This is a genomic window from Arcobacter sp. F2176, assembly GCF_004116465.1.
GTDB lineage: Bacteria > Campylobacterota > Campylobacteria > Campylobacterales > Arcobacteraceae > Arcobacter > Arcobacter siniprincipis.
In genome coordinates, this window is the sequence record NZ_PDJV01000002.1 from 230,685 (window position 1) to 288,355 (window position 57,671).

Here is a 57,671-nt window from a genome sequence, read left to right on the forward strand (position 1 = left end):
GGTTGGGATACTCTTCATTGGCTATTTTTGAAGCAGAATAAACACTTGCCCCTATTTCACTTACAACTGCAAATTTTACATCTAAAGAGTTTTCTTTTATAAAGTTTGATACAAAAGAGGCAGTTTCATTTGAAGCTGTTCCATTTCCTATGGCTATTGAGTTTACCTTGTGTTTTTTTATCAAAGCCAACAGAGTTTTAGCAGAGTTAGCAAAGTCTTCTTTTGGTTTTGTTGGATAAATAACTGCACTATCTAAAAAAAGTCCATCATCACTTATAACTGCCACTTTACAACCAGTTCTAAATCCAGGGTCTAGTCCTAAAATAGTCTGATTAACTAGGGGTGGAGTTAGAAGTAGTTCTTTTAGGTTTTTTCCAAAAAGATTTATGGCTTCATATGAAGCTTTTTCTTTTAAGATTGTTATAGCTTCTCTTTTTAAACTAGGAAGTAGAAGTCTTTTTAGTCCATCTTTATAGGCATCAAATACAAGCTCACTTGAACTATTTGCCCAAGTTGGGATTTTGTATTTTTTTATATTTTCACAAATAAAATCTTCATCAACTTCAATTTTAAAAGTTAGTTCTTTTTCATTTGTTGCTCTATTTATGGCTAAAAATCTATATGATTTTATATATTTTATTTTTTCATTTACTTCTGATAAGTTTTTATAAAGGCCATTTTTATCAAATGTTTTTGTGGGCTTAGTTTGTATTGTTCCGTAGTTTAAAATACTATTTCTAACTACTTCTTTTGATTTAAAATCATCTGCATATCTTTGGGCGATAATATCACTTGCACCTTTTAGTGCTTCATCTACACTTGTAACTTCTTTATTTAAAAAAGATTTGGCTTTTTCTTGGCACTCTTTTTTACTGTATTTTAAACACTGTATAAAGTTTGCTAGAGGTTCTAAACCATTTTGTATGGCAATTGTAGTTCTAGATGATTTTTTGTCTTTAAAGGGTGTGTAAATATCTTCTAGTGCTTGAAGTGTTGTGGCAGAATTTATATTTGCTTTGATTTTATCATCTAAGAAGTTTTTTTCTTGTAGAAGATTTAATATCTCCTCTTTTCTTTTTAAAAGTTTTAGTGAATAATTATAAATCTCTTCAAAAACTCTTAGCTCTTCATCACTTGCATTTGAAGTTTGTTCTTTTCTATATCTTGCAATAAAAGGAATAGTACACCCATCATCAAGAAGTTGTAAGATATTTTTGATAACACTTTTAGAAAAAGATGTTTTCTCTTCTAAAAGTGTTATTAAGTTATCCAAGCAATACCTCTGATACATCACTTCTTGTGTTTTTTAGAGGTTTGTTACTAATAGCTCTTGTTGTATAAACAAAAGAGATTTTTGGTTTATCTGTTATGTTTTTGCCTGCATGGTGCAAAGTTTTACAATGAAACAGAACTATATCCCCTCTTTTTAGGTTTGTATGAACTCTGTTTTTGATTATCTCCATATTTTTAGGGTGTTCATCTAGGAAGTTTGATTTTTCATCAAATTGATCTTTTTCAAGATTTAGTTTATGACTTCCTGGAACAAATTCTAAAAGTCCATTTTCTATAAACTCATCATCAAGACTAAGCCAAATAGAAATCAAATCATTATTATCAAAGTGCCAATATCTTCTATCTTGATGCCAAGATGTTCTTGATGAATCCTTTGGCATCTTTGTCATTATTGAGTTATGGTGAGCTAAGGTTAAAACTACCTCTTCACCAAATAGTTGTTGAAGCATTGGAAGAGTCTCTTCATATGTCATCCATTCTTTAAAAACATCTTCTCTTTGGTAAACTTGTCTTAATCGTCTTACTGTATTTGTCTCATCATTTGCTTCTAAGTATTCAGATTCTGTCTCTATTGGTTTAATTTTATTTTTTAAATGATAATTTGCTTTTTCTAAGATTTTTTCACATAAATCATGTGGTGCAAAATCCTTGATAAGTATAAAACCATCTTTGTGAAATTGTTCTATTTGTTCTTGTGTTAATTTCATTTAATACTCACTATTATTTAGGATGAACTTCTTTTAAAGCAGCACCAATGGCAGTAATTGTTCTAACTGTTGTTACTCCTGCTCTCTCTAGGGCTAAGTATTTCTCTTCAGCTGTTCCTTTTCCTCCATCAATAATTGCACCTGCATGTCCCATTCTTTTGCCTTTTGGAGCTGTTACTCCTGCGATATAAGAAACAACAGGTTTAGTAATGTTGTATTTGATGTATTCAGCAGCAGCTTCTTCTTTTGCTCCACCAATTTCTCCAATCATTACGATTGCTTTTGTATCAGGGTCTTCTTCAAACATTTTTAAAATATCTATAAAATCACTTCCTGGAACGGGATCTCCACCAATACCTACACAAGTACTTTGTCCAAATCCTGCTAATGTTGATTGATTTACAGCTTCATAGGTTAGTGTTCCAGAACGAGAAACAATTCCAACACTTCCAGCCATGTGGATATTTTCTGGCATGATTCCCATTTTACATTGATTGGGAGTTATTATTCCTGGACAATTTGGACCTATAAGTCTTGAACCATTTAAATCAACTACTGCTTTTATATCTAGCATATCAATTGTAGGGATTCCTTCTGTGATACAAACAATAGTCTCTATTCCATTTTCACTTGCTTCTATAATAGCATCTTTACAAAAAGGTGCTGGAACATATATAATTGAAGCATTTGCTCCTGTTAATCTTTTAGCACATTCAACTGTGTTGTAAATAGGTAAGTCAAAATGTCTTTGACCTCTTTTACCTGGAACTACTCCTGAAACTACATTTGTACCATATGCTATGGCTCTTTGAGTATGGAAACTAGCTTGTGCTCCTGTTAAACCTTGAACTAATACTTTTGTATTTTTATCAATTAAAATAGCCATTATTTAACTCCTTTATTTGATAGCTCAATGATTTTTAAAGCGGCCTTATCTAAATCAGCCTCTTCATAAACTGTTACAGTTGAATTTTTTATCAACTCAAGTCCCTCTTTTGCATTTGTTCCTTCAAGTCTTACTACAATTGGAATATTTATATTCATCTTTTGGGCAGCTCCTATAATACCAGCAGCAATAATATCACATCTTACAATTCCACCAAAAATATTTACTAAAATACCATTTACTTTTGTATCAGAAAGAATAATTTCAAAAGCTTCAATAACTCTTTTTTCATTTACACTTCCCCCTACATCAAGGAAGTTTGCTGGTTCTCCCCCATGAGTTTTTATTAAATCCATAGTTGCCATTGCTAAACCTGCACCATTTACCATACAAGCAATATTTCCATCTAAACTTACATAATTTAAATCTAATTTTTCAGCTTTTAGTTCTCTTTCATCTTCTTGTGAATCATCTCTTATCTCATTCATTTTTGGTTGTCTATAAAGTGCTGAATTATCAACTACAACTTTTCCATCTAAACAGATAAGTTTATTATTTTTTGTTACAACTAAAGGATTTATCTCTACTAGTGATAAATCTTTTTGTACAAACATTTTATATATATTTTTCATTAAATCTATCATTTGAGCACTAAGGTCTTTGTCAAAACCTAAGTCTTCACAGATTTGTCTACATTGAGCTGGCATGATTCCAACAATCGGATTTATTGGATTTCTTAGGATTTTTTCAGGAAATCGCTCCGCCACTTCTTCAATATCCATACCACCTTCACTAGAAGTAATTATCATAATTCTCTGAGATGTTCTATCAACAATAAAGGCTAGGTATATTTCATCTTTTATATCACAAGGTTCTTCTATGTAAATAGAATTTACAGGTTGTCCTTGTGCACTTGTTTGGTGCGTTATTAGAGTACTTCCCAATAATCTTCTTACTTCTTCATTGGCTTCTTTTTTAGAATTAACTAAAACAACTCCACCCACTTTACCTCTTCCACCTGCATGAACTTGAGCTTTGATTACCCATTTGTTTTTTCCAACACTTCTTAAGATATCATCTAGTTGAGAAGGGTGAGTTAAAAGTTTGCCTTTTGTAGTAGGAATGTCGTATTTTCTATATAAGTTTTTTGCTTGATACTCATGTAAATTCATAATTTCTCCGAATTTTAATCATAGTAATTTTTATTAATTTAATTGCCTATTTATATCTAAATTGAAATAGAAATTTGCTTAATTGCTATACACAAAAAAAGTATAATAAAATGTTTATTTTGATAATAATTATCATAATAAGAAAAAATTAAGTTTCTTTTATTTATAATACTTGATATTGATTATCAATATAAAGGATAAAGATGAGTTTTAATGAATGTACTAATTTAATAAATTCAATACATGATAATAAAAATACAAATGAAAATTTTTTTAATTATGTATATAAAAAAATAGCAAGAAATACAAAAAATAGATTTGTGGAAAAGTATGAAGATTGTATTGATATCGTTTTATCAAACCATCCATCCATAAAAGTTATTCCTTTATGCACAAATATGAATAAAGAAAATTTATCAATAAAAAATGAAGTGAAAATTGCTTGCGATATAGTACTTAACAGCGAATATAAATATGTATATTTTGTATATCCAAAAAATAGAAATTTCAATAAACATATTCAAGTAAAAATACCATTACTTGAAGAATCTTGTAGTGAATATATGGTGAAATTGATACCTTATTCATTAAATGACATTATTAAAAAAAGGAGTTGTAGTGAAAACAGCAATATTTTATGCAAGTAGTACGGGAAATACTTCAAATATAGCAGAATTAATAGGAAAAGAATTATCAATAGATTCAATTCATGATATTGCAGATGTAAGTCTATCAAAAATTAATGAGTATGAAAATGTAATATTTGGAATATCAACTTGGGGTGATGGTGATTTACAAGATGACTGGGATGATAATTTTGAACAATTAAAAGAAGTAGATTTTTCATCAAAAAAAGTAGCTTTGTTTGGATTAGGAGATCAAGATGGATATCCAGATACATATTTAGATGCTATGGGTATTGTTTATGAACAACTAAAAAGTATGGGTGCAAATGTGGTAGGGGAATGGGAAAGAGATGAATCCTATGAGTTTGATGACTCAAAAGCTTTTGTTGATAATAAATTTGTAGGTTTGGCTTTGGATGAAGATACACAAGATGATTTGACTAATCAAAGAGTTTCAAAATGGGTATCTTACATAAAAGATGATTTTATTTAGGAGTTAAGATGAATAATAAAAAAGTAAATATAGAAAAGTTATTGAAGAAAATACAAATTTTAAAAGAAGAGGTTGGTTTAACAAATAAGAAAATTTTTAAAACAAAGAAATAAGAAAAGTTAAGGGGGTACTAATGCCCTTAGCTTTCTTTTAGTGTATTAGATTTTTTAATTTTATTTTTTGGTTGATATAGCATGTGATGCCACAATGCAAATCCGCAAAAAGCAACGCCAGCTACTACATGAACTTTTTTTGCAACTTTATTTTTCATAAACATAGAAGTTACTACTGTTGCTCCTAAAGTTGCTGTCATTCCAATCTTTGCAGCTTCTTTTTGAATCTCTAAATCAATTGGCATTTCTTTCATTTCTTTTTTTCCTTTTATCTAGAACTTTTGCAGTTTTATTTACAGTTTTTACCGTTAAAATTGCTGTTAAAGCTGTTGCAAGTGGTAGTAAAAATGGCATATTAATCCTTTTGATAATAATTATCAATATTTTATCTAAAGAAACTTAAATAAAACTAATAACTATTATCAATATACTACTACTTTACACCCCTTATTGAATTAAGCAATAATCCAATGGTTGTACCATTATGTAAAACAGCTGTCACAATTGGAGAAAATAGACCAAATGTAGCACCTGCTAGTATGCAAGAGTTGATTCCAACAGTTGCATTGAAATTGTTATTAATCAGATTCATTGTTTTATTAGCATATTCTTTTGCTTCAACAACTGCAGCAATATCATCTTTTAAAAGACTAATATCAGCAGTTGCTTTTGCAATATCGGCACCTCTACTCATAGATATTCCAACATGGGCAGATATTAATGCAGGTGCATCATTTATTCCATCACCAATGAAAGCAACTTTTTTGCCTTCATCCATAAGTTCTTTTACTATTTTTGCTTTGTCTTGTGGGAGTAATTCTGCTCGTACTTCATCAATACCAATTTCATCAGCAATAAGTTTTGCTTTTTCTTTCGTATCACCTGTTAGCATTATGATATTTTTAACACCTAGTTTTTTTAATTTACTAATAGAATCTTTTGTATTTTCTCTTAATTCATCAGCGAGTCCAATGGTTCCTAAAAGCTTTCCATCATAACCAATATAAAGTAGAGTTTTACCATTTTTTAATGAATTATTGATTTTATCTTTATGTTCAGAAAAATCTATTTTTTCATCATCTTCAACAAAGTGTCTACTTCCAATTACTACAGCTTTTCCTTTTACTTCTGTTTTTACCCCATGTGCAACAATAAATTCAACTTCTTCATGGTGCATATGAACAAAACCTCTCTCTTTTGCTGCTTTTACAACAGCTTCTGCTACTGGATGGAAATAGTGTTCTTCAGTTGAAGCTGTTAAATTTAAAACTTCCTCTTCTGTCCAATCATCACTATAGGATTCTACAGAGATTACTTCTAATTCTCCGCAAGTTAAAGTACCAGTTTTGTCAAATACAAAAGTATCTGCATTACTAAGTGCTTCAATAGATTTTGCACCTTTTATCATAATTCCATTATGTCCAGCTTTTGAAATAGTTGATTTAAAAGCAACTGGAGTTGCTAGTTTTAAAGCACAAGAGTAATCTGCTTGTAAAATAGAAGCTACTCTTTCAAAATCCCTTGCAAAAATATAAGAAACTCCAGCAAGCCCAAGTGTTACAGGAACTAGTTTATTTGCTAGTTTATTTGCTTTTAATTGAACTGATGATTTTTCATTTAGTGAATTTTCAATATAGTGTTTAATTCTTTGAGTTGCTGTATCTGAACCTACATGTTCAGCCCAGATTCTAAATCTTCCCTCTTCAACAATAGTTCCAGAGATAACTCTATCCCCTCTATATCTTACGATTGGTTCAGCTTCTCCTGTCATAGATACTTGATTTACACTACCTGTTCCTTCTAAAATGTGTCCATCAACTGGTATTGTATTTCCAATACCAACAACTACGATATCTCCAACTTTCACTTCATTACTTTTTATTAAAACTTCAGTAACCTTGTTATCAACTATTTTTTCAACCCAAGCTTCTTCTACATTTGGTTTTGCTAACTCTTTTAATAAATCATCACTTTTATGAACAGTCGTCTCTTCAATATATTCACCAAGTTCTAACATCATATTTGTAGAGTTTGCAGCAAGATAATCTTTTCTATAAATTGAGATGGCAACAGCTGCACTTTCTAAAACCTTTGAAGTTAAACCTTCTTCTAAAAGCTCTTTTGAACCATCAATTAAAAGTGGAATAGAAGCACTTGTAGTAATCCCAGCTTTTAATAAATCATTGTTAATAAATCTTTCAGAGATAAGCGCACTAGAAGCTCTTAACATACCGTTTATTGAAGGCTCTTCATCACTTACACAAGATACACAAACAGCTTCATTTTGGCAATTATTTAGTAATTCATCAAGTGTTAATTCACTTAAAATAGCTTCAATTTCATTTGTAATGTCTTTATTTATTTCAAAAATAATTGAAAATGCTTTTTTATTTATTCGTACACTTTCAACATGATTAATTTTTTTAAGATAATTTTTTAAAATATCTTCATCTATAAATTTTTCTTTTAGTAAGAAATATTTATATCTAAGTCTTGAAGAAGTTTGGTGTACTTTAATAAATTTATTATTCATAGGTTTATTCATTATTCGCTTGCATTTGAGCTTTCATATCTTCATACTTTTCTTTTAACTCTTCAATTCCTGCTTGAAAAAGTTCACTTCCTTTTCCAAAAACTTGGAAAGCTTTTTCTTGGGCATTTTTATTTGTAAGTAAATATGTAACTGCTGCACCTATTAACGCACCTTTTACAAAATCTCCGGTATTAAATCCACTTTGTGTTCCCTCAACATTTGTTTGTTGTGTTGCATTTGTAGGATTTGCATTTTGATTTATATATGGGTTTTGGTTGATATTAGCAGTAGTTCTTATATCACTTGGTCTGCTACTTTCTATATTTATATCGTATTGATTATTCATTGATTTCCTCTTCCAAAAGACAGTTTTCGTTTGTTAGATATTTTTTATCAAGTTGTTCTTCAATAACTTCTAGGGCATAGATTCCCATAGCTCCAACAGAAAGAGCAGTAACAGCTTTCAATAATCCACCTTTTTCACCTAAATAATTAGCAGTAGCAATAGCAGCACCAGTTGCAATTGCTCCTTGTGAAGTCTTTTTAATAGTATCTTTAATTGCAGCTTTTTTTTCTAATTCATTTGATTTTACTTTTTTATAATTGATAGCTCCGCTAATTACAGCAGATGCAATAGCTCCACTAATTACATGTCCTAGGACATTTCTTTGAGCTCCAGTATTTATAACGATCTCTTTCATTTCTCTTCCTTGTTTATTTCTTCTTTAACTTCTTTTGTCTCTTTTTTTTGGCATAAGTTATCTTTTAATTCACTAACATTTTTTTTAGTTTTACTTATTGTTTCATTTGCAAATTCTTTTGATTTACCAACTATTTCATCTGTTTTAGTTTTTACTTTATCTGATTTGTTATATGCAAGTACAGCACCTGCTCCTACGGCTACCCCGATTAAGAATGGTAATGGCATTTTCTACTCCTCATTTTGATTTTTTGAAATATAATTATTCATAAGTGCAATGATTGCACCACCAAAAACAGCACCACTTGTCATAGATAAATTAAGTTTTGAAAATATTTTTGTAATCGAACTTTCATCAATATTTCCTGACATAATATCATCAAGTAAAACTTGATATTCGCCAAGTTTTTCCATCATATTTTCTTGGTTAATATTTACATTGCTATTACTAGTATAATGCATAAGTACAGAGTTTCTAAAAGCTGGTAGATGATTATTAAAAGATGCTGCTTGTAATTGATAAAGTACATTTTTTATATCATCTTGAGTTACATGACTTAATAGATTATTGTACATTGCTATATTATTAATCTCTGCTGCAACTCCCATCTCAGAACATTCAATTAATGTATTTGGAATTTCAATTTTTGAGTACCAATCATTAATAGGTACTTCAACTGCATACTTTTCCATTAGTTTAATCAAAGCACCATAATGTATTGCTTCTGCTTCTTTGATATTTACAAATGGTTGCACTAAACCAAATTTTTCAATTATTTTTGTGTAAGTTTCATATGCTTTATATTCATCATACACAGCAATTCTTAATATTTGAGTTGTAATAGGTATTTGACTATTTATATCAACTCTAGCACTTGTTAAAAGTTGCTCATCTATATTTGTCTCCAATTAAATAACCTCCTTTGCTAAATTGTTAATTAAATCAGTTATTTCATCTATATTCTCTTGATTTATTAAATCTTCCCATGTTTTTGGCTTAAATACTTTTGGGTCATATTTAATTGTAACTGAAGCAATAATTTTATTTATCTTAATGTGTTCTATCCCAGATATTTTTTCTGGAAGGGTCTGAATATCTTCAATAGAAATATTTCCAGCAGAATCCTTTATTTTAGGATTGACTCTTACTCTTAGTCTTCCTGGAGTATGTGCAATTATTGTAAAAAATTTTGCTATATTTATAATTTCTTCTGTAGTAATCAAATTTATTCCTTTTGATGATTATTATATATATAATCTTAATAATATCTTATTGTAAATTTGTAATCATTATCAAAAAAAGTATTTTAGTTTATTTTTGACAGGTTTGACATAAACCATATATTGTTACTACATGGTCTTTTAGAAGAAAGTTATTTGTTTTTGCTATTTCTAATTGTTTTTGTTCCATAATTTCATCTTCAAATTCGATTATAGTGTGACATGAATTACAAATAAGATGATCATGGTGGTTTGAATAGTCAAGTTCATAGTAGTTTGCTTTTTCAAGGATATTTAAGCATTTTATTATTTTAAGTTCTTCAAATAATTTTAAAATTTTGTATACGGTTGCAATAGAAATATTTACATTATACTGAATTTTAAGTTCTTGATTTATATTTTCTGCTGTTAAGTGACCTTTTGAGTAGTAGAGGGCTTTTAGAACATAATCTTTTTGGATAGTATTTTTTAATTTAAGATTTTGGAAGTGCTGTTTATATCTTCTTAATAAGTTATTAAAGTGTGTTTCATTCTTTTCAAGCATTTAATAATTCTTTTATCATAATAAAAGAAACAGCTACAAAAAGTGCAGAGTAATATACTTTCCATAAATTAGCATGTATTTTTATATTTTTCTGAAGTAAAGACATCTTTTTAACTTTTTTCATTATATAACCTTGTCATTGTTATATAATGATACTTATTGTGACCTTAAAGTAATATTAATGATACTTATTATCATTATAATTTAGATTTAAGTTTATTGTTCATATAATCAGGAAATTGAAAAGGATTATTATGCTAAATTTAACTTTAATTTCTTCAGTAGCAAAAAGTGCATTAGTTGGAGCAGTTGCCACAAAATTGGTTGATACCTTTGTTTCTACAAAAATAAATAATAAAATAGAACAAAATAAATGGCTTAGAAACACAAAGTTAGAGCTATTTTCAAAATTAACAGAAGATATTTTATCAATGGGTCATGAAAATGTTGATGAACAATTAAGACAGATAAATAAAACATCAGCAAAAATAATTCTATTATTAAATGATAGAAAATTAACCAATAAAATAGAAACATATACAAGCACACTAATAAAATTAAAAAGTACAAGAAGAATAGAAAGTAGTATGGATTTTGTAAATAAAGATATGATTGGTTATTTACAAAGAAATATTCGAATATAAAGGTAACTCTTTTGAGTTATCCCTCTTCAGAGTTGAAAAAGTATCCACTATTTGATGAAGCATAAATATACTGCTTTGGAAGTTTCCTTCTTAATCTTTTTATAAGTGTCCTTATTGCGTCTAAAGATGCATATTCACCTTCCCATACATAGTTTTGTATATTTTCATAAGTTACTAGTTTATTTATATTCGTTAAAAAAAGATTCATCATTAAGTTTTCTTTTTTTGTAAGTATTACTTTTTCATCTTTAAATTTGATTACTCCATCGCTAAAATTAAAAGTACAATCTTTATCTATTGTTATTTCTTTTTTAGAAATTTTGCATAATTTATTAACTTTTATTAATAATTCATCAATAAAAAATGGTTTTTTTAAGTAATCGTTACAACCAAAATCATAAGCATTTTTTATTATTTCAAATTCGACAGTTGCTGATATAATTATAATGGGAACCTCTTCATAATACTTTCTTATTTTTTGTAATATTCTAATACCATCAATATTTGGTACATTAATATCTAAAATAAAGCATGAAAAACCTTCCGTAATATTTTCATATGCATCTTTCCCATCTAAAAAAGCGTAAACCTTATGGTCATTTTTCTCAAATTTCAACTTTATAGTTTCATTCAATGTTTTATTATCTTCAAGTAAAAAAATTTTCATAGTTTGCCTACTCTTTCTTTATTGGTATTTTGATTGAAAAAATAACATTATCAACATCATTTTTCACACTAATTTTTCCAGACATTTTATCTTCAACAATGAGTTTAGCCATATATAATCCAAGTCCAGTACCTTCACTTTTAGTTGTAAAGAAAGGTTCAAATAGTTGACCTATAATTTCCTCAGGAATTGGTCCTGCATTATCTGAGATTTCAATAATATTGAATCTTTCATTTTGGTAAACTTTTATTTTGATAAGTGGATTAAAGACTTTCTCATTTTCAATTTTAATTATTTTATTTTTTGCATTGTTAATTATATTTAATAGAACTTGTTTTAATTCATTTTCATAACCATAAATATAGATTTCTTCATTTACATTTTTATATTCCAAACTAACATTAATATTTAAATAAAAAATTTGTTTTCCAATTATCTCAAATATCTCTTTTATCGCTTTTTTTATTTCAAAACTTTTTTTAACAGTTGATGGTTTTAAAAAATTTCTAAAATCACTAAGTGTATTTGACATATATTTTATTTGAACCATTGTGTCATTTACAAAATCATGCATCATATTTTCATTAATCTTATTCATAGCATGGAGTAATTCAAACCTTTGAACTTGGGCAGATAACTCAACTAATGGTTCATTCCATTGATGGGCAATAGAAGCTATCATTTCTCCCATTTCTGCAAATTTACTTTGTTGAATTAAGAACTCTTTTTCTGTAATTCTTTGAGTGATATCAGTCATTATGCAAATAATACCTGCTACATTACCTTCTTGGTTTAAACAAACAGTTTTACTTAGGTTGTAGTATCTTACTTCTCCACTTTTTTTTACAAAATGAACTTCATCTTTATTTGATTTTAATGTTTTCATTATATTTGCATCAATTATTTTATGTCTTGTAACTACAGAAATAGGAAAAAAATCATAAGCAGATTTTCCTATAATATTTTCTTTAGAAGCATCACAAAGTTTTGAAAATCTAGAATTACATCTTATGAAATCACCATTTATATCTTTATAATAAATAGGATTTGGTAATGAATCTAATAAAATTTCTTCAAAATCTAGTTGTTTATCTAATTCATTATGAAGTTCTTTTCCCATAAAGTTTTCCTTGTAAAAGTCTTACTATTTTACTTTTTTGAGTAAAATAGCAGTTCCTAATCCTCCACCAATACAAAGAGAAGCCAATCCATATTCTGAATTTTGTTTTAGCATTTCATGGACTAATGAAACGATAATTCTATTACCACTCGCTCCAACAGGATGACCAAGTGCAATAGCTCCTCCATTTACATTTATTTTTTCTTGTATGGTTTGGTTGGTTAGCTTGATTTTATCTTTTAAAAGTTCAAATACTCCTAAAGATTGGGCTGCAAATGCTTCATTAATTTCTATTACATCTATATCATTTATTGAAATATTTGTCTTATTTAAAAGTTTTTCAATAGCATAAGCAGGACTTAGTCCCATAACTGATGGATCTATTCCAACTTCTGCATAATCAACTATTTCAGCTAAAGGGGTAAGGTTGTACTCTTTTACAACTTTTTCAGAGGCCAATAATGTAAAACTTGCACCATCATTTATTCCAGATGAATTACCAGCTGTTACTGTTCCTTGTTCTTTAAATGCAGCTCTCAAATTAGTAAGTTTCTCTAAAGATGTATTTTTATTGATAAATTCATCCGTACTAAAAACTATATTTTCTTTTCTTTCTTGTACTGTGATTGGGGTTATTTCATCAATAAATTTTCCATTTTCATTGGCGATTAAGGCCTTTCTTTGAGAATTTAGTGCATATTCGTCTTGGGCTTCTCTAGTGATATTGAACTTCTCTGCAATATTCTCTGCTGTAATTCCCATATGATAATTCCCAAAGGCATCAGTTAATGCATCATTAATCATAGAATCAACCATCAAAGAATTACCCAATCCTAACCCTAATCTTGCTTTTGATGAAATTAAAAAAGGAGCTTTTGACATAGACTCTACGCCACCTGCTACAATTAGATTTTTGTTTCCTGATTTTATTTCAGATGCAGCATTCATAACAGCTTTCATTCCTGAACCACATAACATATTTAAAGAGTAAGCAACAGTAGAATTTGGGAGTCCACCATATATTGAAGCTTGACGACCAACTCCTTGCGCATGTCCTGCTGATAATATATTTCCAACTATAACTTCATCAACTAAAGTATTATCGATATTTTTCACTAAATCTTTTATTACTTGTCCCGCTAAATGTCCAGGATCAATATTTTTCAATGATCCTAAATATTTTCCAATGGCACTTCTTTTTGCCTCTACAATATAAACTTTCATTTTATTCCTTATTGAATTGTATATCCACCATCCATAACTAAGGCTTGTCCTGTTATAGATTTTGCACTTTCACTTGCAATAAACATTGCATAATCTGCAATTTCATCTGTAGTTAATAACTTTTTTTGAGGAACTAATGAAAAAATAACCTTTTCTAAGGCTTCTTCTTCACTAACACCTCTATTTTTTGCTAAATCAGCAATTTGATTTCTCACAAGTGGAGTATCTACATATCCTGGGCATAAAGCATTAACTGTTATATTCTCTAGTGCACCTTCTAATGCAGCAACTTTAGTTAATCCAAGTAGTCCATGTTTAGCTGAGTTGTACCCCGCTTTACCAGCAAAACCTACAAGTCCATTTATTGAAGCCATATTTATGATTCTTCCCCATTTTTGTTTTTTCATGATAGGAAATACCTCTTTTATAGCAATAAAAGGTGCTACAAGCATAAGTTTTAGCATTAATTCATATTTTTCAGTTGGAAAATCCTCAATATTACTTACATGTTGAATACCTGCATTTGATATAAAAATATCTATTGTCTTATAGTGTTCAACTGTCATATTTATAAGATCTTTAATTTCATCTTCTTTTAAGACATTGCACTTTATTCCAAGTGCTTCATAGCCTTTTTCTCGCAAACTATTTACTGCCTCATTTAAAGCTTCTTCATTTATATCTGATAGAACTACTTTTGCACCATTTTTTGCAAAAGTAGTTGCAATATCAAGTCCAATTCCTGAAGCTGCTCCTGTTATTATAGTAACTTTATTTTTGATCATGAATAACCTTTAAATTTTATTTTATTAGATTTGATGCAATTTTGTATGATGCTGGAGTTACTTCTTTAATATCATTTAAGGTAACACCTTGCATTAATTCTATTAATACTAATTCATTATTAATAAATTCAAAAACACCCATTTCCGTAATAATCATATCAACTACACCTTTTCCTGTTAAAGGTAAAGTACATTGTTTCAATATTTTAGGATTTCCTTTTGCAGTATGAAGCATAGAAATAATAACTTTTTTTGAACCATTAACTAAGTCCATCGCTCCACCCATTCCAGGTAAAAGCTTTCCTGGTATTTTCCAGTTAGCTAAATTACCTTCTTCATCAACTTCTAACGCTCCTAAAACTGTAATATCTATATGCCCACCTCTAATTATTTCAAAAGAAGTAACAGAATCGAAAAAAATTCCACCATCTCTTAAAATCACATTAGATCCTCCTGCATCTACAACATTTTTATCTATATTATTTTCATTTGCTTTGTCCCAAATACCTGCAAATCCATTTTCAGAATGTAGATTTATGTGTATATCTTTAGGAATAAAATTAACAGCTTGTGTTGGAAGTCCTATTCCTAAATTAATAAAATCTCCATTATTAAATTCTTGTGCAACTCTTTTTGCAATAATTTCTTTAGCTTCCATATTATGCCTTTATGATGTGATTTACATAAACAAATGGAGTATGAATGAAATTTGGATCAAGGATTCCAGTTTCAACAATTTCTTCTACTTCAACAATAGTGATTTTAGCAGCTCCAGCCATAGGAACATTAAAATTTCTAGTTGAACCTTTATAGATGAGGTTTCCTGCTTTGTCAGCTTTATGTGCAGATATGAATGCAATATCTATATGAATTGGTTTTTCTAAAATATAATCTTTTCCATCAATATGTATAACCTCTTTTCCAATTTGCACTTCAGTGTTCAAACCAGTTTGAGTCAAAGCTCCACCAAGACCAGCTGCTGCGCATCTTATTCTTTCTGCAAGTGTACCTTGGGGTATTAATTCAACTTCTAAAAAGCCTTCATTTACTTGTTTTTGTGTTTCTTTATTTGTACCAATATGAGAGGCTAATAATTTTGTTATTCTTTTATCATCAATTAATTTTCCAATACCAAAATTATCCCTTGCTGTATCTGTTGCAACTAAAGTTAAATTGTTTACATTTGTTTTTAGAATCTCATCTATAATGTTATGGGCATTTCCACACCCCATAAAACCACCAATAGCAATTGTCATTCCATCATGTAAAAAATCTTTTATCTTATCAATTGTTATTTCTTTTTCCATAAGATTTTCCTCTTTATAAAAAAGGCTTATTAAATACTTAATAAGCCTTTTTATTAGTTATTATTTTGAATGATCAGCTTTAAAATCAAATGCAACATCTTCATTTTCTTCATCTTCAAACCATTTTTCTGTAACAGTTTTTGTTTCTGTATAAAAAGTTATTGCTTGTTTCCCGTAAGCATGTAAATCACCATAGAAAGAACCTCTCCATCCTGTAAAAGAGAAAAATGGTAAAGGGACAGGAATTGGTAAGTTAACACCTACTTGTCCTACTTGAACTTCTCTTCTAAATTTTGTTGCACTTGCTCCACTTGAAGTGAAAATTGATGTTCCATTTCCAAACATATTATTATTTATAATATCTAGTGCTTCATTTAAATTTTTTGGTTCTAATATAGATAGTACAGGTCCAAAAATCTCTTTAGTATAAATTGACATATCTGTTGTTACTCCTGTAAAAATAGTTGGTCCAACCCAATTCCCTTCATCATATCCATCAACTTTTGCATTTCTTCCATCAAGTACTAGAGATGCTCCATCTTTAACACCTTCTTCTATGATACTTTCGATTCTATTTAGGGCAGTTTTTGTGATAATTGGTCCATAATTAGCACTTTTATCATTCCATGCTCCAGGTTTTACTTCTTTTATTTTTTGAATTAATTCAGGAATCCACTCTTTTGATTTTCCTACAAATAAAGCAACTGAAATTCCCATACATCTTTGTCCTGCTGCACCCATAGAAGATCCTACTAAGGCATTTAATACATTTTCTTTATTTGCATCAGGCATAATAACCATATGATTTTTTGCTCCTACAAAAGCTTGTGCTCTTTTTAGGTTTGCAGTTGCTCTTGAATAAATGTATGCACCAACTTCTGGTGATCCAACAAAAGAGTATGCTCTAACTTTTGGATTATCTAATAAGTAATCAACTTGATCTTTTTGTCCATGAACAACTTGTAATAAATCTTTAGGTGCTCCAGCTTTAATGAATAGTTCTGCAAGTTTCATAGTTGTATTTGGAACCATTTCTGATGGTTTTAAAATAAATGCATTACCACTAACTATTGCCATTGGAAACATCCATAGAGGAATCATTGCTGGAAAATTAAATGGTGTAACTCCTGCACAAACACCTAATGGTTGTTTGTAAGAATATGTATTCATTTTATTTGAAACATGTTCAACAGTTTCTCCCATCATAAGTGTTGGTGCACTACAAGCGAACTCAACAACTTCATATCCTCTTACGATATCTCCTTTTGCATCATCAAAAGTTTTTCCTTGTTCAATACTTAATATTTCAGCTATTTCATCAATATTTTCTTTTATCAAAGTTTGGTAGTTAAACATTAATCTTGTTCTTGTCATTATGGGAGTGTCTTTCCATGACAAATAAGCTTTATGAGCTTTTTCAACTGCATCATCTATCTCATTTTTTGTACATAATGGTACTTGTACCTGTACTTCTTGTGTTAATGGAGAAACTTTATCAAAATATTGAGTTGTTTCACTTTCTATAAATTTATTACTTACTATAATTTCTAATTTTTTCATTTAATTTCCTTATAATTTAATTTAATATGCGATTGAAGGTAACCAAGTTACTACTTCTGGGAAGAAAAATACTATCGCTAACCCAATAAGTTGTAAGATTATAAAAGGAATTACACCTTTATATATATCTAACAACTGAATTTCTGGTGGACATACACCTTTTAAATAAAATAATGCAAACCCAACTGGTGGTGTTAAAAACGAGGTTTGCAAGGTCATTGCTACAAGTAGCACAAACCAAACTAAGGTTGCATTATCAATTCCAAAACCATTAATTTCAATGGCAAGATGAGAGATGATTGGTGCAACTAAAGGTAAAATAATTAGTGTAATTTCAATCCAATCTAAAACAAAACCTAAAAGAAACACTAATCCTAAAATAAATAAAATAACAATAACAGGGTTCTCAGAAATTGAGTGTAGGGCAGATATTATTACTTCATCTCCACCTAATTCTCTTAATACTAATGAAAAGCATGTAGCTCCTACAAAAATAGCGAATATATACCCTGATGTATTCATAGTTGACATACATATTTTTTTAACTTTACTTAATGTTAAATGTCCATTTATTGCCATCAAAATTAAGGCTCCAAGTGCACCAATCCCAGAAGCTTCTGTTGTTGTTGCTAATCCAAAAAATATTGAACCTAATACTGATAATATTAAAATAACTGGAGGAATAATATTTTTAAATAAATCCCAATATAAAACAATATCTGAGCCTTCATGTTGTTCTTCATTATCTTGAATTAAAGGCATTTTTTTAGGTTTAATAAATCCTAATATTACTAAATACGAAATATATAATAAACCTAAAATCAATCCTGGAAATACTGCTCCCATAAAAAGATTTCCAACTGAAATACTTAATTGGTCTGCCATAATAATAAGCATAATACTTGGTGGTATTAAAATTCCAAGGGTTCCTGAACTTGCTATAACACCCAATGCTGTTTGTTTGTCATATCCTTGCTTTAACATAATTGGTAAACTCATTACAGCTAAAAGAACAACTGATGCTCCAATTATTCCTGTTGATGCAGCAAGTAGTACTCCTAAAAGTACAACAGTGATTGCTAATCCACCTCTCATTTTCCCAAAAAACATTTGTAAAGATTTTAAAAGTTTTTCCGCAATTCCTGATTCATCTAAAGCTAAGCCCATAAAAATAAATAAAGGCAATGCTACTAAAACCCAATTATGCATTATTTGAAATATTCTATTTGATACAAGTCCAATCGTACTAAAATCTAATCCTGTTATTGTCCCAAAATACATATCTGAAATATATCCCACTACTACAAATAATATTCCCACTCCACCTAGAACCCAAGCAACTGGAATTCCTGTGATAAGTAGTAAGATAAATGATGCAAACATTGAAATAACTAAATAATCATTAATTTCCATTTTTTCTGCCTTTTAATAAATAGCTTGTATGTCTAATAACTCTTGAAATACTTGCAATTAATAATAAACTAAAGCTAATTGGCATAACACTTTTAACAATCCATCTATAAGGTAATCCTGTAGGTGAACTTGATCTTTCGTTTATTCTTAGTGCTTCTTCTGTCAGATCCACACCATATTTAATAACAATTAATATAAATGGAATCATTAATATTAAAACACCAAATATTTCAATTTTTCTTTGTAGTCTTGGATTAAATTTCACTCTTAAAATATCAACTCTAACATGTGAGTGATTAACCATTGCATAAGATAATCCAAACATTATAATGGTGGCATATAGATGCCACTGTAACTCTTCTAGTTGCACTAAATTTATAGAAAATAAATATCTTAAAAGTACTTGTATAACTATTATTGCAATTAAAAGAATAGACAGCCATGAAATGGCTGTCCCAACTTTAAATACAAAAGCATTTAAAATTTTACAAATTTTAGGAAACTCTTCATCTTTTGAAGTTACTTCACTATCCCTTGTATGTGTAATATCATCATAAATTTTTAATGGTTCAACTATGTGGTCTGTTATTTTCATAGTATTCCTTTTTAAATTTTTTAGTTTCTAGGTAAAAATGCTAAGTCATTCCAGTATTTATAATTAGCTCTAAATTCTGATAAATCTTTCCATACGGCATCAAATTCTGGATCTTTTCTAAGGTCTACTAATGCTTCTTTCCAAGCACCTCTAAGCGCTTCTAATGTTTCTGGCGATAATTTTTTTACAATTACACCTCTTTCTTTTATATTTTTCTTAATAACAGCACCTTGTATAGCTTCACTTTCTGCTAATGAGTCAGTTATATTTGCTTCACAAGTAGTTGATACTGCACTTTGTTGTTGTACACTCATACTATTCCATGTGTCTTTATTAATTAATAATTCAAAAAATGTAGCTTGTTGATGCCAACCTGGGAAATAATTATATTTAGCAATTTTAGAAAATCCTAATTTTTGGTCAACTGCAGGCATTGAAAATTCAGTTGCATCAATTACACCTTTTTCTAATCCAGAAAATAGTTCACCACCTGGAAGTAATGATACAGATGTTCCTAATTTAGTTAAAACATCTCCCCCTAAACCTGCGAATCTCATTTTTAGACCTTTAAAGTCTTCTGGGCCATTAATTTCTTTTGTAAACCAACCAGCAGTTTCTGGAGAAGATATTGAACAAGGTAATACATGTACATTATATTTTGCAGTATCATACATTTTTTGATACAGCTTTAATCCATTTCCTTTATACATCCAAGCAATAAATTCTGGAGCTTCTGGACCAAATGGTACAGCTGAGAAAATTGCTGCCGAAGGAATTTTACCCTTCCAATAACCAGCATATGCCCAACCTGCATTTACTTTACCATCAGATACAGCATCTAAGATTTCAAATGGAGCAATAAGTTTATTTGGTTCATAAATCTTTACTTTTATTGTTGAAGAAATTGATTCTACTGTTTTCTTAAAAGAGACTAGCGGTGTTCCTAAACCAACTAAATTAGTTGTATATGCTGTTGGAACTTTAAGTAAAACTTTTTTATCTTCAGCCAAACCAGAAGTGGCACCAATGCTTAAAGTGATAACAGATGCCATCGCTAAATTCGTAATTTTCATAGTAGTCCTTTGTTTTTTATAATTTAATTTTTATATTAATATCTTTCTTACTTTGTAGAAAAATAATCATAAATAGATGAAAAATCTTTGTGTCCATTACCCATATTTGAGTATTGTGCATATAAACATCTAGACAGAGATCCTAAGGGTGTAGCTGATTTACTTTCAGAACTAGCTTGCATAGCTAAATTCATATCTTTTAACATTAAATCCAATGCAAATCCCCCTTCATAGTTATTACTTGATGGAACATTTTCTAATATATTAGGTGATGGATTGTAAACTTCTAAGGTCCAATTTCTTCCGCTACTATTTAACATAATTTCAGATAAAATTTTTGGATCTAAGCCATTTGCAATTCCTAATTGTAAAGTTTCTGATGTTCCCACCATCAAAATTCCTAATAACATGTTATTACAAGCTTTTGCCATTTGACCAGCACCAGATTCTCCTGCATGAAATATATTTTTACCCATACACGATAATAAACTTTTAATTACTTCAAAGTTTTGTTTAGTTCCCCCAACCATAAAACTTAAAGTTCCAGCTTTTGCTCCACCTACACCACCTGATACAGGTGCATCAAGGATATTAATATTTTTTTTATTTGCTTCTTGTGATAATTTTTTTGTTGTAGCTACATCAATAGTGCTACAATCAATTACAATGCAATCTTTTGAAACTTTTTCTAATAGATTAGTTTCGCCTAAATATAATCCCTCTACATGTTTACCAGCTGGTAACATACTAATAACAAACTCTGCATCTTCAACACATTCCCCTGCAGTTTTTGCAATAGTTGCACCAAGTTTTTCTGTTCTTTTTAATGGTTCAGCAGCTAAATCAAATACTTTCAATTTATGTCCAGATTTGATTAAATTTATAGCCATAGGTTCACCCATATTCCCTAAACCAATAAAAGCTATTTTTGACATTTATACTCCTTTAATTTATAAGTTACATTTGTTATAAAAATACCAGTTCTCTTTTTCCAAAATGATTATAATTGTAAAAAATGACAAAATTATGTCATTACTTTATATTTTATGAAAGTGCATTTCTATGAAGTTTTGTAACAAAATGCTTTAACATATGGATGAAGAATCCTTTTGCAAAGTACTTATTAAATAGTAATCCAATGGCATAATTACCACCTAGAGATATGAGTGTACCTTTTAGTTTTGGCTTGAAAGTATCCATGATATTGTATTGAGAATTATTAATTTCTTTTTGAATATATGAAGCAACATAATGACCTGCACTGATGGCTAATTGTGCAGTAGGGGCAAAATATTTATTATTATAAGTAACTTCTGCTACATCTCCAACTACAAATATATTATCTTCACCTTTTAGATGTAAGTAGTCATCCGTAATATATTGATTAAGTTTATTTACTTCGTAATCTTTTTGTGAATCAATTGTTATTGCTTTTATTCCACCTGTAAATATGAAATAGTCATATTTTATTTGGGTATCATTTGCTAAATATATATTTTTTTCATCCACATCTTTTATAAAAGATCCTAAATATATTTGTATACCTAGTTCTTTTAGTCTTTTTTGGCATTCTGAAACTAATCTTTCATTCATATTTGGTAGGACTGTATTCATCCCATCAACAATAGAGATATTTATTTTAGAAATATTCTTATTTTTAAATACTGTTGACATTTCTGCTGCAATCTCAACACCTGAAAGTCCAGCTCCACCAATAACAATATTATATTCCTCTATATCAGAAGAACTCATATTTATTTTTTCTAGGATATCTAGATACATTTTATTTACTTGAGTTGCTCTTTGGAGAGTTTTTATTCCTGTAGAATATTTTTGTATATTTGGAACTTGAATTGGAAAATTAGTGAGAGAACCTGTAGCTATAATTAAATAATCATAATTAAAAGTCTTTTTTTCTATTGTAGTGATAGTATTAGTTTTTGAATCAAAAGAATGAATTTCTTTTTTGTAAAATGTGATATTAGAATTTAGCTTTTGTACAAAATTATTTATACTTATTGTTACCTCTGAAGTATCATATTTTGTAGCAACAAAGCCATAAGCTTCCACTTGCATGTAATGATAGTCATTTTTATCAAAGAGTAAAATCTCAATATTTTTGTTCTTTGAAAGTTCTTTTGCCGCATATAAACCCGCGTAGCTTGCCCCAATAATAATTACTTTTTTCATAATTGTACCTTTTATATTTAATTGAAAAAATAGTACAAATAAATAATGGCATATTTATGGCATAGTATTATTGCTTAGTGATTTTGAAAGAAATTGTGTAGTTTTTTTATGAAGGTTAAAATGTGCTAAAAGTGAGTATTACTTTGGCTACTAAATGAATATCTTCTTCTTTGTAAACTAAATGAGAGAAATCAGGATTGATAGAGATAAAAATTTTATTTAATATATCATATTTTTTAACCCACATCTTATTTTCATAATAGACTAAATAAATACTTGAATCTTCAAGTTTTTTATTTGATAAGTCTGCAATTATTACTGCCTTGTGATTTATAACTGGCTCCATTGATTTACCATCAACTAAAATGGCAAAGAGTGACTTCTCTTTATATGGACTTTTTATAAAGTGTTTAGAAAATTGTATTTTTTTTATTTTATTACCATCAAAAATATCTGTATATTCTAAATTAATCATTTATTTTCCACCTTTTCTTTTTTTATGTATTGATGCACATATATTATAAGAACAAAAAACAAAGCAGAGGTAAAACCTAAAACAAGTAAAAGAAATGTTTCAGATGGTTCAGTTTGAAGTAGTATTAGTTTTCGAACCAAAACAACAAAAGCTATTTCTAAAAATGTAATTGCATAATCAAAACTATGTTTGATAAAAAAAGATTTTACGATTGCTAAAATAATCAAGATAAATAAACCATCTGTTAAAATATTTTTTATTGAGTCAAAGTCTAATACGCCTTGATTAATAGTCATAGCAATAACTTTATGTGATAGGCTCATAAGACAAACAGCAAGATACATAATCATAACAATAATAAAAGCATATCTAAGGATATTGATTATTTTTAATAATACAAAGTCAATTCTTTGATCTAAAAAACGATCAAAATTTGTAATATTTGAAAAAAATCTTTCAAATAAATTTTTATCTTTTTTAGTGACAATGTTTTCTATTTCTTCGCTCATTTGTAAAGTCCTGCTATTTTTGCGAAGTATATTCCAAGTATTATTATTTTTTGTTTAAAAGCAGATAAGTTTTAAAAAGTAATTAAAGGGTGGCAGAGAGCAAGGGATTCGAACCCTCGGAGATTTTCAAAATTAAACCTTTTTAGATATAAAATCTAAGTAAGAGAGAACTCTAGGCTATGTTTAAATAGTGACTATGACTGTCATAAAAAAGGTATTTCTGTATAGAAATCTATTAGAAAAAACTTAGGCACCTTTTTTTCTTTAATATTTTATGTTGAATAATTTTCTACAAAATCAATATCAGATAATATTTCGGATAGTCTTGAAATAAAAAGGAATGATATCTTTCCGTCAGTATCAAGTCTATTTCTAATATTATATTTTTTAATTTCTAATTCTTTTAAAATTTCTTCTAAAGTTTCTTCTGTAAATGGAATATCAGTATAATCCATTACAATAGATCTTCTTTGTTCATCAGGGCTTAAGCAAATATTGTTAAAAATTGTGCGCAAATTATTAAATTTCGATTTTGGTACACTTGCACCAAATAACATTGCATATATAATTTCTTTTTCCTGTAATAGTTTTTTTAGTGAAGTATTAGATGCAATATCTTTTATAACTTGAAAAACTTTATTATCTTTTAGTTGTTGATATTTTTCTGGATAATATACTTTAAGTGCTATTAAAAAACCTAGAAGTTCTCTTTTATATTCACTTTCATAATTTTTTGTGATAATAATCATTTTATAAAAAGATAATGTTTGTTCTATAGTTCTAAGATTTGCATTGTTTAAAGCAGAAATTTCTGCAAATAGATTAATAGTTCGGTCACAGTTTATAGAGAATGTTTGATTTGCTATATTTTTCGTATATGATGCAATATTTCTTACTGGAAGATTTAAACTTATATCTACAAATTTTCTAAGATAGTTATCTACATTAATTTCACTGCTAAATACCGATGCTACTGAGTTCTTTAGTGCTTTTCTATCTACTGCAAGTATGAAAATAATATTTTTAGTATTAAAAAAATGTTTTATTGTCTCGAGGACTCCAATTGTATAGTCAGGTCTACATCTATCTAATTCATCTATAAAAATCACAAGAGGTTTTTCAGTAGACTCTTTTATGTCATTAGTAAATTCCTGCAAAGATTCTTTAAATTTAGAAATTGACTTTTTTGATTCTTGATATTGTTCTACATATGAAGCTGTTATATTTCCAATACTTTCTCCAATATCTTTTTCTACATCATTATCATCTAAATTTAATGATATTCCAGTAGTTAACTTTACACCTAGTTTAACTACATGTTTTGCTATTGGTGCAGCATGTTTTTTTACTCTTGCAAATCGTCTTTGAATTGGATTTTCTAAATTTTTCTTTTTTTCAATAGCTGTAGAAATTTCACCAATAATGGTTAAGAATGGATTTTCTGTAAAATCATTCTCCCAAGCATTAAATGTAATGCAAGTATATGAATTAGTTATTAAATGTGTTTCCCACAATTTAATAAAAAAAGACTTGCCAGAACCCCAAGGTGCTTCAAGACTTATAACATATGATTCCGTAATACTATTTAATAGCGTTGTGAAAAATTCAATATCTTGATCTCTTTCTAGATTATCTATAGTTGATGTATGTTTTATTAGCATAGTATTGTAATTCCCAATAATAGAATTTATTATTTTTATAATAACCCAATAATTATAAAATATAATTTAAAAGGTAAAATTGATAAATATTAATTTAAAAAAAGAAATAAAACTTCCTGACAAAAATTTTTAAAAGAAGATAAGTTTTTGAAAGTAATTAAATAGTGGCAGAGAGCAAGGGATTCGAACCCTCGGAGGCGTGAACCTCGCCGGTTTTCAAAACCGGTCCATTCGACCAACTCTGGCAACTCTCTATATTTGTTATTAGTGTGTAATTTATAAAATGGAGCTGGTGAAGGGAGTTGAACCCCCGACCTGCTGATTACAAATCAGCTGCTCTAGCCAACTGAGCTACACCAGCGTGTGTTAGAAATGGTGTCAAGAGGGAGACTTGAACTCCCGACCTCCGGCTTATGAGACCAGCGCTCTAGCCAGCTGAGCTACCTTGACACTATGGCTAAATTTTGGTTGCGGAAGCAGGATTTGAACCTACGACCTTCGGGTTATGAGCCCGACGAGCTACCGGACTGCTCTATTCCGCGGTATTAAAAATTGTAATGGTGACCCGTAATGGATTCGAACCATTGGCCCCCTCATTAAAAGTGAGATGCTCTACCAACTGAGCTAACGGGTCATTACATAAAAAGTGGAGCGGGAGACGAGACTCGAACTCGCGACAATCTGCTTGGAAGGCAGAAGCTCTAGCCAACTGAGCTACTCCCGCTCTTTTATGGTGCGAATGATCGGAATCGAACCGATACTCCGAAACCGGAATGGGATTTTAAGTCCCACGCGTCTACCTATTCCGCCACACTCGCACATAAAAAAACAATTTGGATGGGGTAGCAGGATTCGAACCTGCGAATATCGGCACCAAAAGCCGAGGCCTTACCACTTGGCGATACCCCAATCAAAATGGACTGAAATAATATTAAAAAAATGCAATATTGTCAATAGTATTTAGCTTAAATCTATCTAAATTTGGAAATTTAAGATAAAACTTATTAAATTTCATCTTTTATCTTTTTCAAATCCTCGATTTTATCTATATATTCACCTTTTCTTGATTCAACAAAGTTTATTCTCTCTTCATTTATTTCTAGATATTGTTCTTTTGAATATTTTATAATTTTAAATAAATAGTTTCTTTTTGAAGTTAAAAAGTCTTCAATTTTTTCAAATCCAAAATTTGCTTTTAATTTTGTTAGTATCTCATCTTCTCTTGGATGATATACTGTAAATTTTGTTGGTTCTTTTTCATATAATATTATTGATTCAGCTATTTGTTGTTCAAAGTGAGCAATAGTAGCTTGTGTCGTTTGAATATAGCTATATGATAAGGCACCATTAAAATATGCAAACTTTTTTCTAAGTGCTGAAATATTTTCTAATATTGCTCTATGGTATGAAATTAGTACATTTTCATAAACTTTTGCTGCAAAGTGTCTTGTTGTTGAAAACTCTACATCTGAAGCAACATCTCTATTTTTTTTAATTAATTCATACGGTTCTTGCCATCTGTGAACATTACTTTTTATTGTTCGATAAACATCTCTAAATGATTCGTCTGCACTTAGTTCTATTTGTTTTAAATCTTTAATTGATTTTTTAAACATTTTGTCAATTGTTTGGTCGTCATAAAATAGGTTTTTATATACATTATCACTGTCTATCCAATATGTATTGTATTCTATTTTTGCATAGTTTTCTTTATTTAAAAAGCCTGTTTTATTTTCGTATCTATTTGCTTTTACTGTTTTGATATTTTTAAATGTTTCATGTGCCATTTTTTCCATAATAGCTTCTAATGAGTTGTAAATGGCAAATAGCTCTTTAGAGTATTTTTTGTGAATATTGTCTAAGGCATTTAACACATCATTTTCTGATGATTTCAGAATTTCTACTAGATTATCATATACTCCTAGGATATTTTGATATTCACTTACTAAAATATCGCAAATCCCCATAAGGTCTCTTTTAATAGCAAACTCTTTTGATTCTAAGGCTTGAGGTCTTATTGTATTTTCTATAAAATCGATTACTTTTTGTATATTTGATTCTTCTTGAAGTTTTATATTATCTTTTGAGTCTTGAAGATTTATTTTTGATATTTTATTTTTATATTCTGTAAATTTATTTTCAAAAAAGTTTAAAGATTCAACTTCGTTATTTTTTAAATCATTTTTAAATTCACTGATGAATTTTTCATATTCATCATTCATTAAAACATCTTTATCATGAGCTCTAGCTTGAAGTGCCATTTTAGCTGAGATGGGAGTAACTTGGGCAAAATATTTAGAGAATTTTTCCCTTACATATTTTGTTGTAGTTTCAATTTGTTCTTGGGTAAATTTGTCTTTTTGATTAAGTACACATAGAGATTTATTTTTAAATTGTTCCATATACTCTTCTAGTACTTCTGCTTCAGATTTTTTACCTGCATTATCTATAAGTGTTAGCCAAATAATACCACCCACATCTCTTAGTACTTTTCTTGTGGTATCTGTATCACTTTGACTTTGAGAATTAAGTCCTGGAGTATCTACAAAAGAGATATCTTTTAATATGTCCATAGGCGCATAAAGTGTAAGATACTTGATCTCACTCATCTCACTCTTTCTTTGATCTGTAAAGTCAGCTATTGCTTCAATAGGGGCATATTCTTGAGCACCTGAGTAATAAGTTATTTTTAATTTATACTCTTCTCCATAATTTAAAAAGTTAACTTTTGAAGTAACAGGAGTAATTCCTGTTGGCAAAATATTTTTTGAAAGTAGGGCATTTAAAAATGTAGATTTACCTGAAGAAAATTGTCCAGTAATTGCAACTTCCATAGGGTATCTTGCTCGTCTTAATTGTTTATCTAATATAGATTTTAATTGAAAAGATGGGTGAAACTTTTCATCCATAAGCTTTACACTTACTTTTTTTATATCACCTACTAATCCAGTTTCAAATACCTCTTCTTTTTCAAAAAACTTATCGCTGTACTCTTTTACAAAACTATTTAAGATACTCATGCTTTAAGCTCCCTACTAAATGTTTCAAGTTTTTTGACTTTTTTGTGAATTTCTATAGTTAATTCATCTTTTTGTGAGTCATTTTCTTCAAATGAAGAGATTCTGTCTTGTAAAGCTTTTTCATCTTTTATTAATTTTTTCTCAAAAACTTTAAGTGGTTCAGAAATTTGTGTAAAGAAATTATCAATTAAAATTTGTGAGACATTTTGAGCTTTTTCTTTTATATTTTTTTCGATTGGTTCAAACTCTTCTTTTATAAACTCTTGTAAATTTCTATCTAATTCACCTAGTTTTGAATCTTTACTTTTTGAAACTTCATTTGTTATTTTATTTATTAATACCTCATTTGATGATGTTAAAAACCCTGTTTTAAAATCATTTTCAAAGAATCCTCTAGCATCAAAATTTTCATTTTTATGCCCAATAGTAAATCCCATTTCTTGATATTTTTGTTCAAATACTTCACCAATATTCTGAGACTTTTTAATAAATTTGTATCTATAGTCTCTAATAACATCTACAATTCCATCTTTTATAGCTGTTTCAACGATACTTTTGATTCTTTTTGACTCTGGTCTTTTCTTAGTCTTTTCAAAAGAGTATTTAACATCTGAAAAAACTCTTTTTCTAATAATCTCTTGTAAATCTAAAAGCTCATTTTCCAAAAATGTTTCTAAGGTAAGAATATAACTTTTGGCATCATTTTTATATACAACAATGTCTTCATTCATTGCTTCAAAAATTGATTCATTTGTAGATTTTTTCTTTGCAAAGTCCTTTAAATCTTCTTCTAATTCTTCTTTTGATTTACCTAATAAAATCAATTCATAATTAAAAGATTTTATCTCTTTTTCTATTGTTTTTCTAAGTTGAGTTTTAATACCTTTTATTATCAAATCAGTTTTTGAGGAGCTTTTACCAAATAGTGTTTCTTCAAGATAGTTTTCAATGTCTAAAATACCTGTATCTTCTACTTTAAAGCCAGCATCTAATGCTTTCTTTTCTCTTCCTGTTCGATGGTACAATGCCATCATTCCAGAAATTGGTATAAATTTTATATTTCTAAGTATATAATCTAGCTGGCTATCTTTATTTTGAGCTTTTAATTGAGCTTCAATGGAAGTTTTTGTGTAGTCTATTACTTCTTGTAATTGCTCTTTTTCAACAGTATCTGCTCTTGTTATTACGATTAAAAGTTTTGTTATATTTTGATAAAGTAGGGCGTCTATTATAAACTCTACATCTTTTAATGTCGCACTTTGGGATACATTCATTAAGTGAATCATTAAATCACATTGATTTAAATACTCTTTTGTTATCTCTTCTCTTTGAATTACAGGGTCATCTAATCCTGGAGTATCAACGATTTCTATTCCATCTTCTAAAAATCTTAAATCAGATTTTAGTTCAACATATTTTACTAAATTACATTTTTTACCACTGGCTTCTGCTGATGTATAAGCTGCAAGATTATTAATATCAACTTTTTCGCTATATGAATCTTCTTGTATATAATTATTTATTTCATCACCAAATATTTTTTTAGTTTCATGTACAAACTCTTTGATTGACTCTAATTGTTTTCCTGATTGTTCAATTCTATTCCACTCTTCTTTATTCCAATAAAAAACATTTGCTTCTGGTGTACCATGCTTTACAATAGTCAAATTTGCTGTTTCTGGAACTACTGCACTACCTAGAATCTCTTTTCCCATTAGAGCATTTAGCATTGTAGATTTACCAGCATTCATAACACCTGTAATTCCTATTGAGAACTTCTGATTTTCTAGATATTCTTTTGTATTTGCTAATTCTTCTTTATACTCTTGTGATTGAAAAATTTCTTCTAATTCTATTATTAGGTTTTCAAAATCAATTTTTATTTCTTTAAATGATTTTGATTCATCAATTTGAATATGATCATCTTTTGAATCTTCATCACAAAGTCCTAGTTCTTTAGGATCAAAAAGAGATATTAGTTTATTAAAATTTGAAGAGTCTAAAATACGCTCTTTTTTTAGATACTCTAAACTCTCATGAAGTTTCTCAATTTGACAGTTTTTTGTATCATTTTCAATTGAATCTATTATGCAATATTGTAGTTGATTTAACTCATCTAAACTTTTTACTTTTTTGTTTGTAACATGGGTAATTAATTTTTTAAAACTATCTAATGATATATACTTTTCATAATCTTTTCTTGTAGGGGCTAGTACTAATGCTGCTACTTCAAAAAACTCATCTCTATTTTTGTAGTGCTCTGTTCCATATGTAATTTTCTGCTCACAAGTTTTACCATGATAAAGCAAAAAATAATCGTTAACTAATGACATTCAATCTCCATTAAAGGCTTTTTCTGTACACATGAGAAATAATTAAAAAATAAATTAATTTTAATACCCCTAAAATACAAAAAGTTAATTACCCATAGGATAATTAACTTTTTATACTTTTTATTTATACAAGAGAAAACTCTCTTGTATAATTATCTTAATGCTACTAATCTTCTTCGTAAATATGCAATTTTATTTTGTAATGGTAAATGTTTTGGACAATGATCTTCACATGCCATTAATGACATACAACCAAAGATTCCATTATCATCACCAACTAATTCATAAAAATCTTCAGCAGTTCTATTGTCATGAGGATCAACTTCAAATCTTGCAATTCTATTTAATCCAACAGGACCAACAAAATCAGGTCTCATTAACATTGTTCCGCAAGAAGCAACACAAATTCCACACTCAATACATCTATCTAATTCAAATGTTTGATCTGCAATATCTGGGTCAATTTTTTCTTCGATTTTTGTGATGTCTGGTTTATGATTTGTATGAATCCATGATTCAACTCTATTAGACATTGCATCCATCCATTTACCTGTATTAACTGATAAATCTTTAATTAGTTCGAATGCAGGCATTGGAAGTAAAGTAATAACTCCATCTGGATAATTAGCAATTAGTGTTCTACACGCAAGTGCAGGTTTTCCATTAACTACCATTCCACAAGATCCACAAATACCAGCTCTACAAACGAAGTCAAAAGATAAATCTGCATCATGCTCTTCTCTAATTTTCATTAGTGCAATAAAAAGAGTCATACCTGGTGTCTCTTCTAATTTATACTCTACATAATGAGGTTTAGAAATTTTACTTCTTGGATTAAATTTAAGTACTTTTATAGTAACTTCTCTACCTTTGTGGTCACTCATTATTTATCTCCTACTCTTTCATTTTTTTCTTTATAATTCATTGGTAATTCAAATGGCATAAGTGCATGTTGTAGCTCATGTCTATCTTTACCTTCTGCTTGCATTTTTTCAGTTATTTCATCAACTTGGGCTTGTCTTTTTGCAGATAAATCATTTTCAATAATCATCCCTTTAGCACCATAACCTCTAAATGCTGGAGGCATTTCCATCTTCATAATGTCTAATGGCTCATAAGTGATTTCTGGTTCGATTGCATTTTTATCTGGCCAAGAAGTTAATGTTCTATTTAACCAGTTCGCATCATCTCTTTTTAAATAATCTTCTCTATAATGTGCCCCTCTTGATTCAGTTCTATCTCTAGCGCCTTTAGCAACACATAATGCAATTTTTAACATTTTTGGAACTCTATAAGCTTCTTCAAGTTCTGGATTTCCAACTCTTTCTTTTGATTTAACAGTAATTTGTTTAGTTTTAACTAATAATTCTTTTAATTCATTAACAGCTTCTTCTAAGTGAGGTCCATCTCTAAAGATACCTACTTTTTGATCCATTAGATTTTGCATTCTATTTTTGATTCTAAATATATCTTCATTTCCATTGTAAGATAAAATCTCATTTAAATATGCATCTTCTTCATCAAGGAATTTTTGAACTGTTTTAGTACCAATTGTTACATCATTTTCTAAACAGAAATCAGCAAAATAATTACCAATAATCATACCAGCAACAACTGTTTCAGAAACAGAATTTCCTCCAAGTCTATTGAATCCATGCATATCCCAACAAGCAGCTTCACCACAAGCAAATAGACCTTTTAATGTTTGTGATTCACCAGTTGGTTTTGTTCTAATTCCACCCATTGAGTAATGTTGCATAGGTAAAACTGGAGCCCAACCTTTTGGACCTTCATCAGCTGGATCAATACCATTAAAGATTTGACAAATTTCTTGCACATCTCTTAAGTTTTTCTCAATGTGTTCACGACCAAGAATAGAGATATCTAACCAAATATGATCACCATATGGAGAAGGTACACCTTTACCATTTCTAATATGTTCAATCATTCTTCTTGAAACAACATCTCTTGATGCAAGTTCTTTTTTCTCAGGTTCGTAATCTGGCATAAATCTATGTCCATCTACATCTCTTAAAATTCCACCATCACCTCTACACCCTTCAGTTAATAAAATACCTGATGGTACAATTGGAGTTGGGTGAAATTGAACAGCTTCCATATTTCCTAGAGTTGCAATTCCTGTTTCAAGTGCAATAGCAGCACCAATACCTTCACAAATAACTGCATTAGTTGTTTGTTTAAATACTCTTCCATATCCACCTGTTGCGATACATGTTCCTTTAGCAACATAAGCTTCTAATTCTCCAGAAATCAAATCTCTTACAATAGCACCATAACATCTTCCATCTTCATGTATAATTGATACAGCTTCTTTTCTATCTCTAATATCAACTTCATGTTTTAAAGCTTCATTTGCAACACCAAATAACATTGTATGTCCTGTTGCATCAGCTGTATAACATGTTCTCCATTTTTTAGTTCCACCAAAGTCTCTTGATGTAATTAATCCATGTCTATCAGCATCTTCAGTAATTGTTGTTTTTTTAGCATTGATAACTGCTTCTCTTGCACCTTCTCTAACTCTTGTCCAAGGCACACCCCAACCAGCTAATTCTCTAATAGCTTTTGGTGCAGTATTTACAAACATTCTTGCAACTTCTTGGTCACATCCCCAATCCGAACCTTTTACAGTATCTGCAAAGTGTAAATCTTCATTATCCCCATCACTCATTTTAGAGTTACCTAAAGATGCCTGCATACCACCTTGTGCAGCAGCACTATGTGATCTTTTAACTGGAACAAGTGATAAAACTACTGTATTTAAGCCTTTTTTTTGTGCAGCAACTGCAGCTCTTAAACCTGCTAAACCACCACCAATAACTAATGCATCACAATAATTAATTTTCATTATGCCACTCTCCCATTATTTATTTTATATTCCATTACTTGTGCTGTTGGAGTATATCTTTCCCCAACTTTTCCTGCAGCTGCGTGATCCATACCAATTTTCATATAAGCTGCTAATGTAGCGAAACCTAAAACTAAAAAGAACACTGTAAGAATTTTTTTATAAGCTTTTAATTTTTTTCTTGAAGCTTTTGGATCTTTACCGTCAAACCATCCCCATTTAACAGCAAGTCTATATAATCCAATAGTTCCATGGAATTCAACTGCTAATAGTAAAAGAATATATAAAGGCCACATCCAGTTAGACCAAACTCTATCTGCACTTGCATATGGTCCGATTGCATCTGCTTGAGTCATAATAATATATAAGTGAACTGAACCTAAAAAGAACATTGCAAAACCAGTAAATGCTTGAACAAACCACAATTTTGTATCTTCATGAGCCATGCTATTTGCATGTGCTTTCATCACTTGATATTGTTTGAAATTAGCTGGTAATTTTCTCATACCCATTGCAGCATGTGAAATAAATACTACAAATACAAAAAATGCAATTGCAGAAACAATTATAGGTTGCCCCTCATTGAAAATAAAACTAGCTTCAAAGAATTTTGTAACTGAATACATAAAATCTTTACTGACTAAAATTGTTGAGACAAATAGCATATGTCCCCACATAAATAGACCAAGGAATAATCCCGTCGCACTTTGCAAATAATCTAATTTTGCAGGAGTTCTACTTTTCTTCCCTTCAACTGTTTTGCCTAAATAACCTTCTATTAGGTCACTCATTATCAATCCTTTGTGTTTAATTTATGATGGAATATTTCAAACAAAAAATTCCTTTTAAAACATAGCATCATTATAGCGAAGATAATCTTGAATAGAATTTTAAAAATTCAATTAATTCTATCTTAAATTATCTTTAATAATTTTTGCCTTAAAAAAAAGGTCGATAAAATCGACCTTTAAAAAATTAGTACTAAAAAAATAATTTTTAATACTAATATAGTAATTTATTGACAGTGTTTACTTTAGAAACAAAGATTCAATTGCTAATTTTGAAACCTCTATTATTGCATCAATATTTGGTGCAGGAATGAAAAATACTATAGCAGAACCTATACCACCCCATACAACTAAAGCAGCCAAAAACGCTACAATATATGTAGATATCCTTTTATCATTGAATCCTTCACTTGTACAAGCATCAGTTGCTGGATAAAAATACATCATAGCAATTAATCTAAAGTAGTAGTAAACAGAAATGATAGTTGCAATAATTGCAACTATTGTTAAACTTGCATATCCTGAATTAATGGCTTCTGTAAAGATATAAAATTTTCCAATAAATCCAATTGTAGAAGGAATACCTGCTAAAGAAAATAAGAAAATAGTCATAGCAGCTGCTAAGAAAGGTCTTTCATGTGCTAACCCTTTAAAATCTTCATATGTTACTCTAACTTTTGTCTCAGAAATAATATGAGAAATAAGTCCAAATGCACCAATTGCAGTTAATAAATAAGATATTAAATAGAACATAATTGCATAAGCATTGTCAATATTTTGTCCTAAAGATATAAATCCTAATAAGATATATCCTGTATGAACTATTGAAGATGCAGCAAGCATTCTTTTAATAATTTTTTGAGTAATTGCAATCCATGTACCATAAGCAAGTGTAAATATAATAAGTACATATAAAATAGGATCCCAAAAATTTTGAATAGTTGAGAATGTTTGTAAATATGCTCTTAAAAATAGTGAGAATATTGCTACTTTAAATGTAGATGCCATATATGCAGTTACTAGCATTGGAGCACCTCTATATACATCTAAAACCCAAGATTGGAATGGGAAAGCTGCAATTTTGAAAAGGAAAGTAAATAATAATAGTGTTATACCAATATAAATAAGATTTAAATCGCTTCCACTATGTGTTGTAATATAAGTTGAAATATCATTTAAGTTTGTACTTCCACTTACACCATAAATTAATACTGTTCCTAATAGGAAAAATGCACCAATAAATGAACCCAAAACTAAGTATTTAAACATAGCTTCAACTCTTTTAGCATCTTCACTTTGGAAACCAACTAATATGTATATTGCAAATGATGCAATTTCTAGTGAAATATAAGCAGTAATTAGCTCGTTTGAATTAGCAATTAACATCATTCCAAATAGAGCAAACATCAATACTGAAAAAAACTCACCTTTAAAATATGAATGTTCATAAAAGTAATGTTCACCAATTAGTACAATAAGTAATGTACCAAAAATCAATAATACACCAAAAAAGTTTGCATATGTATCAAAAACTAAAGCATTATTAAATAATTGATTATATGGTTTAACAGAAAAAAGATCACCAAATTCTGCAACAGAAAAACCTAAGGCAATTATCAAAAATATTGATGTAGTCGTAATAAAATGCTTAAGTGTAAACTTGTCATACATACTCATAAACATCAATACAAGAGCACCTACAAGTACGGTTAGAAGGGGTACTAGATATAAGAATTCAGTCATTATCTCATCACTCCAATTTTTAATATGTCATTTAAAAAGTGAGTTACAGTTGGCTCAAACTTATCAATGAATGGTTCTGGGTAAACACCCATTAGAAATACTAAGATTATCCATGGTGCTAAACCGATAATCTCTTTTATTTTAAGGTCTCTCATTTTTCTTGGTTCTCCAACTCTATCTTGTAAAATAGCTCTTTGGAACATCCATAACATATATGAAGCACCAATGATAACTGTAAGAGCTGAGATATAACCTAATGTATGATTAAATTCATAAATTCCAAAAATGATTAATAATTCTGAAACAAATCCATTTGTTCCAGGTAATCCAATATTTGCAAATAACATGATTGCAAATATGAAAGTAAATATTGGAGCAACTTTTGCAATTCCACCTAAGTCACTAATAGTTTTAAATTTAGATTCATCATGTAAAATACCAACAAGTAAAAATAAAGCACCTGTTGCAATTGCATGAGCAATGATTAAATATAATGCTCCATTAATACCGTAAGCATTTAATGAAAATATACCTGCTGCTATAAAACTTAAGTGAGATGCCGATGAATATGCAAACATTCTTTTAATGTCATTTTGCATTAGTGCTGCGATTCCAAAATAAACTAAACCAAATAATCCAATAAATACAAACCAAGTAGAGTATTCAATATAAATTTCTGGAAATATTGGAATCATAAATCTAACGATTGCATAAACTCCAAGTTTTGCCATGATTGAAGATAATAAGAAAACAGCACCAGTAGGAGCATTTTTATATGTATCCATAATCCAAGTATGTAATGGGAAAATTGGAATTTTAATACCAAAAGCAATAACAAATGTTAAAAATAAGTATACTTGCTCATGATAAGACAAGGTTGTAATTTTTGTAAAATCATTGTATTGGAAAGACCAAAAACCAAACTCGTTAAAAAATGTAACACCAAGGTAAATAATACCAATAAACATCAACAATGAACCAGCCATTGTATAAATAGTAACTTTAATAGTTGTAAATACTTTATCCCCAAAACCATCAATACCAATCATTAAGAATACTGGCAATAACATAACTTCCCAGAAGAAGTAGAATAAAATAACATCTAAAGATAATAATGCACCTGTAACACCTGTTTGTACAAGTAGCATATTAATCCAATAACCTTTTGTTCTACCTTCCCATAATAGTAAATATGAAGTAGGAATTAAAATAGCAATAAGCATTAAAATAGTTAAAGAAAAACCATCAACTCCGACATAATAATTTATACCGTAAGTTTGAATCCAAGGTGCATTTGTGACAAATTGCATTCCAGCATTTGGGTCAAAGTTGATATAGATTTTTAAAACTAATGCTAATACAACAGTAGTAGTTAAAAATGCTATATTTCTAACTGCTTCCACATTTGCTGTTGTAATCATCAAACCAAAGGCAACAATTGCTGGTAAAAATATAATAAATGATAAACTTTCTGCACTCATACTACAATCCTAACGAAATAAATAAATAAATGAAGATTGCACTCATGCCAACAAGCATGAATAGACCATAAAATCTTACATTTGCATTTTGAAGCCTACCAACTACTTTACCAAGGTTGATAAACTGGTTACAACTTCCCATGATGAAGTTATCAATGATTTTTTCATCTACTACTTTATCAATAAAAGTTGATAATTTTTTTGCACTTTGAACAAATACTGCGTTATATATTTCATCAACATAGAATTTATTAGCAACAAGTCCTTGTTCACTTTCAGGATTATATATATCAAAGTTTGCATATTTTTTATATGCTGTATATATTCCAGCAACTGCAAATAAAACAGATACTACCATTAAAATATATTCTGTGCTGTGACTCATATGTAACTCTTTTGAATCAAGTTGTGCAAGCCATGTATCAACCATGTGATGACCACCTAAAACTTCTGGTAAGTTTAAGAACCCAGCAGATATAGCACCAACTGCTAAAACTAACAATGGTAAGGTTATTGTCTTAGACGTATAAACATATTGATTGGTATTGTTTTTATTTGGAGCAACAAAAAGAATAAAATATAATCTAAACATATAAAATGCTGTTAAAAATGCTGTAAACATTCCAATTGCCCAAATCCCATATTGACCTTCATGAAATGCTGCACCTAAAATTGCATCTTTTGAAAAGAAACCAGAAAATGGAGGAATTCCTGAAATTGCAATAACACCAACTAACATACAAAAGCCAACAATAGGAGTACTAACTCTATGTTGTGCCATTTTGAAGATATTTTGCTCATGGTGTTGAGCCATAATCATACCACCTGCTGCCATGAATAACATTGCTTTGAAGAAAGCATGTGTAAATACATGAAATAATCCTGTTGAATAAAAACCTAATCCAACACCTATAAACATATATCCAAGTTGTGACATAGTTGAGTATGCAAGTATCTTTTTAATATCTTGTTGTTTAGTTGCAATGATAGCAGCAAATAGAGCTGAAAAAGCCCCAATATAAGCAATAAATGTACCAACACCTTCAATACCTTCATAAAGGAAATGGAATCTTGCAACCATATAAACACCAGCTGTTACCATTGTAGCAGCATGTATAAGTGCTGAAATTGGAGTAGGACCTGCCATTGCATCTGGAAGCCATGTATATAATGGAATCTGTGCTGATTTACCCATAGCTCCCACAAATAATAAGAAACCAGAAAGAATAAGTAGTTCAGTTGAGGCATTACCTAAGTTTGCTTCTATTGAAGTAAATGATAAATTTCCTTGTCCAATTGCAAAAAATAGTGTAATAACACCTAATATAAATCCGAAGTCACCAACTCTATTTACAATAAATGCTTTATTTGCTGCAAGAACATTCTCTTTGTTACCATAGTAAAATTTAATTAATAGGTATGAACAAACTCCAACACCTTCCCATCCAATGAATAAAATAATTGGATTGTCAGCAAGTACTAGAATTAGCATTGATGCTAAGAAAAGGTTAAAATATGCAAAAAACTTACCAAAACCTTCATCTTTGTGCATATAACCAACTGCATAAATGTGAATTAAAGAACCAACAAAAGTTACGAACATAGCCATAAAGATCGATAGATTATCACCTAAAAATTTCATTTCAATAGTTAACTTATCTACTTCTAACCATGTAAAGATAGTTTGATGATAAGTAGCATTATTGTTAACCATATTTATAAAGATTATTAAAGTAAAAATAAAACCAATGATTGGAGCGATTGTACCTATTAATGAAAATAATCTTTGTGGTAGGGCTCTTTTCTTTATATTATAAAAGTAGAATCCACCATTTAATATAGCACCAAGTAATGGAGCTAATATTATCCATACTAATAAATCTGTATGCATTATTTTTCTCCTTGTTTAAGTGCTGTAAATAAATCAGTATCTAATGATCTTTTTGTTCTAAATAAAAGAATTATTACTGATAAGAAAATGGCAGCTTCAGCAGCAGCAATTGCTATAACCATTACTGTAATTACTTGTGGATCCATATTGAAATGGTATCTAGCAAAAGTAACTAAAAATAGATTTATTCCATTTAACATAAGTTCTATTGACATATATATTACAAAAATATTTCTTCTTGCAATAACTCCAATTGCGCCAATTGAAAAAAGCATCATTGAAACAAATGCATATGATGTTAGTGATATCATGATTGTATTCCTCTAGTTTTTTTTCTTTTAGCTAATACAATAGCACCAACTAATGCAACTAAAAGTAGTATTGAAATCAACTCAAATGAGATTAACCAATTTTGGTATAAAAGCATTCCAATCTCTTTTATTCCACCAAAATTTGTCTCAATAATACTCATGTCCTTTTTTGGTAGTGCAGATACAGCTGTTAATATTACAACATTCAATGGCAACATAACAATCGCACCTATAATAATATTTCTAACTTTTTTAGGCTCTTTTGGTAAATCATGCTCATCAATATTTAAAAACATTAAGATAAATAAAAGAAGAGTCATAATTGCACCTGCATAAACTATTATTTGTACCATGAAAAGGAAAGTTGCACTTAACAATGCAAAAAGTCCAGATACAGATAAAATAGATATTAATAATCCAAGTGCTGCATACATAGGTTGTTTATGTGTTAGCATAGTGATTCCACCAGCTATTGCCATAAAACTTAAACCAATAAATAAAATATCAGTCATTTGATAAATCCTTTGCTCTTTCGTTATTCATTAAGTATTTTTTATCTACAACAAATTCCTCTCTTGAACTTCCTGTAAAACTTAAAATACCTGTATCCATTCTAATTGCATCACATGGACAAGCTTCAACACAATATCCACAATATACACACTCTAAAAGATCTATTTTAAACTCTTTTGGTCTTTTTTCAGCTTTGCCATCAAATCTTTCCTCAGCATCAATAAAAATACATTCAGCTGGACATGCAGTTGCACACATATAACATGCAACACATTTTTCAGATTCATCTTCCCATTTTGTAAGTCTATGAACCCCTCTGTATCTTTCATTTGTTGCTACATCTGTTGGTTGTTCTTCTGGATACTGAATTGTTTTTAAATTTGAAACATCTTTTAAATTCTTTGTAAAGTGACCAAAAGTTGTTTTCATACCACCCATAATAGCTGGTATGAAAAGCTTATCTTTAAAAGTTTGACCCTGTCTTTTTATTATTTTAATACCCATCTTACATTCCTGTCAAAACTATAACTGAAGCAGTTATAATAATATTTAATAGTGATAATGGTAGTAAAACTTTCCATCCTAACATTTGTAATTGGTCATATCTAAATCTTAATAAAGTCCATCTAACCCACATAAATACAAATACCATCATTAGGAATTTTACTAAGAAAGTTACTACTTGAATAACAGCAACTGCAATACTTGAACCATTTTCACCTAAACCTGTAGCTAATAAAGCACCTAAGGCTATAAATGAAACTATACCTATAGTCCAAAACGCTTTTACTAAAATACCTGTTTCTTTTGCTCTAATATCTTTTTTATCATACCAGTTATTATTTTTCTTAATCCATTTAGTAAAGATATAAATTTTAATAGGTAATAAAGCCATAAGTACAATAATTACAATGTCAATATTGGCTTTTAATGTTTGTGTATCTAACCAAGGTATTTGATATCCACCAAAGAATAGTGTCACAATAATAGCTGATGCTCCAGCCATAGCAGCGAATTCTGATACTTGGAAAAGTCCAAATCTCATTGCACTATATTCTGTATGATAACCTGCAACAATTTCTGATTCACCTTCTGCAATATCAAAAGGAGTTCTATTTGTCTCTGCAAAAGCACAAACAATAAAAATAATAGCAGCAAGTGGTTGCATAAATGCACCCCATGAAGGAATTATTTCCCAAAAAGTTCCACCTTGAAAATGTACAATGTCATTTAAGTGAATAGAACCGTAAGTTAGTAGCATAGAGATTAAAGCTAATGCCATTGATGCTTCATAAGAGATAACTTGAGCTGATGCTCTAATTGCACCTAAAAGACCATATTTACTTCCTGATGCATAACCACCTAAAATGATTCCGTATACAGATAATCCAGCATATGCTAAGAACCACATAATACCTAATTGCATTGGTAGGGCTTGCATTGAATGGCTTTGACCATCAATTACAACATTATCTGCAAAAGGAATAACTGCAAATGTTAGGAAATAACAAACAAATACTATTGAAGGAGCAATAGTAAACATAAATTTATATTTAATATGTCCTGGTGTAAAGTCTTCTTTAAATACAAGTTTTAGCATATCTGCTAAACTTTGTATTAATCCACCTAGTCTCATTGGTCCAATATGACATCTATTTGGTCCTGATCTATCTTGGATAAATCCAGCTATTCTTCTCTCCCACCATACAAACACAGGTGTTAAACCAACTGCTAGTACTACAGCTAAAAGAATATTTACTATAATAACAATTATTGATGCTGTATTCATATATTTCCTTTTTCTATCATAGTTTTAATAGTTTCAACTATTGATGATATTGTTTTTGCTTGATTATTTCTTTTCATACCTGAAACAGTTTTTTGTTTTATTCCATCAATATTTATGTAAGTTCCACTTTTTTCATAAAATGATGCAGTTGGAATAGCAACATCTGACTTCTCAATAGTTTTAGCATTGTGAGAAAAACAAGAAATAACTTTTTTACCTGTTAGTAACTCAATATTATCATCAAAATAGTTATTATCAAAAACTACTATAAGTGATGCTGCATCAAAATAAGTTTTAAATGAAGACTCATCTTCAGATATACCTACTTCTTTAAAAGAGGCTCTATTTGCACTTTTGTCATTCTTTTTCAAATAATCATCACCAAAAGTTTCATCTATGTATTGTGGTGAATATCCAGAAATATTCGCTTTTACAGCATCTGCAAATGCTTTTACATTTTGTAATTCTTCTAAACATAAGTTTGGACTTACAAGAAATAAGGCATTGTTATTTTTTGCAACTTCTGTATATAAAGCAGCTATTGCATTACTTGTAGTATCTTCTTTACCATTTACTATTGCTTTTTCTAATCTATTTTCTTCTTCATTTTTATATGATAATCTACCGTAATCACACATGAAATAACCATTAACATCATTATTAAGTCTAGGTCTAAATCTGAATATTTTGTCATCTTCATACTTTTCTTTTCTATGGTCAACAAAGATATTACATCCTTTTGAACAACCATTACAAATAGAATTAAATGTCTCCATAAACCAAACTCTTTGTTTGAATCTAAAGTCTTTTGAAGTTAAAGCACCTACAGGACATAAATCTACTACATTCATAGCATAAGGATTACTAAGTGGTCTTCCTGGGAATGTACCAATAACTGAATGGTCAGCTCTATTGATAACACCTAACTCATTTGTTCCTGTTATGTCTGAACAAAATCTAACACATCTAGTACAAAGAACACATCTTTCTTGGTCTAGCATTACATTAGAACCTAAGTCTTCTCTTTTTCTTGCATGATTTTTTTCTTCAACATTTATTCTAGATTCATAAAAACCTGATTCCATGTAAAAATCTTGTAGTTTACACTCTCCTGCTTGATCACAGGTAGGACAGTCAATAGGGTGATTGATTAGTTCTAACTCTAAGATATCTCTTCTCACAGCCATAATATTATCACTTGTTGTACTAACTACCATACCTTCTTTTACAGGAGTATCACAGGCAATTTGGGGTCTTTTTTGTCCAGCGATTTCAACCATACACATTCTACAGTTTCCATCTTTCCCCAATGCTTTGTGATAACAAAAATGAGGAATATGTATATCTTCATCTAATAATTTATCAATTAAGAGACTTCCTTTTTCTGCCTCCATCTCCTGATCATTGATTATCAGTTTTACCATTTCGCTCATTTAATAAATCCTCTTTAAAATTTTGTTGTATTAATTATTTTCCAGTATATAACTGTCTAGGTCTTGCAATTTTTGCAGTTTTATCATGTTTTAATTCTGACCATTGTGCTAACCATCCTGGTGTTCTACCAATAACAAAGATTGGTGTAAACATTGCAATTGGAATTCTAAGAGCAGTTAAAATAACTCCTGAATAGAAATCAATATTTGGATATAATCCTCTTTGGATAAAATAATCATCACTTAATGCTGCTTCTTCTACTGCTGCTGCGATATCAAGTAATTTAGAATCAAGATTTAACTCTTCTCTTAATTTATCTTGTAATCCTTTTAATGCTTCAGCTCTTGGGTCTCTATTTTTATAAACTCTATGCCCAAATCCCATCAATCTAAATGGATCATTTTTATCTTTTGCTTTAGCAATATAAGAAGGTACATTTTTAACATCACCTATCATTTTTAATTGATCCATAACTTTTTCATTTGCTCCACCATGTGCAGAACCCCATAAAGCAGAAATACCAGAAGCAATTGCAACATAAGGGTGAGCTTCAGTAGAACCAACATTTCTTACAGTTGTTGTAGAGGCATTTTGCTCATGGTCAGCATGTAAAGTAAAAATAGCATCAAGAGCATCTACTTCTACTTGTCTTATCTCTTGGCTTTTACCATTTCCTAGGTATTTCATCTTTCCACCTGGATATGCTCTTAACATATATAAGAAGTTTTCAGTGAAATATTTATCCACATCTGGATAAATAAGTGGTGTACCAATAGAATTTCTATAAGCCATTGCAGCAATTGTAGGCATTTTAGCTAAGATTCTTCTTCTCATCATTTTAAATTGTTCTTCATCTTCTAAATGTAAGTGATCTTTATAAAATGCTGCTAATGCCATAGTTGCCGCTCCCATAGTTGCCATTGGGTGAGCACCATCAGGTAAGGCATCAAATAATCTAATAATACCTTCATTTAAAAATGATCTATGTCTAATTTCTAAATCAAAGTTTCTTGAAGCTTCTTCTGTTGGAAGTTGACCCCTCATAAGTAAATAAGAAACATCTAAAAATGAGTGTTTACCAGCTAAATCAGCAATATCATATCCTCTATATCTTAATTCAGAATTTTCACCATCTATGAATGTGATTTTTGAATCACAAGATGCAGTTGATGTATAACCAGGATCATAAGTAAACATTCCAGTATCTTTGTAAAATGTTCTAATATCAACAACACTTGGGCCTCTTGTACCATCTATAATATTGTACTCATAAGCTTTACCACTTCTATTGTCTGTTAATGTAAATGTATCTTTTGCCATCTATTTTCCTTATAGTTTATTTTCAATTAATTCAAGAAATTCATGTTTATATTTTTCAACAATACTTTTAATAATATCTTTTACAGCTGGTGCAAAAACACAAATGGTTTTTCCATTCATTGTGTCACATACTTCTAAAAGTGTTTCTATATCATCTTCTTTTGCAACACCTTCTATTAATTCTTTTAAAATTTTATCAATCCAACCAGTTCCTTCTCTACAAGGAGTACACTGACCGCAAGACTCATGGTGATAAAACTCAATTAGATTTTTAGCAACATCAACCATAGAAACACCTTCTGGAATTATCATCATTCCACCTGTTCCTAAAGTTGAACCAATTTCCCACATAGATTCATAATCTAAATATGCTTTTTCAACATCATCAGCAGTTAAAATAGGACAAGAAGCTCCACCTGGGATTACGGCTTTTAATTTAAGTCCATCTTGCATTCCTCCACCAATTTCATTAATTACATCAGTCATTTTACAACCATATTGTAATTCATAAACACCTGGATTTTTAACTGGACCACTCATCGCAAATAGCATAGTTCCTGGAGCTTTTTGGGTCCCATATTTTGTATATGATTCAAAACCATTTTCAACAATATTTGGAACTGATGCAATTGTTTCAACATTATTTACAGTTGCTGGCATATCATAGAACCATTCACACTCTTTACCATGTGGCTTAAGTCTTGGATGTCCTCTTTTACCCTCAAGAGATTCAATAAGTGCAGACTTTTCACCACAAATATATGCTCCACCACCTCTATGAACTGTAATATCAACTCTAAAATCATGTTTACCCATAATTTTATCCCCAATAATTCCAGCTGCATAAGCTTCTTCAATAGCTGCATCTAATCTATCGATAAACCATTTATATTCACCTCTAATGTAAATATAAGCGTCATGTGCACCTATTGCATAACAAGAGCAAATAATACCTTCTATTAAAAGGTGTGGATCATATTGAAATATTTGTCTATCTTTGAAAGTTCCTGGTTCTGATTCATCTCCATTTACGATTAAGTATCTAGGTCTTTCATCAACTGGTGGCATAAGTTTCCACTTAGGCCCACAAGCTGCACCACCACCACCTTTTCCTCTTAGCCCACTTTTACAAACTTCTTCTGTAACATCTTCAGGAGCCATAGTAAATAGTTTTTCAATAGAAGTATATCTTCCATTTTTTAGTGCAACATCTAATTTATGAGAATCAGGAATGTCAAAATTTTTACTTACAATTTTTACAATCATATCATTTGCAGCCATTATTTACACTCCTCTATAAGATTTTTAAGAGATTCAACTGTTTGATTTTCATGGTATTGACCATTTAAAGCAAACATTGGTGCACCACCACAAGCTCCTAAACATTCAACTTCACTTAAGTGAAATTTTCCATCTGCAGAAGTTTGACCTGGTTCGATTCCAATTGTATCTTTTATAAATTTTTTAAGATTATTTGCACCCATTAACATACATGATAGAGTTTTACATAACTCAATATGATATGTTCCAATAGGTTTTAAGTTGAACATTGTATAAAATGTTGCGAATTCATAAACTTCAATTGGTTGTTTTCCAATTTTATCAGCTACAAAAATCATGGCTTCTGGGCTTACCCATCCCTCTTGCTCTTGTACTAACCATAAAGCTGGTAATAACATAGCATCTATTTTTGGGTATTTTTTAGCTGTTATTTGGAATTTTTCTTCATTTTCTTTTGTGTATTGAAATTTTGCCATTATCTATCAAACTCCCCTGCAATAAAGTTCATTGATGCCATTGTAATAACTGCATCAGCTAACATTGAATTTTCTACAATTTTTGCATAAGCTGCAAGTGAATAGAAACTAGGTGGTCTACATTTTACTTTATATGGTGTTCCTGTTCCATCACTTGTAATGTGGAAGCCTAACTCACCATTTCCACCTTCAGTAAATCCATAGTATTCACCTTTTGGAACTTTAATACCTTCAAATGTAAGTTTGAATTGATTCATTAAACCTTCGATATTTCCATAAACATCTTTTTTGGCTGGTAAGAATATTCCTGGAGCTCCTACATTAATAGGACCATCTGGCATCTCTTTCATTGCTTGTTCAATGATTCTAATAGATTGTTTCATCTCTTCAAATCTACACATAAATCTATCATAAACATCACCATGAGAACCAACTACAACATCAAAGTCAAAGTTTTCATAACCATAGTAAGGTTTGTCTTTTCTTAAGTCAAAAGCAACACCAGTTGCTCTTAAGTTAGGACCTGTAATTCCAGCATTTAAAGCAAATTCTGCATTTATAATACCAACATCTTGTGTTCTATCTTGGAATATTCTATTTCTTTCAACTAATGATAAAGCATCTTCAATAGCTTTTTCAACATCTCTTAAAACTTCATTTAAATCTTTTTCAAACCCATCATACAAGTCAAACTCTAAACCACCAATTCTAGTATAAGAGTTAGTTAATCTAGCACCAGTTAGTTTTGATAAAATATCATAAGCTTTGTCTCTTGGAGCAAAAAGATACCAATAGTTTGTTAAACCACCCATATCAACCATATTTGCTGCATTACAAACAAGGTGGTCAGTTATTCTACTTAGTTCCCCAATAACGATTCTAATCATTTTAGCTCTTGGAGTAATGTCTATTTTTAACATATCCTCAACTGCTTTTGCATATCCAATATTATTTAAAATAGCACTACAGTAATTAAGTCTATCAGTATATGGAATAACTTGAGAGTAGTTATGTGTTTCACAGGCTTTTTCAAAACCTCTATGTAAATAACCAATCTCTGTAACACAGGCAGTTATTGTTTCCCCTTCCATTGCAACAAAGTTTCTAATTGTACCATGAGAAGCGGGGTGTGATGGACCTACATTTAATAACATCAACTCTTCTAAATCATCTTGACTATAACCTTTTGATTTTAGTAATGGAACCATTTCATCCATCAAATCTTCAGTTTCAGTACAAATTTGTCCATCAGTAATATTGTAATCTTTTCTTAATGGATATCCAACAAATTGATGGTGGTTTAAAACTCTTTTCATATTTGGATGACCAATGAAGTTAATACCATATTGATCAAAAGTTTCTCTCTCAGCCCAGTTTGCAGCTTCATATAAATCACTAATAGTATCAACATTTAAGTTGTTATCAGCAACATAAGCTTTAATTACAATTTGTTTTTTGAAAGTTTTATCTCTTAATATGTAGATAAGTCCAAATCTTGAAGGAGTTACATCTGGATATTTTAAATAATCAATTGCAGTAATGTCAAGAAGTAAGTTATATCCTTCTTCATCTTTTAATCTTTTGATAGTTGATTTAATTTCATTTTGTGAAATTAACATATCTGGTTTAAGCATCAAGGATTCCTTTGAACTTTTTTACTCTATCTACAATAATAGATTCATTTTGAGCTTTTTTCTGTATACTTATAATTGCATCAAGTACTGCTTCTGGTCTTGGAGGACAACCTGAAACATATTCATCAACTGGAATAATTTGATCAACTCCTTGCAAGGTTGTGTAGTTATCATAAAATCCACCAGAACTTGCACATGCTCCCATTGATATAACCCATTTAGGCTCACACATTTGATCATAAATCTTTTTTAATACAGGTGCTTGTTTATATGTAATAGTTCCTGCGATAATTAGTAAGTCTGCTTGTCTTGGAGAAAATCTTACAACTTCTGCTCCAAATCTTGATACATCGTATTTAGCAGCTGCCACTGACATAAACTCAATCCCACAACATGCTGTACCAAATACCATTGGCCATAATGAATATGATCTTGCCCAGTTTACTGCTTTGTCAAGTCTTGTTGTGATTACTGAATCACCTAATATTGATTCTGCTCCTACTCCCATGATAATGCCTTTTTCTTATAGATGTAAATTAAACCTGCAAATAATAATCCCATAAACATAAACATTTCGCCAAGACCTAAAAATCCTAGTTCTCTAATATTTACAGCCCATGGAAACATAAAAATTATTTCGACATCAAATAGTACAAATAAAATTGCTACTAAATAAAATTTGATACTAAACCTAAGTTTAGTCCCACCAACTGGGTTACTTACACCAGATTCATAAACGGTATTTTTTGATTTGTCCTCTTTGTTTTGAGGTCCAACAAATTTTGAAAGTATAAATATTGATACTACAACAATACCTATAACAACAAAAATTGCTGCTGACAATAATAGTTCATTTGACATGCTTAATCCATTTCATAATAATATGTATATTGATTGTACACTAAGTTTATTTCAAATAGCTAGCATTTGTTACAAAAAAAAGCAAAGAGAAAAAAGTGAGAAAAAAGGTAATACTTTATTTTTTATTTAATTTTATCTTCCAAAATTAATAATTTTATTTAATCCTTTTTTAAGCTGAGTTTTTGATGTTGCTGTATTAAATCTGAAGTGTGATTTTCCATTTTTCCCAAAAGTTAATCCATCATTTAAAGCAACTTTACAATCATTGAGTAATATCTCTTTTATTTCTTGATGTGGTAAATTATATTCTTCAAAGTTAAGCCATAAAAGGTAAGTAGCTTCGGGCTTTTGTACTTTTATTTTAGTATTATTTTCAAGTGTTTCAATAGTAATATCTATGTTTGATTCAAGGTGATTTAGTAGATTTTCTAACCATTTTGTTCCATGTTCATATGCACATTGCATAGCAATCAAACCAAAGACATTTATAGTTCCGATTACTCTTTGTTTTATAATATCATCTAATTTATTTTTTAATTCATCATTTAAAGTGATACAATATGAAGCATTTAACCCTGCAATATTAAATGTCTTTCCAGGAGAGTTTAAGGTTACAGTAATATTAGCAATTTTTTCACTAATTGAGGCAATTGGAGTAAATTTTTTGAATGCTAAATCTGCATGTATTTCATCACTTACAATAGTAATGTTATTTTCAATACAAATATTTGCTAACTCTTCTAACTCTTTTTTATCCCAAACTCTTCCAACTGGATTATGAGGAGAACACAAAGCTATCATTTTTGTTTTTGGTGTAATAATTGATTTTAAGTGCTCTAAATCCATTGTATAGTAGCCATTATTTTCTTTTAATGGATTTTCTAAGATTCTTCTATTATTTGCTTTAATGCATTGAAATAAGGGAAAATATACAGGAGTTTGAACTATAATTTCATCATCAACATTGCTAAATGCTTCAATACAAGCAGCATATGCTGGAACTACTCCATTACATAAAGATATAGATGCAGTGTCAATATCCCATTGGTGTTGAGAACTCATCCAGTTTTTTATTGCTTCAAATATCTCTTTATTTTGTTTTCCATATCCAAAGACATTGTGCTGCGCTCTTTTTTGTATAGCCTCTTGTAAAAAAGGTGGTATTTCAAAATCCATATCAGCAACCCAAAATGGATCCAAATCAGTTTTCCCAAAATATTGTTCTAAATTATCATATTTACTACACGAACTATTTTTTCTATCAATTATATTATCAAACATATGTAAAACCTCTATTATAAACTATTTTTTATTGATAAAATGATATAAGATTTATACTAATTATTTGTTTACATTAGAGGGAAATATGGAAAAAGCAATAGAGCTACTTAAAAAAAACGATTTATTAAAAGTTATTGACGATGAGTTGGATATATACTTAGAGATACCACACATCGCATATGTAGAGGTTAAAAAAGAGGATTCAAAAGCGATTTTATTTACAAATCCTATTGATAAAAGAACTGGAAAGAAATTTGATATTCCAGTATTGATGAATGTATTTTGTAATGAAAAAGCTGTAAAACTCTTCATTGGTGATGGTGATAAAATAGGAAGTGAGATAGAAAGCTTACTAAAAATGAAACCACCAACAACTTTTAGTGAAAAACTCTCAACTTTTGGAAAACTTTTCGCACTTAAAAATACTATTCCTAAAAAAAATAAAGGAAAAGGTGAATGTCAACAAGTAATAAAATTAGGTGAGGATGCTAAATTATCTGATTTACCTATTTTAACAACTTGGGAGCAAGATGGTGGGCCTTTTATTACTATGGGGCAAGTTTATACAACTAGTTTAAATGGAGAGCTTAAAAACTTAGGAATGTATAGACTTCAAGTTTATGATGATCATACTTTAGGAATGCATTGGCAAATACATAAAGATAGTAATCACTTCTTTCATGAATATAAAGCCGCAGGTAAAAAAATGCCAGTATCAATTGGAGTGGGTGGAGATCCTATGTATATTTGGTGTGGACAAGCACCTTTACCTATTGGAATTTTTGAACTTATGCTTTATGGTTTTGTTAAAAATAAAAATGCACAGCTTGTGAAAAGTATAACAAATGATATATATGTACCAAGAGATAATGACTTCATAATAGAAGGCTTTGTTGATCCATCTAAGATGAGAATTGAAGGACCTTTTGGTGACCATACTGGTTACTATACTTTAGAAGAAGAATATCCATTTATGGAAGTTAGTGCAATCACATCAAAGGCAAAACCTACATATTTAGCGACAGTTGTTGGTAAACCACCTTTAGAAGACAAATATATGGGACATGCAACAGAGAGAATATTCTTGCCACTACTTAAAACTACTGCACCTGATTTGATTGATTATTATATGCCTGAAAATGGAGTTTTTCATAATCTAATAATTGCAAAAATCAAAACACTATATCCTGGACATGCAAGTCAAATGATGCATGCATTTTGGGGAGTAGGGCAAATGAGTTTTGTAAAACATGCAATTTTTGTAAACCATGATGCACCAGAACTTACGAACCATGAAGAGATAACAAAACATATTCTAAATAGAATAGATATAAATGACCTGTTTATCTCAAGAGGTGTAGTTGACGCACTTGATCATTCAAGTCCAAAATTTGCTGTTGGTGGTAAACTAGGTCTTGATTGTACAGGAGAAGAGATAAGTGATAGTGGAGTTAAAGTTTTAGCTGATGGGGAATTATTGACTAAGATGAAAGAAATTTCAAGTGATATCATTAATCTAAAACAATATTACAAATATACAAAAAATCCAGTTACTATAATAACTGTAAATAAAAATAGAAGCCAAAAGTATCTATTTGAAGAGCTTAAACCTCTGTATGAGCACTTAAGAATACTAATAATAGTAGATCAGGCTAAAAATGATGTAAGTAATCCTTACATGCTTATTTGGAGAGTTTGTAATAATATAGATTCAAATAGAGATATTTTTATAGCAAATGATACTTTAGGTGTAGATGCTACAAATAAAAACTCATATGATAACTTTCAAAGAAGATGGCCGGATGATGTTGATTGTACAAAAAGTGTAATTAATGATTTGAAAAATCGTGGGATTTTAGATTGTTCTGATGAACTTATAGCTAAGTTCCAAATATAAACTAAAGTAGTAAAGCTACTTTAGTTTTTTACACTTATGATTTTGTCTTTATTTATATCTAAATATATCTCTTCTTCTAAAGAGATATCACTATCTATATATACTCTTAATTTAATTTGAGATTCTAACTCTTTTTCAAAGCTAAGAATCACCTCTTCATATTCGCCACAATAAAGTCTATTTACAGTATTTAGTTTATAGTTATTTGCTTTATTTGTTATTTTTGTTTCATGTATTCTAATGATACTTGTTTTTTCCAAGTCTAAATTTAAATCTTCTGCAATAAATTTTGGTAAGGTATTAACTTCCCCTAAAAAGTTTGCAATATAAAAACTATTTGGATTTTTATATATGTTTTTTGGAGTATCAAATTGTACAATTCTTTTATTATGAATAATTCCTATCTTATCAGACATAGATAAGGCTTCTTTTTGATCGTGTGTTACTAATATAGCTGATAATCCTAACTCTTTTATTAGATTTTTTAGCCACAATTTTGTTTTTGCTCTTAAAATAGAATCAAGATTTGAAAAAGGCTCATCAAGAAGTAAAATCTTTGGTTCATAGGCTATTACTCTTGCTATTGAAACTCTTTGTTGTTGACCACCACTTAATTCATGGATTTGTTTATTTTTATGTTCTATTAAATCGAATTGTTTTAATAATTTATCAACTCTTTTTTGTCTCTCATTTGCTTTTAGTTTAAATAGGGCAAATTCTATGTTTTCTTTTACATTTAAATGGGGAAATAAAGCATAATCTTGAAATATATAACCAATATCTTTGTTACACTTATTTGCTCCATTTATCAAACAGGTTTCATTTAAAAATATAGAGCCAGTATAACCATCTTCTAGTGAAGCTATACTTCTTAAGATAGTACTTTTACCACAACCACTAGGTCCTAATATTGTAACTATTTCTCCAGCCTGGACATCAAAAGAGATATCATTTAATATTTCATTATCTCCAAAAGCTATAGAAAAGTTTTTTACGCTAATACCAATCATCAAATTCCTTACTAATTTTTCATTTTTTTTGCGAGAATTAAAACAGATATAATTCCAAGTATTACAATAAACATTGCTGGAACACTTGATTCAAATATCTGCGCTTGACCAACTAACTCATGGGAAAATACTGCAAGTGTGTCAAAATTAAATGGTCTTAATATCATAGTTAAAGGCAACTCTTTTATTACTTCAATAAATATGATTATTAAGCTTACAACTATTGAGTTTTTTATCAATGGAAATATTACTTTAAAAAAAGTTGCAAATGAGCTTATATCCATTGTTTTACAAGCATCATCATAAGTTTGAGGAATCTTTGAAAATCCAGACTCATAATTATTAATTGAAATGGCTAAAAATCTAACTACATATCCAAAAATAACAGCCACAATACTTCCTACAAGTAAAATATCAAAAGCTTTATTTACAATTAAAAAGAATGATAAAATTCCAACAGCTATAACTGAACCTGGAATAGAGTACCCAAGCTTTGATATTTGGGTTATATAATCTGCTAATTTACTTTTGTGCACTCGAACATTATACGTAAAAACAAAGGCCAAGAAAGTAATTAAAACAGATGTTCCAATTCCTAATGATAAGGTTTGATAAAAGACAGTCAAAAAGTCTTCATTTATTGTTGATTTATATGATAAATAAAACCAATAACTCATTTGAGAAAAAGGAAGTAAAAATCCTAAAAAAAATGGAATAAAACATAAAATAAAAGCTAATACATTTTTATATCCAGTTAATTTTTCTTTTTTAATTGGTTTAAAATCTTTTCCAGCACTTCTATATCGTGTATTTTTTCTTTGATACTTTTCCAAAAATATTAATAAAAATATAAATAGCATAAGCATAGAAGCTAGTTTAGAAGCATCTTCAACACTTCCCATTCCAAACCAAGTTCTAAATATTCCTGTTACAAAAGTAGAAACTCCATAATAATCCATAACACCAAAATCAGAAACAGCTTCCATAACAGCTAAAATAACCCCTGCAACAATCGCTGGTCTAGATATTGGAATAATAACTTTGTAAAATATTTGAAAATTAGTAAGTCCCATTGTTTTTGAAGCATCAACTATTGATGAAGATTCAGAGTTTAAATAAGTTTTAGAGATTAAGTATACATAAGGATATAAAACAAATGACATTACTAAAATAGCACCTTCTATTGACATAATATCAAAAAAATAAACTTCCCCTAAATTTTTACCAAGTAGGTCTAAAATAAAAGTTGTAACACTTCCTGTTATATCAAACATGCCTCCATAAGCATATGAAACAATATAAGTAGGAATTGCAAAAGGAAGTATCAATGCATAATGAAAAAAATTAGAACCAGAAAAGGTAAAAAGTGAAGTTATATAAGCAGTTGAAAATCCCATAATTGAAGTCAAAACTGCAACCCCAACCATAATGTACAAAGAATTAAATATATATCCCCATAATACAGTATCTACTAAATGTTTCCAGTTTGGAGTACTTACAAATATATTTGATAATATAAATAGTGCAGGCATAGAAATAAGTAGAGTTAGAAGAACACTACTTATTGTTAGTTTGTTAAAATATTTCAATTATTTTAAAACCTTTCTTTATTTCCAACCAGCTGAGTCAAATATTCTTACTGCTTCAGCATTGTGTTTACCTAATTCATCAAGAGAGATATTGTCAGGTGTAAATGTTCCCCAAGATTTTGCAACTTTTGATTCATGCACGCTTTTTAGTATTGGATATTCATAATTATCTTCAGCAAAAAGTTTTTGTGCTTCTGGGCTTGCTAAAAACTCTATAAATTTTATGGCATTTGCTTTATTTGGAGAATATTTTGCAACCCCTGCTCCACTTATATTTATATGTGTTCCACCATTTTCAAATTTTGGAAAAAATACTTTAACTTTATTAACAGCATCAACATCTGATAAATTTTTACTTCCGTACATTTTACCAACATAATATGTATTAACAATTCCAATTTTACCAATACCATAAGCTATCGCTTTTACTTGGTACATATCATCACCTTTTGGACTTCTTGCCATATTTGCAACTATTCCTTTTGCCCATTTTAAAGCATAATCTTTTCCATGGTGAGCTACAACTGCTGCTAATAAAGATTGGTTATATGCATTATTTGAAGATCTAATCATGATTTGACCCTTGTATTTTGGATCAGCTAAATCTTCGTATGTTGATAACTCATTTCCTATTCCCTCACCTTTTTTATAAACTGTAACTCTTGATCTTATTGTTACACCAAACCATTCATTATCTTTGTCTCTTAGATTTTTTGGAATATTTTTTTCTAGATAATCTGATTTTATGGCTTGTAATAGACCTTTTGTTTTGGCTTTGTATAAACCAGCTGCATCAACAGTAATAAGAACATCTGCAGGAGATTTATCTCCTTCTGTTTCCATTCTTTTTATTAATTCATCTGCCATTGCTTTTACTACATTTACTTTGATACCTGTTTCTTCTTCAAATAATTTAAATATTTTTTTATCTGTATCATAATGTCTATGTGAATAGACATTTACTTCTCCACTTGCATAAAGTGAGCTTGCTAACAATAATATAATTGGTATAAAAATTTTTAACATATGGGATTCCTTTTAGAATATAAGAATAATTTTTGCAATGATTATAAGAAAAAATAACTTTGCTTATCCTTAATAATAAGAATGATTATCACTAATTATAGCGATAAAAAAGTGACTTTGGTTCTTTTTTCTTTGCTTTTTTATGTTAATATTTGGTTAATAAATGAAAAGGATAAAGATGAAGAATTTATCAATAAAAAGTAAATTACTTTTGATAATAATATTTACTATAATAATAGTAGCAGGTCTAATAGCAGTTAAATCTATTTATTCATTAAATGAATTAACAAAAGAGAATATTGCAACTTATAAAAAGAATGCATATGAAGAACAAGAGAAAGAGTTAAAATCATATGTTGATTTTGCTAGAAATGTAGCAGTAGAATATTATAAAAAATCAGATATTAATATTATTAAAGAAAATATTAAAAAAGATTTAGAAGGACAAATGAATTTTTTATTTTTTATGCTTGAAGATTTGTATAAAAAATTTAATGGAAAAGTTTCAGATGAAGAGCTGAAAAGAATTTTACTAGATGCAGTAGGTTCTGCAAGATATGGTACAAATAATGGCTATTTTTTTGTTTATAATGAAGATGCAATTGTATTAAAACACCCAATAAATCAAGCAAAAGAAGGAAAACGATATCCCAAACCTCATATTTTGAATTTCATTGATTTAGCAATTAAAAATGGGCAAGGATTAGTTTCATATGAACAAACTGTTCCCAATAAACCTCCAAGAGAAAAAGTCGCATTTGTAAAATTATTTAAACCTTATAAATGGGTAATTGGAACAGGTTCATATTTAGATAATATCACTGAAAAATTACAAGCAGAAGCTTTGTCAACTATAAAAGCAATGAGATACGGTAAAAATAATAATGGTTATTTCTTTATATATGATTATGATGGAAATAATGTTATGCATCCTATTAAACCACAAAATGTTGGTAAAAACTTTATGAAATCAGCACATATAAGAGATTTGATTTCTTTAGCAAAAAAAGATGGTGGATTAGTAAAATATAATTTTATCAAACCAAATGATAAAAAGTTGTACGAAAAATTAGGATATGGTATAGGATTTGATGAATGGAAGTGGATGATAGGAACAGGTGCATATACAGATGAAATAGAAGCAAATATTAATAAAATGCAAAAAGAGTCAGATGAAAAAATACAATCAATTGTATTTGGAATCTTACTTATAGCTCTTATTGTTTCATTTATTGTAGGTTTATTTGTAGTATATTTTATAAATAAACAAATAACTAATCCTTTAAGCACATTTCAAAATGGATTACTTAACTTTTTTAGTTATTTAAATAAAGAGACTTCTGCTGTAGAAAAAATTGTTATTAGTAATAAAGACGAAATAGGGACAATGGCTAATATTGTAAATATTAATATTGAGAAGACACAACAATTAATTGAAGAAGATGAAAAAGTCATTGAGAATGTTAAAGATGTTGTAATGGCTGTAAACTCTGGAAATTTAAGTACAAGAGTTACTCAAAAAACTGAGAATCAAGGTTTAGAAGAGTTGAAAAATATTTTTAATGAGATGATTGATTCTATTTCTAGTAAAATAAATAACAATCTAAATGATA

At 29.4% G+C, this 57,671-nt stretch carries 56 protein-coding genes and 8 tRNA genes (2 of these 64 cut by a window edge); 5 read left to right on the top strand and 59 right to left on the bottom strand.

The window, feature by feature from the left end; translation table 11 throughout:
- The 4 genes in view from CRU95_RS02850 to sucC are tightly spaced (at most 13 nt apart) and all read right to left on the bottom strand, a layout consistent with a single transcriptional unit that may run on beyond the window.
- Window positions 1-1,273 carry the 5' portion of a helix-hairpin-helix domain-containing protein gene (locus CRU95_RS02850; RefSeq protein ID WP_129099638.1) on the bottom strand. 836 nt of this gene lie to the left of the window's left edge, so the window shows 1,273 of its 2,109 coding nt (coding positions 1-1,273); the start codon lies at window positions 1,271-1,273; the stop codon falls past the left edge of the window.
- Window positions 1,266-2,000: a phytanoyl-CoA dioxygenase family protein gene (locus tag CRU95_RS02855; RefSeq protein ID WP_129099639.1), complete on the bottom strand. Its 735-nt coding sequence runs from the start codon at window positions 1,998-2,000 to the stop codon at window positions 1,266-1,268. Before CRU95_RS02855 ends, CRU95_RS02850 begins: the two co-directional genes overlap by 8 nt.
- 13 nt (window positions 2,001-2,013) lie before the next feature.
- Window positions 2,014-2,886 (bottom strand): succinate--CoA ligase subunit alpha, encoded by an 873-nt coding sequence (gene sucD, locus CRU95_RS02860; RefSeq protein WP_129099640.1) that lies wholly within the window; start codon window positions 2,884-2,886, stop codon window positions 2,014-2,016.
- Window positions 2,886-4,058, bottom strand: a complete 1,173-nt coding sequence (sucC, locus tag CRU95_RS02865) for an ADP-forming succinate--CoA ligase subunit beta (protein WP_129099641.1) — start codon at window positions 4,056-4,058, stop codon at window positions 2,886-2,888. The genes sucD and sucC overlap by 1 nt, the downstream gene beginning before the upstream one ends.
- A 203-nt stretch (window positions 4,059-4,261) precedes the next feature.
- Between sucC and CRU95_RS02870 the strand changes: the two genes are divergently transcribed.
- Together CRU95_RS02870 and CRU95_RS02875 are read left to right on the top strand one after the other, a co-directional pair.
- Window positions 4,262-4,705: a hypothetical protein gene (locus CRU95_RS02870; RefSeq protein ID WP_129099642.1), complete on the top strand. Its 444-nt coding sequence runs from the start codon at window positions 4,262-4,264 to the stop codon at window positions 4,703-4,705.
- The gene (locus CRU95_RS02875) at window positions 4,677-5,177 is read left to right on the top strand and encodes a flavodoxin (RefSeq protein WP_129099643.1); all 501 of its coding nucleotides are present in this window, start codon (window positions 4,677-4,679) and stop codon (window positions 5,175-5,177) included. The genes CRU95_RS02870 and CRU95_RS02875 overlap by 29 nt, the downstream gene beginning before the upstream one ends.
- 139 nt (window positions 5,178-5,316) lie before the next feature.
- Here the strand turns inward: CRU95_RS02875 and CRU95_RS02880 are convergent, their stop codons facing one another.
- From CRU95_RS02880 to CRU95_RS16775, 9 genes are all read right to left on the bottom strand, one after another.
- The gene (locus tag CRU95_RS02880; protein ID WP_258238610.1) at window positions 5,317-5,544 is read right to left on the bottom strand and encodes a hypothetical protein; all 228 of its coding nucleotides are present in this window, start codon (window positions 5,542-5,544) and stop codon (window positions 5,317-5,319) included.
- A 179-nt stretch (window positions 5,545-5,723) separates the two neighbouring features.
- Entirely contained in the window at window positions 5,724-7,823 is a 2,100-nt protein-coding gene (locus CRU95_RS02885) for a heavy metal translocating P-type ATPase (protein WP_129099644.1), read from the bottom strand.
- 4 nt (window positions 7,824-7,827) lie between these two features.
- Window positions 7,828-8,169, bottom strand: coding sequence for a YtxH domain-containing protein (locus CRU95_RS02890; RefSeq protein ID WP_129099645.1), 342 nt, complete (start codon window positions 8,167-8,169; stop codon window positions 7,828-7,830).
- Window positions 8,162-8,524: a hypothetical protein gene (locus CRU95_RS02895; RefSeq protein WP_129099646.1), complete on the bottom strand. Its 363-nt coding sequence runs from the start codon at window positions 8,522-8,524 to the stop codon at window positions 8,162-8,164. Before CRU95_RS02895 ends, CRU95_RS02890 begins: the two co-directional genes overlap by 8 nt.
- A complete protein-coding gene (locus CRU95_RS02900; protein WP_129099647.1) occupies window positions 8,521-8,751 on the bottom strand; it encodes a hypothetical protein in 231 nt (76 codons plus the stop codon). The genes CRU95_RS02895 and CRU95_RS02900 overlap by 4 nt, the downstream gene beginning before the upstream one ends.
- A gap of 3 nt (window positions 8,752-8,754) precedes the next feature.
- Window positions 8,755-9,432: a DUF2202 domain-containing protein gene (locus CRU95_RS02905; RefSeq protein ID WP_129099648.1), complete on the bottom strand. Its 678-nt coding sequence runs from the start codon at window positions 9,430-9,432 to the stop codon at window positions 8,755-8,757.
- Window positions 9,433-9,747 (bottom strand): HMA2 domain-containing protein, encoded by a 315-nt coding sequence (locus tag CRU95_RS02910; protein WP_129099649.1) that lies wholly within the window; start codon window positions 9,745-9,747, stop codon window positions 9,433-9,435.
- A gap of 88 nt (window positions 9,748-9,835) precedes the next feature.
- On the bottom strand, window positions 9,836-10,288 hold the full coding sequence (locus CRU95_RS02915) for a Fur family transcriptional regulator (RefSeq protein ID WP_129099650.1): 453 nt from the start codon (window positions 10,286-10,288) through the stop codon (window positions 9,836-9,838).
- Entirely contained in the window at window positions 10,281-10,412 is a 132-nt protein-coding gene (locus tag CRU95_RS16775) for a hypothetical protein (protein WP_258238611.1), read from the bottom strand. Before CRU95_RS16775 ends, CRU95_RS02915 begins: the two co-directional genes overlap by 8 nt.
- A gap of 130 nt (window positions 10,413-10,542) precedes the next feature.
- Between CRU95_RS16775 and CRU95_RS02920 the strand changes: the two genes are divergently transcribed.
- A complete protein-coding gene (locus CRU95_RS02920) occupies window positions 10,543-10,932 on the top strand; it encodes a hypothetical protein (RefSeq protein ID WP_129099651.1) in 390 nt (129 codons plus the stop codon).
- Window positions 10,933-10,948: 16 nt separating this feature from the next.
- Here the strand turns inward: CRU95_RS02920 and CRU95_RS02925 are convergent, their stop codons facing one another.
- From CRU95_RS02925 to CRU95_RS03135, 43 genes are all read right to left on the bottom strand, one after another.
- Window positions 10,949-11,599: a response regulator transcription factor gene (locus CRU95_RS02925; protein ID WP_129099652.1), complete on the bottom strand. Its 651-nt coding sequence runs from the start codon at window positions 11,597-11,599 to the stop codon at window positions 10,949-10,951.
- Window positions 11,600-11,606: 7 nt separating this feature from the next.
- Window positions 11,607-12,719: a HAMP domain-containing sensor histidine kinase gene (locus tag CRU95_RS02930; protein ID WP_129099653.1), complete on the bottom strand. Its 1,113-nt coding sequence runs from the start codon at window positions 12,717-12,719 to the stop codon at window positions 11,607-11,609.
- 24 nt (window positions 12,720-12,743) lie between these two features.
- Complete coding sequence (locus CRU95_RS02935; protein WP_129099654.1) at window positions 12,744-13,943, bottom strand: acetyl-CoA C-acetyltransferase; 1,200 nt, start codon at window positions 13,941-13,943, stop codon at window positions 12,744-12,746.
- Window positions 13,944-13,951: 8 nt separating this feature from the next.
- Window positions 13,952-14,728: a 3-hydroxybutyrate dehydrogenase gene (locus CRU95_RS02940; RefSeq protein ID WP_129099655.1), complete on the bottom strand. Its 777-nt coding sequence runs from the start codon at window positions 14,726-14,728 to the stop codon at window positions 13,952-13,954.
- Between the two features lie 16 nt (window positions 14,729-14,744).
- On the bottom strand, window positions 14,745-15,386 hold the full coding sequence (locus tag CRU95_RS02945) for a 3-oxoacid CoA-transferase subunit B (RefSeq protein WP_129099656.1): 642 nt from the start codon (window positions 15,384-15,386) through the stop codon (window positions 14,745-14,747).
- 1 nt (window position 15,387) lies between these two features.
- Complete coding sequence (locus tag CRU95_RS02950; protein WP_129099657.1) at window positions 15,388-16,035, bottom strand: CoA transferase subunit A; 648 nt, start codon at window positions 16,033-16,035, stop codon at window positions 15,388-15,390.
- 60 nt (window positions 16,036-16,095) lie between these two features.
- Entirely contained in the window at window positions 16,096-17,595 is a 1,500-nt protein-coding gene (locus tag CRU95_RS02955) for a CoA-acylating methylmalonate-semialdehyde dehydrogenase (protein ID WP_129099658.1), read from the bottom strand.
- Between the two features lie 21 nt (window positions 17,596-17,616).
- Window positions 17,617-19,008 carry a TRAP transporter large permease subunit gene (locus tag CRU95_RS02960; RefSeq protein ID WP_129099659.1) on the bottom strand — a complete coding sequence of 464 codons (1,392 nt, stop codon included), beginning with the start codon at window positions 19,006-19,008 and terminating at the stop codon, window positions 17,617-17,619.
- Entirely contained in the window at window positions 18,998-19,603 is a 606-nt protein-coding gene (locus CRU95_RS02965; RefSeq protein ID WP_129099660.1) for a TRAP transporter small permease subunit, read from the bottom strand. The genes CRU95_RS02960 and CRU95_RS02965 overlap by 11 nt, the downstream gene beginning before the upstream one ends.
- 20 nt (window positions 19,604-19,623) lie before the next feature.
- Window positions 19,624-20,676 (bottom strand): TRAP transporter substrate-binding protein, encoded by a 1,053-nt coding sequence (locus tag CRU95_RS02970; RefSeq protein WP_129099661.1) that lies wholly within the window; start codon window positions 20,674-20,676, stop codon window positions 19,624-19,626.
- Between the two features lie 47 nt (window positions 20,677-20,723).
- Complete coding sequence (gene mmsB, locus CRU95_RS02975; RefSeq protein ID WP_129099662.1) at window positions 20,724-21,611, bottom strand: 3-hydroxyisobutyrate dehydrogenase; 888 nt, start codon at window positions 21,609-21,611, stop codon at window positions 20,724-20,726.
- 109 nt (window positions 21,612-21,720) lie between these two features.
- Window positions 21,721-22,866 carry an NAD(P)/FAD-dependent oxidoreductase gene (locus CRU95_RS02980; protein WP_129099663.1) on the bottom strand — a complete coding sequence of 382 codons (1,146 nt, stop codon included), beginning with the start codon at window positions 22,864-22,866 and terminating at the stop codon, window positions 21,721-21,723.
- A 115-nt stretch (window positions 22,867-22,981) separates the two neighbouring features.
- Entirely contained in the window at window positions 22,982-23,341 is a 360-nt protein-coding gene (locus CRU95_RS02985; protein WP_129099664.1) for a S24 family peptidase, read from the bottom strand.
- Window positions 23,338-23,850, bottom strand: a complete 513-nt coding sequence (locus tag CRU95_RS02990) for a hypothetical protein (RefSeq protein ID WP_129099665.1) — start codon at window positions 23,848-23,850, stop codon at window positions 23,338-23,340. Before CRU95_RS02990 ends, CRU95_RS02985 begins: the two co-directional genes overlap by 4 nt.
- 272 nt (window positions 23,851-24,122) lie before the next feature.
- The gene (locus CRU95_RS02995; protein ID WP_129099666.1) at window positions 24,123-25,511 is read right to left on the bottom strand and encodes a P-loop NTPase fold protein; all 1,389 of its coding nucleotides are present in this window, start codon (window positions 25,509-25,511) and stop codon (window positions 24,123-24,125) included.
- 165 nt (window positions 25,512-25,676) lie between these two features.
- A tRNA-Ser gene (locus tag CRU95_RS03000) sits at window positions 25,677-25,765 on the bottom strand.
- 30 nt (window positions 25,766-25,795) lie between these two features.
- Window positions 25,796-25,872: transfer RNA gene (locus CRU95_RS03005), tRNA-Thr, on the bottom strand.
- Between the two features lie 12 nt (window positions 25,873-25,884).
- Window positions 25,885-25,961 (bottom strand) — tRNA-Met (locus tag CRU95_RS03010).
- A gap of 15 nt (window positions 25,962-25,976) precedes the next feature.
- A tRNA-Met gene (locus CRU95_RS03015) sits at window positions 25,977-26,053 on the bottom strand.
- A 16-nt stretch (window positions 26,054-26,069) separates the two neighbouring features.
- Window positions 26,070-26,145: transfer RNA gene (locus CRU95_RS03020), tRNA-Lys, on the bottom strand.
- Between the two features lie 13 nt (window positions 26,146-26,158).
- Window positions 26,159-26,235: transfer RNA gene (locus CRU95_RS03025), tRNA-Gly, on the bottom strand.
- Window positions 26,236-26,242: 7 nt separating this feature from the next.
- Window positions 26,243-26,329, bottom strand: a tRNA-Leu gene (locus CRU95_RS03030).
- 16 nt (window positions 26,330-26,345) lie between these two features.
- Window positions 26,346-26,420: transfer RNA gene (locus CRU95_RS03035), tRNA-Gln, on the bottom strand.
- Window positions 26,421-26,515: 95 nt separating this feature from the next.
- The gene (locus tag CRU95_RS03040; protein WP_129099667.1) at window positions 26,516-28,531 is read right to left on the bottom strand and encodes a dynamin family protein; all 2,016 of its coding nucleotides are present in this window, start codon (window positions 28,529-28,531) and stop codon (window positions 26,516-26,518) included.
- A complete protein-coding gene (locus CRU95_RS03045; RefSeq protein WP_129099668.1) occupies window positions 28,528-30,864 on the bottom strand; it encodes a dynamin family protein in 2,337 nt (778 codons plus the stop codon). Before CRU95_RS03045 ends, CRU95_RS03040 begins: the two co-directional genes overlap by 4 nt.
- 152 nt (window positions 30,865-31,016) lie before the next feature.
- Window positions 31,017-31,748 carry a fumarate reductase iron-sulfur subunit gene (locus CRU95_RS03050; RefSeq protein WP_013136461.1) on the bottom strand — a complete coding sequence of 244 codons (732 nt, stop codon included), beginning with the start codon at window positions 31,746-31,748 and terminating at the stop codon, window positions 31,017-31,019.
- Window positions 31,748-33,733: a fumarate reductase flavoprotein subunit gene (locus tag CRU95_RS03055; protein WP_129099669.1), complete on the bottom strand. Its 1,986-nt coding sequence runs from the start codon at window positions 33,731-33,733 to the stop codon at window positions 31,748-31,750. Before CRU95_RS03055 ends, CRU95_RS03050 begins: the two co-directional genes overlap by 1 nt.
- Window positions 33,733-34,524 (bottom strand): fumarate reductase cytochrome b subunit, encoded by a 792-nt coding sequence (locus CRU95_RS03060; RefSeq protein ID WP_129099670.1) that lies wholly within the window; start codon window positions 34,522-34,524, stop codon window positions 33,733-33,735. The genes CRU95_RS03055 and CRU95_RS03060 overlap by 1 nt, the downstream gene beginning before the upstream one ends.
- 237 nt (window positions 34,525-34,761) lie before the next feature.
- The gene (locus tag CRU95_RS03065; protein WP_129099671.1) at window positions 34,762-36,264 is read right to left on the bottom strand and encodes an NADH-quinone oxidoreductase subunit N; all 1,503 of its coding nucleotides are present in this window, start codon (window positions 36,262-36,264) and stop codon (window positions 34,762-34,764) included.
- The gene (locus CRU95_RS03070; RefSeq protein ID WP_129099672.1) at window positions 36,264-37,745 is read right to left on the bottom strand and encodes a NuoM family protein; all 1,482 of its coding nucleotides are present in this window, start codon (window positions 37,743-37,745) and stop codon (window positions 36,264-36,266) included. Before CRU95_RS03070 ends, CRU95_RS03065 begins: the two co-directional genes overlap by 1 nt.
- Before the next feature lies 1 nt (window position 37,746).
- Entirely contained in the window at window positions 37,747-39,636 is a 1,890-nt protein-coding gene (nuoL, locus tag CRU95_RS03075) for an NADH-quinone oxidoreductase subunit L (protein ID WP_129099673.1), read from the bottom strand.
- Window positions 39,636-39,947: an NADH-quinone oxidoreductase subunit NuoK gene (gene nuoK, locus CRU95_RS03080; protein ID WP_013136455.1), complete on the bottom strand. Its 312-nt coding sequence runs from the start codon at window positions 39,945-39,947 to the stop codon at window positions 39,636-39,638. Before nuoK ends, nuoL begins: the two co-directional genes overlap by 1 nt.
- Window positions 39,944-40,459, bottom strand: coding sequence for an NADH-quinone oxidoreductase subunit J (locus tag CRU95_RS03085; protein WP_129099674.1), 516 nt, complete (start codon window positions 40,457-40,459; stop codon window positions 39,944-39,946). The genes nuoK and CRU95_RS03085 overlap by 4 nt, the downstream gene beginning before the upstream one ends.
- The gene (locus CRU95_RS03090) at window positions 40,452-40,964 is read right to left on the bottom strand and encodes an NADH-quinone oxidoreductase subunit I (protein ID WP_129099675.1); all 513 of its coding nucleotides are present in this window, start codon (window positions 40,962-40,964) and stop codon (window positions 40,452-40,454) included. Before CRU95_RS03090 ends, CRU95_RS03085 begins: the two co-directional genes overlap by 8 nt.
- Before the next feature lies 1 nt (window position 40,965).
- Window positions 40,966-42,249: a complex I subunit 1 family protein gene (locus CRU95_RS03095; RefSeq protein WP_129099676.1), complete on the bottom strand. Its 1,284-nt coding sequence runs from the start codon at window positions 42,247-42,249 to the stop codon at window positions 40,966-40,968.
- Window positions 42,246-43,682, bottom strand: coding sequence for a 2Fe-2S iron-sulfur cluster-binding protein (locus CRU95_RS03100; RefSeq protein ID WP_129099677.1), 1,437 nt, complete (start codon window positions 43,680-43,682; stop codon window positions 42,246-42,248). The genes CRU95_RS03095 and CRU95_RS03100 overlap by 4 nt, the downstream gene beginning before the upstream one ends.
- Window positions 43,683-43,716: 34 nt before the next feature.
- Entirely contained in the window at window positions 43,717-45,003 is a 1,287-nt protein-coding gene (locus CRU95_RS03105) for a citrate synthase (RefSeq protein ID WP_129099678.1), read from the bottom strand.
- A 9-nt stretch (window positions 45,004-45,012) separates the two neighbouring features.
- Window positions 45,013-46,269: an NADH-quinone oxidoreductase subunit NuoF gene (nuoF, locus tag CRU95_RS03110; protein ID WP_129099704.1), complete on the bottom strand. Its 1,257-nt coding sequence runs from the start codon at window positions 46,267-46,269 to the stop codon at window positions 45,013-45,015.
- A gap of 14 nt (window positions 46,270-46,283) precedes the next feature.
- Window positions 46,284-46,760 (bottom strand): NAD(P)H-dependent oxidoreductase subunit E, encoded by a 477-nt coding sequence (gene nuoE / locus CRU95_RS03115; RefSeq protein WP_013136448.1) that lies wholly within the window; start codon window positions 46,758-46,760, stop codon window positions 46,284-46,286.
- The gene (locus tag CRU95_RS03120; RefSeq protein WP_129099679.1) at window positions 46,760-48,394 is read right to left on the bottom strand and encodes an NADH-quinone oxidoreductase subunit D; all 1,635 of its coding nucleotides are present in this window, start codon (window positions 48,392-48,394) and stop codon (window positions 46,760-46,762) included. Before CRU95_RS03120 ends, nuoE begins: the two co-directional genes overlap by 1 nt.
- Entirely contained in the window at window positions 48,387-48,902 is a 516-nt protein-coding gene (locus CRU95_RS03125; RefSeq protein ID WP_129099680.1) for an NADH-quinone oxidoreductase subunit B, read from the bottom strand. Before CRU95_RS03125 ends, CRU95_RS03120 begins: the two co-directional genes overlap by 8 nt.
- Window positions 48,893-49,255: an NADH-quinone oxidoreductase subunit A gene (locus tag CRU95_RS03130; protein WP_013136445.1), complete on the bottom strand. Its 363-nt coding sequence runs from the start codon at window positions 49,253-49,255 to the stop codon at window positions 48,893-48,895. The genes CRU95_RS03125 and CRU95_RS03130 overlap by 10 nt, the downstream gene beginning before the upstream one ends.
- A gap of 132 nt (window positions 49,256-49,387) precedes the next feature.
- Complete coding sequence (locus CRU95_RS03135) at window positions 49,388-50,536, bottom strand: MalY/PatB family protein (protein ID WP_129099681.1); 1,149 nt, start codon at window positions 50,534-50,536, stop codon at window positions 49,388-49,390.
- An 85-nt stretch (window positions 50,537-50,621) separates the two neighbouring features.
- Here CRU95_RS03135 and CRU95_RS03140 point away from each other — a divergent pair, with 85 nt between their 5' ends.
- The gene (locus tag CRU95_RS03140) at window positions 50,622-52,433 is read left to right on the top strand and encodes a menaquinone biosynthesis decarboxylase (RefSeq protein ID WP_129099682.1); all 1,812 of its coding nucleotides are present in this window, start codon (window positions 50,622-50,624) and stop codon (window positions 52,431-52,433) included.
- Window positions 52,434-52,453: 20 nt separating this feature from the next.
- Here the strand turns inward: CRU95_RS03140 and CRU95_RS03145 are convergent, their stop codons facing one another.
- Genes CRU95_RS03145 through CRU95_RS03155 form a run of 3 tightly spaced genes read right to left on the bottom strand, consistent with a single transcriptional unit; the run spans window position 52,454 to window position 56,058 of the window.
- A complete protein-coding gene (locus CRU95_RS03145; protein ID WP_129099683.1) occupies window positions 52,454-53,443 on the bottom strand; it encodes an ABC transporter ATP-binding protein in 990 nt (329 codons plus the stop codon).
- 11 nt (window positions 53,444-53,454) lie between these two features.
- Window positions 53,455-55,032 carry an iron ABC transporter permease gene (locus CRU95_RS03150; RefSeq protein ID WP_129099684.1) on the bottom strand — a complete coding sequence of 526 codons (1,578 nt, stop codon included), beginning with the start codon at window positions 55,030-55,032 and terminating at the stop codon, window positions 53,455-53,457.
- 18 nt (window positions 55,033-55,050) lie between these two features.
- Complete coding sequence (locus tag CRU95_RS03155) at window positions 55,051-56,058, bottom strand: Fe(3+) ABC transporter substrate-binding protein (protein WP_129099685.1); 1,008 nt, start codon at window positions 56,056-56,058, stop codon at window positions 55,051-55,053.
- 178 nt (window positions 56,059-56,236) lie between these two features.
- On the opposite strand from CRU95_RS03155, the gene CRU95_RS03160 reads away from it, so the two are divergent.
- On the top strand, window positions 56,237-57,671 hold the 5' portion of the coding sequence (locus CRU95_RS03160; protein ID WP_129099686.1) for a methyl-accepting chemotaxis protein. It continues 881 nt past the right edge of the window; only the first 1,435 of its 2,316 coding nucleotides appear in the window; the start codon lies at window positions 56,237-56,239; its stop codon lies beyond the right edge, outside the window.

Bases quoted from the DNA above. Each gene is read 5' to 3' on its own strand.
- CRU95_RS02920 (WP_129099651.1), top strand. From the start codon at position 10,543: ATGCTAAATTTAACTTTAATTTCTTCAGTAGCAAAAAGTGCATTAGTT.
- CRU95_RS02955 (WP_129099658.1), bottom strand. From the start codon at position 17,595: ATGAAAAAATTAGAAATTATAGTAAGTAATAAATTTATAGAAAGTGAA.
- CRU95_RS02960 (WP_129099659.1), bottom strand. From the start codon at position 19,008: ATGGAAATTAATGATTATTTAGTTATTTCAATGTTTGCATCATTTATC.
- sucD (WP_129099640.1), bottom strand. From the start codon at position 2,886: ATGGCTATTTTAATTGATAAAAATACAAAAGTATTAGTTCAAGGTTTA.
- CRU95_RS03095 (WP_129099676.1), bottom strand. From the start codon at position 42,249: ATGAATACAGCATCAATAATTGTTATTATAGTAAATATTCTTTTAGCT.
- CRU95_RS03135 (WP_129099681.1), bottom strand. From the start codon at position 50,536: ATGTTTGATAATATAATTGATAGAAAAAATAGTTCGTGTAGTAAATAT.
- mmsB (WP_129099662.1), bottom strand. From the start codon at position 21,611: ATGTCAAAAATAGCTTTTATTGGTTTAGGGAATATGGGTGAACCTATG.
- CRU95_RS02930 (WP_129099653.1), bottom strand. From the start codon at position 12,719: ATGGGAAAAGAACTTCATAATGAATTAGATAAACAACTAGATTTTGAA.
- CRU95_RS03045 (WP_129099668.1), bottom strand. From the start codon at position 30,864: ATGTCATTAGTTAACGATTATTTTTTGCTTTATCATGGTAAAACTTGT.
- CRU95_RS03100 (WP_129099677.1), bottom strand. From the start codon at position 43,682: ATGAGCGAAATGGTAAAACTGATAATCAATGATCAGGAGATGGAGGCA.
- CRU95_RS02985 (WP_129099664.1), bottom strand. From the start codon at position 23,341: ATGATTAATTTAGAATATACAGATATTTTTGATGGTAATAAAATAAAA.
- CRU95_RS02935 (WP_129099654.1), bottom strand. From the start codon at position 13,943: ATGAAAGTTTATATTGTAGAGGCAAAAAGAAGTGCCATTGGAAAATAT.
- CRU95_RS03065 (WP_129099671.1), bottom strand. From the start codon at position 36,264: ATGACTGAATTCTTATATCTAGTACCCCTTCTAACCGTACTTGTAGGT.
- nuoF (WP_129099704.1), bottom strand. From the start codon at position 46,269: ATGATTGTAAAAATTGTAAGTAAAAATTTTGACATTCCTGATTCTCAT.
- nuoL (WP_129099673.1), bottom strand. From the start codon at position 39,636: ATGCATACAGATTTATTAGTATGGATAATATTAGCTCCATTACTTGGT.
- CRU95_RS03140 (WP_129099682.1), top strand. From the start codon at position 50,622: ATGGAAAAAGCAATAGAGCTACTTAAAAAAAACGATTTATTAAAAGTT.
- CRU95_RS02950 (WP_129099657.1), bottom strand. From the start codon at position 16,035: ATGGAAAAAGAAATAACAATTGATAAGATAAAAGATTTTTTACATGAT.
- CRU95_RS02895 (WP_129099646.1), bottom strand. From the start codon at position 8,524: ATGAAAGAGATCGTTATAAATACTGGAGCTCAAAGAAATGTCCTAGGA.
- CRU95_RS16775 (WP_258238611.1), bottom strand. From the start codon at position 10,412: ATGAAAAAAGTTAAAAAGATGTCTTTACTTCAGAAAAATATAAAAATA.
- CRU95_RS03090 (WP_129099675.1), bottom strand. From the start codon at position 40,964: ATGGGTATTAAAATAATAAAAAGACAGGGTCAAACTTTTAAAGATAAG.
- CRU95_RS02885 (WP_129099644.1), bottom strand. From the start codon at position 7,823: ATGAATAATAAATTTATTAAAGTACACCAAACTTCTTCAAGACTTAGA.
- CRU95_RS02855 (WP_129099639.1), bottom strand. From the start codon at position 2,000: ATGAAATTAACACAAGAACAAATAGAACAATTTCACAAAGATGGTTTT.
- sucC (WP_129099641.1), bottom strand. From the start codon at position 4,058: ATGAATTTACATGAGTATCAAGCAAAAAACTTATATAGAAAATACGAC.
- CRU95_RS03060 (WP_129099670.1), bottom strand. From the start codon at position 34,524: ATGAGTGACCTAATAGAAGGTTATTTAGGCAAAACAGTTGAAGGGAAG.
- CRU95_RS02870 (WP_129099642.1), top strand. From the start codon at position 4,262: ATGAGTTTTAATGAATGTACTAATTTAATAAATTCAATACATGATAAT.
- CRU95_RS02880 (WP_258238610.1), bottom strand. From the start codon at position 5,544: ATGAAAGAAATGCCAATTGATTTAGAGATTCAAAAAGAAGCTGCAAAG.
- nuoE (WP_013136448.1), bottom strand. From the start codon at position 46,760: ATGGCAAAATTTCAATACACAAAAGAAAATGAAGAAAAATTCCAAATA.
- CRU95_RS02995 (WP_129099666.1), bottom strand. From the start codon at position 25,511: ATGCTAATAAAACATACATCAACTATAGATAATCTAGAAAGAGATCAA.
- CRU95_RS02915 (WP_129099650.1), bottom strand. From the start codon at position 10,288: ATGCTTGAAAAGAATGAAACACACTTTAATAACTTATTAAGAAGATAT.
- CRU95_RS02925 (WP_129099652.1), bottom strand. From the start codon at position 11,599: ATGAAAATTTTTTTACTTGAAGATAATAAAACATTGAATGAAACTATA.
- CRU95_RS02890 (WP_129099645.1), bottom strand. From the start codon at position 8,169: ATGAATAATCAATACGATATAAATATAGAAAGTAGCAGACCAAGTGAT.
- CRU95_RS03040 (WP_129099667.1), bottom strand. From the start codon at position 28,531: ATGAGTATCTTAAATAGTTTTGTAAAAGAGTACAGCGATAAGTTTTTT.
- CRU95_RS03155 (WP_129099685.1), bottom strand. From the start codon at position 56,058: ATGTTAAAAATTTTTATACCAATTATATTATTGTTAGCAAGCTCACTT.
- CRU95_RS02940 (WP_129099655.1), bottom strand. From the start codon at position 14,728: ATGATCAAAAATAAAGTTACTATAATAACAGGAGCAGCTTCAGGAATT.
- CRU95_RS03055 (WP_129099669.1), bottom strand. From the start codon at position 33,733: ATGAAAATTAATTATTGTGATGCATTAGTTATTGGTGGTGGTTTAGCA.
- CRU95_RS02945 (WP_129099656.1), bottom strand. From the start codon at position 15,386: ATGGAAGCTAAAGAAATTATTGCAAAAAGAGTTGCACAAGAATTTAAT.
- CRU95_RS03120 (WP_129099679.1), bottom strand. From the start codon at position 48,394: ATGCTTAAACCAGATATGTTAATTTCACAAAATGAAATTAAATCAACT.
- CRU95_RS02980 (WP_129099663.1), bottom strand. From the start codon at position 22,866: ATGAAAAAAGTAATTATTATTGGGGCAAGCTACGCGGGTTTATATGCG.
- CRU95_RS03085 (WP_129099674.1), bottom strand. From the start codon at position 40,459: ATGACTGATATTTTATTTATTGGTTTAAGTTTTATGGCAATAGCTGGT.
- CRU95_RS02970 (WP_129099661.1), bottom strand. From the start codon at position 20,676: ATGAAAATTACGAATTTAGCGATGGCATCTGTTATCACTTTAAGCATT.
- CRU95_RS02900 (WP_129099647.1), bottom strand. From the start codon at position 8,751: ATGCCATTACCATTCTTAATCGGGGTAGCCGTAGGAGCAGGTGCTGTA.
- CRU95_RS03050 (WP_013136461.1), bottom strand. From the start codon at position 31,748: ATGAGTGACCACAAAGGTAGAGAAGTTACTATAAAAGTACTTAAATTT.
- CRU95_RS02990 (WP_129099665.1), bottom strand. From the start codon at position 23,850: ATGAGCGAAGAAATAGAAAACATTGTCACTAAAAAAGATAAAAATTTA.
- CRU95_RS03125 (WP_129099680.1), bottom strand. From the start codon at position 48,902: ATGGGAGTAGGAGCAGAATCAATATTAGGTGATTCAGTAATCACAACA.
- CRU95_RS03130 (WP_013136445.1), bottom strand. From the start codon at position 49,255: ATGTCAAATGAACTATTATTGTCAGCAGCAATTTTTGTTGTTATAGGT.
- CRU95_RS02965 (WP_129099660.1), bottom strand. From the start codon at position 19,603: ATGAAAATAACAGACCACATAGTTGAACCATTAAAAATTTATGATGAT.
- CRU95_RS03070 (WP_129099672.1), bottom strand. From the start codon at position 37,745: ATGAGTGCAGAAAGTTTATCATTTATTATATTTTTACCAGCAATTGTT.
- nuoK (WP_013136455.1), bottom strand. From the start codon at position 39,947: ATGATATCACTAACATCATATGCATTTGTTTCAATGATGCTTTTTTCA.
- CRU95_RS03145 (WP_129099683.1), bottom strand. From the start codon at position 53,443: ATGATTGGTATTAGCGTAAAAAACTTTTCTATAGCTTTTGGAGATAAT.
- CRU95_RS03105 (WP_129099678.1), bottom strand. From the start codon at position 45,003: ATGGCAAAAGATACATTTACATTAACAGACAATAGAAGTGGTAAAGCT.